General features: G+C 72.0%; 53 protein-coding genes and 1 pseudogene (2 of these 54 only partly in view). 29 read left to right on the top strand and 25 right to left on the bottom strand.

What is annotated here, in order from left to right:
• The 3 genes from FLX08_RS21555 to FLX08_RS21545 form a co-directional block, all read right to left on the bottom strand.
• On the bottom strand, positions 1-479 hold the 5' portion of the coding sequence (locus tag FLX08_RS21555; RefSeq protein ID WP_142620681.1) for a DUF305 domain-containing protein. The gene continues 169 nt to the left of window position 1, outside the view; 479 of the gene's 648 nt are visible here — the first part of the coding sequence; its start codon is at positions 477-479; its stop codon lies beyond the left edge, outside the window.
• A gap of 160 nt (positions 480-639) precedes the next feature.
• On the bottom strand, positions 640-1296 hold the full coding sequence (locus FLX08_RS21550; protein ID WP_142620680.1) for a hypothetical protein: 657 nt from the start codon (positions 1294-1296) through the stop codon (positions 640-642).
• 76 nt (positions 1297-1372) lie between these two features.
• Positions 1373-3076, bottom strand: a complete 1704-nt coding sequence (locus tag FLX08_RS21545) for a M48 family metalloprotease (protein ID WP_142620679.1) — start codon at positions 3074-3076, stop codon at positions 1373-1375.
• A 440-nt stretch (positions 3077-3516) separates the two neighbouring features.
• Between FLX08_RS21545 and FLX08_RS21540 the strand changes: the two genes are divergently transcribed.
• Positions 3517-4311, top strand: coding sequence for an ArsR/SmtB family transcription factor (locus FLX08_RS21540; protein WP_142620678.1), 795 nt, complete (start codon positions 3517-3519; stop codon positions 4309-4311).
• A 60-nt stretch (positions 4312-4371) separates the two neighbouring features.
• On the opposite strand, the gene FLX08_RS21535 is transcribed toward FLX08_RS21540, so the two are convergent.
• The gene (locus FLX08_RS21535) at positions 4372-5661 is read right to left on the bottom strand and encodes an extracellular catalytic domain type 1 short-chain-length polyhydroxyalkanoate depolymerase (RefSeq protein ID WP_142620677.1); all 1290 of its coding nucleotides are present in this window, start codon (positions 5659-5661) and stop codon (positions 4372-4374) included.
• 298 nt (positions 5662-5959) lie between these two features.
• On the opposite strand from FLX08_RS21535, the gene FLX08_RS21530 reads away from it, so the two are divergent.
• A complete protein-coding gene (locus FLX08_RS21530; protein WP_142620676.1) occupies positions 5960-6760 on the top strand; it encodes an IclR family transcriptional regulator domain-containing protein in 801 nt (266 codons plus the stop codon).
• Positions 6761-6771: 11 nt separating this feature from the next.
• Here FLX08_RS21530 and FLX08_RS21525 read toward each other — a convergent pair whose 3' ends face one another.
• The 7 genes from FLX08_RS21525 to FLX08_RS21495 form a co-directional block, all read right to left on the bottom strand.
• On the bottom strand, positions 6772-7599 hold the full coding sequence (locus FLX08_RS21525) for a class I SAM-dependent methyltransferase (RefSeq protein WP_167530511.1): 828 nt from the start codon (positions 7597-7599) through the stop codon (positions 6772-6774).
• A gap of 92 nt (positions 7600-7691) precedes the next feature.
• Positions 7692-8372 (bottom strand): DUF6461 domain-containing protein, encoded by a 681-nt coding sequence (locus tag FLX08_RS21520; protein ID WP_142620674.1) that lies wholly within the window; start codon positions 8370-8372, stop codon positions 7692-7694.
• Between the two features lie 303 nt (positions 8373-8675).
• Complete coding sequence (locus FLX08_RS21515) at positions 8676-9641, bottom strand: quinone oxidoreductase family protein (RefSeq protein WP_142620673.1); 966 nt, start codon at positions 9639-9641, stop codon at positions 8676-8678.
• A 159-nt stretch (positions 9642-9800) separates the two neighbouring features.
• Positions 9801-10160 carry a hypothetical protein gene (locus tag FLX08_RS21510; protein ID WP_142620672.1) on the bottom strand — a complete coding sequence of 120 codons (360 nt, stop codon included), beginning with the start codon at positions 10158-10160 and terminating at the stop codon, positions 9801-9803.
• Positions 10157-11020, bottom strand: a complete 864-nt coding sequence (locus FLX08_RS21505) for a DODA-type extradiol aromatic ring-opening family dioxygenase (protein ID WP_142620671.1) — start codon at positions 11018-11020, stop codon at positions 10157-10159. The genes FLX08_RS21510 and FLX08_RS21505 overlap by 4 nt, the downstream gene beginning before the upstream one ends.
• Before the next feature lie 17 nt (positions 11021-11037).
• Complete coding sequence (locus tag FLX08_RS21500) at positions 11038-11874, bottom strand: citryl-CoA lyase (protein WP_142620670.1); 837 nt, start codon at positions 11872-11874, stop codon at positions 11038-11040.
• A complete protein-coding gene (locus FLX08_RS21495; RefSeq protein WP_142620669.1) occupies positions 11867-13048 on the bottom strand; it encodes a CaiB/BaiF CoA transferase family protein in 1182 nt (393 codons plus the stop codon). The genes FLX08_RS21500 and FLX08_RS21495 overlap by 8 nt, the downstream gene beginning before the upstream one ends.
• 252 nt (positions 13049-13300) lie before the next feature.
• Between FLX08_RS21495 and FLX08_RS21490 the strand changes: the two genes are divergently transcribed.
• Entirely contained in the window at positions 13301-14749 is a 1449-nt protein-coding gene (locus FLX08_RS21490; RefSeq protein ID WP_142620668.1) for an amidohydrolase family protein, read from the top strand.
• A 260-nt stretch (positions 14750-15009) separates the two neighbouring features.
• Positions 15010-15648, top strand: coding sequence for a hypothetical protein (locus FLX08_RS21485; protein ID WP_142620667.1), 639 nt, complete (start codon positions 15010-15012; stop codon positions 15646-15648).
• Between the two features lie 51 nt (positions 15649-15699).
• On the opposite strand, the gene FLX08_RS21480 is transcribed toward FLX08_RS21485, so the two are convergent.
• Positions 15700-16203, bottom strand: coding sequence for a MarR family winged helix-turn-helix transcriptional regulator (locus FLX08_RS21480; RefSeq protein WP_142620666.1), 504 nt, complete (start codon positions 16201-16203; stop codon positions 15700-15702).
• Positions 16204-16329: 126 nt separating this feature from the next.
• The gene (locus FLX08_RS21475; RefSeq protein WP_142620665.1) at positions 16330-16737 is read right to left on the bottom strand and encodes a four-helix bundle copper-binding protein; all 408 of its coding nucleotides are present in this window, start codon (positions 16735-16737) and stop codon (positions 16330-16332) included.
• Positions 16738-16973: 236 nt separating this feature from the next.
• Here FLX08_RS21475 and FLX08_RS21470 point away from each other — a divergent pair, with 236 nt between their 5' ends.
• Positions 16974-17153 (top strand): DUF4236 domain-containing protein, encoded by a 180-nt coding sequence (locus FLX08_RS21470; RefSeq protein WP_142620664.1) that lies wholly within the window; start codon positions 16974-16976, stop codon positions 17151-17153.
• Here FLX08_RS21470 and FLX08_RS21465 read toward each other — a convergent pair.
• Both FLX08_RS21465 and FLX08_RS21460 read right to left on the bottom strand, forming a co-directional pair.
• On the bottom strand, positions 17150-17410 hold the full coding sequence (locus FLX08_RS21465) for a hypothetical protein (protein WP_142620663.1): 261 nt from the start codon (positions 17408-17410) through the stop codon (positions 17150-17152). The two genes, FLX08_RS21470 and FLX08_RS21465, sit on opposite strands and share 4 nt — an antisense overlap.
• Before the next feature lies 1 nt (position 17411).
• Complete coding sequence (locus FLX08_RS21460) at positions 17412-17648, bottom strand: hypervirulence associated TUDOR domain-containing protein (protein ID WP_142620662.1); 237 nt, start codon at positions 17646-17648, stop codon at positions 17412-17414.
• A gap of 175 nt (positions 17649-17823) precedes the next feature.
• Between FLX08_RS21460 and FLX08_RS21455 the strand changes: the two genes are divergently transcribed.
• The 4 genes from FLX08_RS21455 to FLX08_RS21440 all read left to right on the top strand — a co-directional run bounded on the left by FLX08_RS21455 (position 17824) and on the right by FLX08_RS21440 (position 20854).
• Complete coding sequence (locus FLX08_RS21455; RefSeq protein WP_142620661.1) at positions 17824-18048, top strand: type II toxin-antitoxin system HicB family antitoxin; 225 nt, start codon at positions 17824-17826, stop codon at positions 18046-18048.
• Positions 18049-18313: 265 nt separating this feature from the next.
• Complete coding sequence (locus FLX08_RS21450) at positions 18314-18913, top strand: hypothetical protein (RefSeq protein ID WP_142620660.1); 600 nt, start codon at positions 18314-18316, stop codon at positions 18911-18913.
• A 264-nt stretch (positions 18914-19177) separates the two neighbouring features.
• Positions 19178-19843 carry a fasciclin domain-containing protein gene (locus FLX08_RS21445; RefSeq protein ID WP_142620659.1) on the top strand — a complete coding sequence of 222 codons (666 nt, stop codon included), beginning with the start codon at positions 19178-19180 and terminating at the stop codon, positions 19841-19843.
• Positions 19844-20167: 324 nt separating this feature from the next.
• Complete coding sequence (locus FLX08_RS21440) at positions 20168-20854, top strand: hypothetical protein (protein WP_142620658.1); 687 nt, start codon at positions 20168-20170, stop codon at positions 20852-20854.
• A 65-nt stretch (positions 20855-20919) separates the two neighbouring features.
• Here FLX08_RS21440 and FLX08_RS21435 read toward each other — a convergent pair whose 3' ends face one another.
• The gene (locus FLX08_RS21435; RefSeq protein WP_142620657.1) at positions 20920-21120 is read right to left on the bottom strand and encodes a transposase; all 201 of its coding nucleotides are present in this window, start codon (positions 21118-21120) and stop codon (positions 20920-20922) included.
• Positions 21121-21273: 153 nt separating this feature from the next.
• Here FLX08_RS21435 and FLX08_RS21430 point away from each other — a divergent pair, with 153 nt between their 5' ends.
• The 8 genes from FLX08_RS21430 to FLX08_RS21395 all read left to right on the top strand — a co-directional run bounded on the left by FLX08_RS21430 (position 21274) and on the right by FLX08_RS21395 (position 30925).
• Positions 21274-23472, top strand: a complete 2199-nt coding sequence (locus FLX08_RS21430) for an amylo-alpha-1,6-glucosidase (protein ID WP_142620656.1) — start codon at positions 21274-21276, stop codon at positions 23470-23472.
• A 7-nt stretch (positions 23473-23479) separates the two neighbouring features.
• Positions 23480-23923, top strand: coding sequence for a DUF6157 family protein (locus FLX08_RS21425; protein ID WP_142620655.1), 444 nt, complete (start codon positions 23480-23482; stop codon positions 23921-23923).
• Between the two features lie 209 nt (positions 23924-24132).
• The gene (locus FLX08_RS21420; protein WP_142620654.1) at positions 24133-24801 is read left to right on the top strand and encodes a dienelactone hydrolase family protein; all 669 of its coding nucleotides are present in this window, start codon (positions 24133-24135) and stop codon (positions 24799-24801) included.
• 24 nt (positions 24802-24825) lie between these two features.
• Entirely contained in the window at positions 24826-25803 is a 978-nt protein-coding gene (locus FLX08_RS21415) for an aldo/keto reductase (RefSeq protein WP_142620653.1), read from the top strand.
• 206 nt (positions 25804-26009) lie between these two features.
• On the top strand, positions 26010-26789 hold the full coding sequence (locus tag FLX08_RS21410; RefSeq protein ID WP_142620652.1) for a carotenoid biosynthesis protein: 780 nt from the start codon (positions 26010-26012) through the stop codon (positions 26787-26789).
• A complete protein-coding gene (locus FLX08_RS21405) occupies positions 26777-28309 on the top strand; it encodes a phytoene desaturase family protein (protein WP_167530510.1) in 1533 nt (510 codons plus the stop codon). Before FLX08_RS21410 ends, FLX08_RS21405 begins: the two co-directional genes overlap by 13 nt.
• 117 nt (positions 28310-28426) lie before the next feature.
• Positions 28427-29059 (top strand): NYN domain-containing protein, encoded by a 633-nt coding sequence (locus tag FLX08_RS21400; protein ID WP_142620651.1) that lies wholly within the window; start codon positions 28427-28429, stop codon positions 29057-29059.
• Positions 29060-29596: 537 nt separating this feature from the next.
• On the top strand, positions 29597-30925 hold the full coding sequence (locus FLX08_RS21395) for a glycosyltransferase family 2 protein (protein WP_142620650.1): 1329 nt from the start codon (positions 29597-29599) through the stop codon (positions 30923-30925).
• On the opposite strand, the gene FLX08_RS21390 is transcribed toward FLX08_RS21395, so the two are convergent.
• Complete coding sequence (locus tag FLX08_RS21390; RefSeq protein ID WP_244312793.1) at positions 30876-31490, bottom strand: glycerol-3-phosphate acyltransferase; 615 nt, start codon at positions 31488-31490, stop codon at positions 30876-30878. The genes FLX08_RS21395 and FLX08_RS21390 overlap by 50 nt on opposite strands.
• Positions 31491-31533: 43 nt before the next feature.
• Between FLX08_RS21390 and FLX08_RS21385 the strand changes: the two genes are divergently transcribed.
• Positions 31534-32259, top strand: coding sequence for a spheroidene monooxygenase (locus tag FLX08_RS21385; protein WP_208761571.1), 726 nt, complete (start codon positions 31534-31536; stop codon positions 32257-32259).
• Between the two features lie 59 nt (positions 32260-32318).
• Here the strand turns inward: FLX08_RS21385 and plsX are convergent, their stop codons facing one another.
• Genes plsX through FLX08_RS21370 form a run of 3 tightly spaced genes read right to left on the bottom strand, consistent with a single transcriptional unit; the run spans position 32319 to position 35876 of the window.
• Positions 32319-33392 carry a phosphate acyltransferase PlsX gene (gene plsX, locus FLX08_RS21380; RefSeq protein ID WP_244312792.1) on the bottom strand — a complete coding sequence of 358 codons (1074 nt, stop codon included), beginning with the start codon at positions 33390-33392 and terminating at the stop codon, positions 32319-32321.
• 1 nt (position 33393) lies between these two features.
• Positions 33394-34323: a phytoene/squalene synthase family protein gene (locus FLX08_RS21375; protein ID WP_142620649.1), complete on the bottom strand. Its 930-nt coding sequence runs from the start codon at positions 34321-34323 to the stop codon at positions 33394-33396.
• Positions 34320-35876 (bottom strand): phytoene desaturase family protein, encoded by a 1557-nt coding sequence (locus FLX08_RS21370; protein ID WP_142620648.1) that lies wholly within the window; start codon positions 35874-35876, stop codon positions 34320-34322. The genes FLX08_RS21375 and FLX08_RS21370 overlap by 4 nt, the downstream gene beginning before the upstream one ends.
• A 208-nt stretch (positions 35877-36084) precedes the next feature.
• Here FLX08_RS21370 and FLX08_RS21365 point away from each other — a divergent pair, with 208 nt between their 5' ends.
• The 3 genes from FLX08_RS21365 (at position 36085) to FLX08_RS21355 (ending at position 38388) form a co-directional block, all read left to right on the top strand.
• Positions 36085-37224 carry a MerR family transcriptional regulator gene (locus tag FLX08_RS21365; protein WP_244312791.1) on the top strand — a complete coding sequence of 380 codons (1140 nt, stop codon included), beginning with the start codon at positions 36085-36087 and terminating at the stop codon, positions 37222-37224.
• A gap of 111 nt (positions 37225-37335) precedes the next feature.
• The gene (locus FLX08_RS21360; protein WP_142620647.1) at positions 37336-37857 is read left to right on the top strand and encodes an RNA polymerase sigma factor; all 522 of its coding nucleotides are present in this window, start codon (positions 37336-37338) and stop codon (positions 37855-37857) included.
• 51 nt (positions 37858-37908) lie between these two features.
• Complete coding sequence (locus FLX08_RS21355; RefSeq protein ID WP_208761570.1) at positions 37909-38388, top strand: TspO/MBR family protein; 480 nt, start codon at positions 37909-37911, stop codon at positions 38386-38388.
• 189 nt (positions 38389-38577) lie between these two features.
• On the opposite strand, the gene FLX08_RS21345 is transcribed toward FLX08_RS21355, so the two are convergent.
• The gene (locus FLX08_RS21345) at positions 38578-39084 is read right to left on the bottom strand and encodes a MarR family winged helix-turn-helix transcriptional regulator (protein ID WP_142620646.1); all 507 of its coding nucleotides are present in this window, start codon (positions 39082-39084) and stop codon (positions 38578-38580) included.
• Between the two features lie 87 nt (positions 39085-39171).
• Between FLX08_RS21345 and FLX08_RS21340 the strand changes: the two genes are divergently transcribed.
• Both FLX08_RS21340 and thrS read left to right on the top strand, forming a co-directional pair.
• Positions 39172-41472 (top strand): phosphoketolase family protein, encoded by a 2301-nt coding sequence (locus FLX08_RS21340; RefSeq protein ID WP_142620645.1) that lies wholly within the window; start codon positions 39172-39174, stop codon positions 41470-41472.
• Between the two features lie 207 nt (positions 41473-41679).
• Positions 41680-43656 carry a threonine--tRNA ligase gene (thrS, locus tag FLX08_RS21335; protein WP_142620644.1) on the top strand — a complete coding sequence of 659 codons (1977 nt, stop codon included), beginning with the start codon at positions 41680-41682 and terminating at the stop codon, positions 43654-43656.
• A 148-nt stretch (positions 43657-43804) separates the two neighbouring features.
• Here the strand turns inward: thrS and FLX08_RS21330 are convergent, their stop codons facing one another.
• Complete coding sequence (locus FLX08_RS21330; RefSeq protein WP_142620643.1) at positions 43805-44341, bottom strand: Asp23/Gls24 family envelope stress response protein; 537 nt, start codon at positions 44339-44341, stop codon at positions 43805-43807.
• A 295-nt stretch (positions 44342-44636) separates the two neighbouring features.
• Between FLX08_RS21330 and FLX08_RS21325 the strand changes: the two genes are divergently transcribed.
• Positions 44637-45188 carry an HIT family protein gene (locus tag FLX08_RS21325; RefSeq protein ID WP_208761569.1) on the top strand — a complete coding sequence of 184 codons (552 nt, stop codon included), beginning with the start codon at positions 44637-44639 and terminating at the stop codon, positions 45186-45188.
• Between the two features lie 134 nt (positions 45189-45322).
• Here the strand turns inward: FLX08_RS21325 and FLX08_RS21320 are convergent, their stop codons facing one another.
• Positions 45323-47524, bottom strand: coding sequence for a hypothetical protein (locus FLX08_RS21320; protein ID WP_142620642.1), 2202 nt, complete (start codon positions 47522-47524; stop codon positions 45323-45325).
• A 245-nt stretch (positions 47525-47769) separates the two neighbouring features.
• Here FLX08_RS21320 and FLX08_RS21310 point away from each other — a divergent pair.
• Positions 47770-48267 (top strand): annotated as a pseudogene (locus FLX08_RS21310) (RNA-guided endonuclease InsQ/TnpB family protein); the annotation flags it as partial.
• A 130-nt stretch (positions 48268-48397) separates the two neighbouring features.
• On the opposite strand, the gene FLX08_RS21305 reads toward FLX08_RS21310, so the two are convergent.
• Complete coding sequence (locus FLX08_RS21305; protein WP_142620641.1) at positions 48398-50014, bottom strand: glycoside hydrolase family 10-like protein; 1617 nt, start codon at positions 50012-50014, stop codon at positions 48398-48400.
• A 234-nt stretch (positions 50015-50248) separates the two neighbouring features.
• Positions 50249-52378, bottom strand: coding sequence for an elongation factor G-like protein EF-G2 (locus tag FLX08_RS21300; protein ID WP_142620640.1), 2130 nt, complete (start codon positions 52376-52378; stop codon positions 50249-50251).
• Between the two features lie 265 nt (positions 52379-52643).
• On the opposite strand from FLX08_RS21300, the gene pgsA reads away from it, so the two are divergent.
• The 4 genes in view from pgsA to FLX08_RS21280 are tightly spaced (at most 40 nt apart) and all read left to right on the top strand, a layout consistent with a single transcriptional unit that may run on beyond the window.
• Positions 52644-53249 (top strand): phosphatidylinositol phosphate synthase, encoded by a 606-nt coding sequence (pgsA, locus tag FLX08_RS21295; RefSeq protein ID WP_142620691.1) that lies wholly within the window; start codon positions 52644-52646, stop codon positions 53247-53249.
• Complete coding sequence (locus FLX08_RS21290; protein WP_142620639.1) at positions 53246-54220, top strand: phosphatidylinositol mannoside acyltransferase; 975 nt, start codon at positions 53246-53248, stop codon at positions 54218-54220. The genes pgsA and FLX08_RS21290 overlap by 4 nt, the downstream gene beginning before the upstream one ends.
• The gene (locus tag FLX08_RS21285) at positions 54217-55350 is read left to right on the top strand and encodes a glycosyltransferase family 4 protein (RefSeq protein ID WP_142620638.1); all 1134 of its coding nucleotides are present in this window, start codon (positions 54217-54219) and stop codon (positions 55348-55350) included. The genes FLX08_RS21290 and FLX08_RS21285 overlap by 4 nt, the downstream gene beginning before the upstream one ends.
• 40 nt (positions 55351-55390) lie before the next feature.
• A protein-coding gene (locus FLX08_RS21280; RefSeq protein WP_142620637.1) for a hypothetical protein crosses the window boundary here: on the top strand, positions 55391-55402 show its beginning. The gene runs 528 nt beyond the window's last position; 12 of the gene's 540 nt are visible here — the first part of the coding sequence; the start codon lies at positions 55391-55393; its stop codon lies beyond the right edge, outside the window.

The raw sequence follows: 55402 nt of genomic DNA, 5'->3' as shown, positions 1-55402 counted from the left end.
GCCCGGTCGAACTCCCGTCCGGACAGCCCTTCGAGACGACGCATGTCCTCGGGGGACATCATCCCGGGCATGGCGTGATGCGCCGGCGCCGGGCTCTCACCGGGCACCTGTTCGCCCCAGGCCGTGAGCCAGCCGCTCATCGTCCGGATCTCGGGTGCCTGTGCGGCCTCGATCCGCCGGGCGAGCCGCGCGACCCGCGCGTCCGCCGCGCGGTCCTCGGCCAGCCTCCCCATCTCCACCGCCTGCCGATGGTGCGGGATCATCATCCGGGCGAACATGACGTCCTGGTCGTTGTGGTCGGCCGTCGGCGTCGGCGTGGGCGTCGGTGTCGGTGTGGGCGTCGGCGTGGGGTCGCCGGGCGCGGTGAGCACGCCGGGTGAAGAAGTCGTCGCGGCCGAGGCGGCGGAGCCGTACGCGCCGACCGCGCCGACCAGCAGATCGGCCGTCAGCAGGGCGACCGGCAGGACACGTCCGTTCATCGGCCAACACCTCCGTACGTCCTGGCGGCTGGTCAAGGACCGTCACAGCCGCCCCGCCTGCGGTTCCGGCGGCGCCGCCACCACCCCGGTGGCCGTCGCCGCCCGGAACCGTGTGTGAAGGTGAACCAGGTCCTCCTGTCGTACCCGTGGAACGTTCCCGTCAGCCGTTGAACGTGATCCGGAACCGGTAGTTGTCGCCGTAGGTCGAGCCGCGGATGGTGAACGCCGCGCTCCCCGAGCTCACCCGGCCCGAGACCGTGGCCCCGGCGTTGACGGCGTAGAGGAAACGAGACGTGCCGAGATCACGGCAGGGGACGATGGTCTTCTCGCCGTAGAAGTGGTTGAACGTGGCCCCCTCGGCGCGGTGGCTGTCGACCAGCTTGCCGGACCAGGAGGTGCCCGATCGGCTGGTCACCCAGTAGCCCAGCAGGAGTTTCGGGTCGCGTACGTTACCGCCGAGATCGCGGGCCGACGCGGTGACGACGTGGGCGGAGCCGAACTGGAAGGACCCGAGGGCTCCGATGTCGCCCACGTAGAACTCCCAGTAGAAGGGGTTGCGCTCGACCCTGCCCGCGGCGGACTTGCGTGGACCGGTGACGAATTTCGCGGCCGCCTTGTATCGGCTGGTTCCGACGAACCGGTGCTCGCCCCAGAGGGGGCCTCCGCAGTAGTCGTAGACGTCGACCACCACGGTGGCGGTGCCACGATAGATCCGCAGGGCGGACTGCGCGCCGGCCGCCGGGCCGGACGGGACCACCGTCCCGAGGGCCGCGGTCACCGAGACCGCCGCCGCTAATCCGAATTTCCGTGTCTTCATGAGAAATCCCCTCCTTGTCGCACCGTCGGACGACGGTCGCGTTTCAGGTCCGGTGTGCGTTTCCCGATGTCCGGAATCAGCCGGTCGGCGCGCCGCCCAGGAAACTCGTCAGATAGAGCGCCAGCGGAAGTGCGGTGGCCAATACATAAGGGATGAACGGGACATTGCCCTGATCGGTGTGGCGCGTCCGGACAATCCACGGCCAGACGACCAGCAGCACCGCGCTCCCGGAGAGGATGAGCCGGTCGAAGGCGAGCGCCTCGACGATGCTCCGGAACACATGGGCGATCGCGGTGCCGGCGTCCTCACCGGTGAGCATGAACGCTGGGAGGGCGACGGCCGACACCAGCGCGAGCCGGACGACGAGGGTCGCGGGCCACGCCACGGCCAGCCCGGTGAGGCCGTGGAAGCGTCCTTCGGCGGCCTTCCGGCGCAGCCCGATCGGCGGGTGGGTGAGCAAGCCGCTGACACGCCTCATCCGGTCGTGGGGCAGGGCCCGTTCGCGGCCCAGCGCCCGGATGAGCGCGTCGGCGCCACGCTGCCGGACCGCCAGCCGGTCCGCGCTGAGCTCGGCCAGCCACAGCGCCATGACCGGCAGGAGCAGCATCCTCGGCACGACGGTGGCGTGGACGAGAAGCTGCCCGGTCAGCAGGGACGCGGCCGGGCCCCCGAGCGCGGCGTACAGGGCGATCGGCAGCAGCCCGACCAGCACGAAGATCGGGCCCCAGACGCGCACCAGCCAGGCGAAGGGGCTCGCCAGGCCGACGACGTGGTGATCGCGTTGACGGCGGTGGGCGATCTCGTGCAGCAGCACGGCCTCGGCCGCCTCGGGGTCGGCCCGCCACAGGACTGTCAGCGGGAGGAACACGGCGATCCGCGCCTTCGTCCAGCCCGCGGGATAGACGCGCGCCAGCATGCGGGTGCTCTCGCTGAACCTGATCTCGATGGAAGGGTCGTGCCGCCGGACGAACGCGGCGATCTCCTCGATGACCGGGTTGTCGCTGACTCTCAGGTCGTGCCGCCGCTCCACGTGTCGTGCGCGAAGGCCTGGCACGAGCAGGCTCGCCGTTCCCCCGAGCAGGATCAGTACGGGAAACAGGTGGGCGATGCTCGCGACAGCGAGCACGATGCCCGCCGTGCGGGCGGCCCCCAGGGGGCTGTGCGTCATCAGGGACCAATACTCGCCGGCCTGCCGGATCCAGTCGCTGAGCAGCCCGGGTGCTCCGGCCAGAAGGCAGGCGGTCAGGTAGAACCAAAGCCACGGCGGCAGCATCCAGGAGCGCGATCGCCCGCCGGCGGGGCGTTCCGGCAGAGGCAGCGCGGGTGGCGTGGCCAGGAGAGCGGAGAGCAGCGCCTGGATCTCCTCCGGGGTGTTGCCCGGTTCGAAGACCGTCTCCAGGAGCCGGAAGGTCTGTTGCCGGGCTCTCTCGCCGCTGAGGCCGTACGCGATCAGGCGCTCCGTAAGGGTGGCGATCGCCTGGTCCAGCAGGCGCGCCTGGTCGGGGTTCGCCCGGCCGGGCGACGAGGGGCCGGACGACGTGGGGCCGGGCGACGCGGGGCCGCCGGTGGCGATGGTTCGCGCAGGCGAGGCGGTTTCGCCGCCGCGCCTCGCCTGGACGAGGGCATACACGGCGAGCGTGTTCCCGATCATCCCGTCCGCGAGAAACGTGTGCAGGTGATCGGCGACGGCACGCAGTGCGTCGAGAATGACCGGAAGCTCGCCGATTCCCGCGCCGGCCGCGAATCCCCCGGTTTCCCCGCCGTCTCCGGGATCGAACAAACGACGGCGGCGTTCCCCTCCTTCGGCATACGCGGAGCCGACCTCCGCGGCGAAATCTATTTCATGAGGTGTCAGACGCTCGGCGAGGCGCCGGGACCATGCTCCGACGACTTCCACGGAACTCCTCCACAGGGACGGTGGGAACCTCACCGTAAAAGGCCACCGTGGTCTCACCAATGACGTGTGCATACACGGTTGGTCACGCCCTGTGTCGATTCAGAGGCGGTGGCGACATTAATGGCAGAGGAGAGTAATGACCGACTAATTCCAATACGCGACTTACATATAGGCCACTCGCCTGATGCCGTATTCACGCCTTTTGTGGTGCATCGCGTTCCCCGTCGCCTGATCATCCGGTGGGGGTGAGCGAGGTTGACATGCAGCCGCACGGCTGCCTATGGTTCATGCAGCCAAAGGGCTGCATGTCCGGGATGGGGAAGATGGACGAAGTGTTCAAGGCGCTGGCCGACGTCAGCCGCCGCAGGTTGCTGGACAGCCTGAACGCCCGCAACGGCCAGACGCTGCGCGAACTGTGCGCGGGGCTGGACATGGCGCGGCAGTCGGTCAGCAAGCACCTGGCGGTGCTGGAGGCGGCGAACCTCGTGACCACGGTGTGGCGTGGCCGGGAGAAGCTGCACTACCTCAACGCCGTGCCCATCAACGCCATCGCGGACCGCTGGATGAGCAGGTTCGACCGCGAGCGGGCCCGTGCTCTTACCGATCTCAAGTACGCATTGGAGCAGGAGCCGATGAGCGACCCCGAGTTCGTCTACACCACCTACATCAAGACCACGCCCGAGCGGTTGTGGCAGGCCCTCACCGACCCCGGCTTCACCCGGCGCTACTGGGGCCTGTCCTTCGACACGGACTGGCGAGCCGGGGCCCCGATGACCTGGCACCAGGGCGGTGTGGCGATCGCCGATCCCGAGCAGGTGGTCGTCGAGTCGGACCCGGGCCGCCGTCTCTCCTACACCTGGCACTCCCTCACGCCCGAGTGGGCCGAGGCGGTCGGCCTGGGAGAGGACGTGCTCGCCAAGCTGAAGACGGAGCGCAGGTCACGGGTGACGTTCGAGATCGAGCAGATGGGGGAGACGGTCAAGCTGACGGTCGTCCACGACGGCTTCGACCCCGGCAGCGCCCTGCGGGAGATGGTCGCCGGGGGCTGGCCCCAGGTGCTGTCGGCCCTCAAGACCCTGCTGGAGACGGGCGAGCCCCTCCCGGCCGTGAGCGCGTGACGCGTGGGCCGCGCCCCGGGCCCCGGCCTATCGGGGAGCGGGGCCCGGGGCGCGGCAGGTTCAGCACTGGCCGTCGGCGAGAACCCAGTAGTCCGGGCCGGTCTGGCGCAGCGCGTGCGTGATGAAGGTGTTCCACAGGCCCATCGGGTCGTTCGACCCCTTGGCATAGGTGTAGCCGCCGGACTGGTACGCCCGCCCGGCGGTGGTGTGGGCGTAGTTGCCGGCCCGCACGCACGCGCCCGGCGGCGTGGCACTCGACGAGCTGCTCGGCGAAGGGCTCGGCGAAGGGCTCGGCGAAGGACTGGGCGTGACGCTGGGGGACGGGCTGGGCGAGGCGCTCGGTGAGGGGCTGGGCTGCGCGCCGCCGTCGAGGCCGAAGAAACGGGCGTCGTGGTAGGCCGAGCAGATCGTGTCGGGAAAGTACGCCGCGGTGGCCCCGCACTGGTCGGCGGCGCCGCCCGGGTCGACCGGCAGGCCGTGGCCCATGCCGCTGATCTCGTAGAGGCGCACGTCGTCGTCGCCGTACACCTTGAGGGTCGTGCCGCCGGTGAGCGACCGGGTGGCGGTGGGAGTCTGGGAGACGCCCCGCACGTTCGTCCACTGGTCGCGCAACTGGGCGCCGTTGGCGGGGACGACCGTGTAGTCGGACTGGCCCTGCCAGACGGCCACCCGCGGGTAGGGCCCGGAGTAGCCGGAGTAGGCGTTCCGCACCAGGTCGCCCCACTGCTGCGGAGTCCTGTTCGTCGGGCCGTACTGGCAGCCGGACGCCTCGGTCAGGCTGCTCGCGCAGCGGTAGGCCAGGCCGGCCCCGACCGATCCGGCGGCGAAGACGTCCGGGTACGTCGCCAGCATGACGGCGGACATCGCCCCGCCGGCGGACAGCCCGGACACGTAGACCCGCGCGGGGTCGGTCCCGTAGGTCGCGACCGCGTACGCCACCATGGCGCGGATGGACGCGGCCTCGCCCTGCCCCCTCGTGGTGTCACCGGTCTGGAACCAGTTGAAGCAGCTCGACGAGTTGTTGGCGCTTGAGGTCTGCGGCAGCACCAGGGCGAAGCCCCACTGGTCGGCGTACTTGCGCCACCCGGAATTGGCGAAGTAGCCGCTCGCGTTCTGCGTGCAGCCGTGCAGCAGCACCACGAGCGGCCGGCCCGCGGGCAGGTTGTCGGGGCGGTAGGCGTACATCGCCAGGTTGCCGGGGTTGGATCCGAAGGAGCCGACCTGCGTCAGCGAGGCGGCCCGCGCGGGCGGGGTGATCAGGGCCGTGCCGAGCAGGCCGGCGAGGACGAGCAGGAGGGTCGTGAGGGCGAGGGCCGCGCGCGGCGGCCGTACGGGGAAGGACGTGACCATGGGGGCTCCTCGGATGACCTGGCGCACCGATCCTTTCCGCGCACGGTAGGTCGGCGGTCGTCCTCCCGACATGGCGGCCGGACACACTTCTCACGGTCCTGTCATGGCGTTGTTAGCACTCCGACCGAGCGGACACAGGTCCGCGTGGCGGTCATGCCAGGGCATGTCGTCCGCCGACCGGCCTGTCACGGCGATGTGACGCTGCTCATCTCAGGCCACGCAGAGCGCCGACAGGCGGACAGCCAGCCGCGGGCAGGGTCTAAGGTTGACTCGGCGAGTTCGAGCGGAAGAGGCGTTCATGGCACGAGGCGACACCGGACCTGACTTCATCGAGGCGCTCGCGCGCGGCCTCGATGTCATCAGGGCGTTCCAGCCGGGGCGTCCGGTGATGTCCCTGACCGAGGTGGCGGCGGCGACCGGCCTGGCCCGCCCCACCGCGCGACGCATCCTGCTCACGCTGCAGGAGCTGGGGTACGCCCGCTCGGCGCAGGGCGGCTTCGCGCTGACCCCGCGGGTGCTCGAACTCGGCGTCTCCTACGTCCGCTCCATGGGCCTGTGGGAGGTGGCCCGGCCACACCTGGAACGGCTCGTCGCCCAGACGAACGAGTCGTCGTCGATCGCCCAGCTCGACGGGTCCGACATTGTGTACGTCGCCCGCGTGGCCGTGCCGAAGATCGTCGCGCTCTCGGTGCAGATCGGGACGCGGTTCCCCGCGATGCAGACGTCCCTGGGCAAGGTGCTGCTGGCCGCGCTGCCGCCGGACGAGCTGGAGCGGGTGCTGGCGGAGCCGAGCCGGTCGGGCATCGAGCCGCGCTGGCGGCCCGGCCCGCAGGAGCGCGACGCCCTGCTGCGCGAGGTGCGGGCGAAGGGCTGGGCGCTGACCGACGAGCAGCTCGCGCTCGGGATCCGCTCGGTGGCCGCGCCGCTGCGCGACGGCTCCGGCAACGTCATCGCCGCCGTGAACGTGAACAGCCACGCCGCCGAGACCTCGCTGGAGAAGCTGACCGAGGAGCACCTGCCGCTGCTGCTGAAGACCGCGGGCGCGATCAGTGCTGACTGGGCCCTCTACGAGTCCGTCCCCCAGGTCACCGCCTCCTAGGTACCCGCAGTTCACGGCATGGCTGCCGCTTCGCGGCGGCCCGCCCGCCCGGGCTTGCGGGCGTAGACGTATATGACCGGCAGATCGAAGGCGTCGGGCTCGTTCAGCAGCTCGGAGACCCGAGCATGGTAACGCGCCTCGAAGGCGGCCGTTTCCTCCGGGGAGAGCGACGCGACTTCCGAGTAGTTCGGGCTCACCACATGGCCCCGCCACAGGTCCGCCGCGTTCCTGGGCGGGAGCGCGATCACATCCGGCACGGCCCGTTCGTAGACCAAGCCGGCCTCGGCCACCGCCGTGCGGCTGCTGTCCTCCGTGCCCACCTCGGCCATCGGATCGATGAGGGCGAGGCCGAAGTCCCTGGCGCATTCGCGGAACACGCGCGCCGCGCGGGGGAAGCCGGCCCGCATCGCGGAGAAGCCGAGCAGCCCGCCCGGCTTCAGCACCCGACGCCAGGCGGCGAACGCCGCCGAGGCCCGCAGATAGAGCAACCCCGCACAGCACAGGACCACGTCGAACGCCTCGTCGTCGAACCCATCGAGAGCGGTGGCGTCCGCCTTCACATAGCTCACGTTGGTCAGGCCGGACGCGGTGAGCAACCGGTCGGCCTCCCGCAGCATCCCGGCCGAGATGTCCACGCCGACCACCTGACCGGAGGGACCGACCGCCCGTGCCGCGGCCAGCGCCGCCAGCCCCGTGCCGGTGGCGGCGTCCAGCACGCGCATCCCGGGCGTGAGGCCCGCGAGTTCCACCAGCCGCTCGGCGTAGCCGGCGTGCCAGCTCAGCTGCCCGTAACCGGCGGCTCGCCCGTCGAAGTACGACTCCGTTCGCCTGTGATCCATAAGCCCATCATGTCCGCCCGGCGAAGGGCACGGCCCTTTCCGTCGCCTACGGCCGTCCTGTCGAGGCCGTAGAGGCATTTCCCCAATGCGCGTCAGGCCAGCTCCGGAAAGGTGCCGTCGGGGCTTTCGTAGTAGCGGGCAATGGAAGCGCGGTGAGGTAGGCCGCCGGGCTGGAGGTGGCGGGGTTCCAGCCGGACGCCGGTACGTCGTTCGGCGAGCGCCAGAGCGCCCTCGATATATGGCGGGAAGGCTTCCGGGTCCGGGTCGAAGTCCCAGAGCATGCCCAGCTCTTCGAGGTCCCGCTTGAGTCGTTCGGGGTCGGTGCTGTCGCTCCAGTGGGCGAACATCGGGTCGAACCGGTCGACGATGCGACCGTCCATGGCGTGGACGAAGTGGGAGTGATGGTTGACGTTGCGCTCCACACTGGCGATCGATGTCCCCTGCGACAGGGCGTGCACCACGTCACGCAAGATCCCGGCGAGGCCGCACTCCACCATGATCGACCCGCCTGGCGCGCGGCCGACTTCTACCGTGCCGAAACCTTCCTGTTCGGGGTTCTCGGCCAGCCCGAGCCGGCGCAGCACCTCTTCGGGCGTGAGTCCGGCGATGAACGTGAAACAGAACGCTGCCGGTGCCCAGCTCCACCACGCGTAATCGTCCGTGCTCGCGCGAGGGTCTCCGGCGACGATCATCGAATCCTCGGTGTGGTGGCCGGTCGTGGCCGAAGCGGTGGGGATCCGATGGCCGCAGTTCTCTTCCGTCTCGTCGTACAAGGCCAGGTGCGTGGGACACGGCCACGTACGGCAGGTGGGACACGTCTGTACGGCATCGAACGTGCAGGCGTCGCAGCCACGGGGCATTCGCTCGCGCATGACATGGCGAGAGCACGGGCGAAACTGGGCGACGGTCCCCAACTGGTGAAGGGCATCGACCCGGGCGACCGCGTGCGCGGCCCTTTCTCCTGACGATTCCGGCACAGGAATCTCCCGATGATCCTGGAAGAGACGAGGATTCCTGATTATCCAGGGCGGGTCCGGCTCGGGTGCCACCTGCGCGTACGGCCTCCGGAGGCATCTCTAGGACGCCGGGGCGGGGATCAGGACGATCCGGCCGGAGGCGGTGCCGCTCGCCTGGCGCTCCCAGGCGGCGCCGGCGTCGTCCAGCGGGATCGTCTCGTAGGCGACGGACAGCCGTCCCAGCGCCGCCTGCTCGGCGACGAAGACGATCGAGGCGGCCCGCTGCTCGGGGGTCAGCTCGTTGTTGGTGTATCCCAGCAGCCGCAGCGACCTGCTGCGCAGCGTGGAGGAGTCGATCGGGCAGGTCTCGTCGGCCGAGGAGCCGAGGTTGACCCACCGGCCGCCCTGACGCAGTGTGCGGGCCGCGGCGGCCGCCGCCGGGCCGAAGAGCGGGTCGAGCACCAGGTCGGCGGGCCCGTCACAGGCCTCGGCGAAGCGCGCTGCCAGCGTGGAGAGGTCGTCGGTGTCGAGCGCCACCACGGCGTCCGCACCCGCCTGCCGGGCGCGTTCGCGAGCGGCGGGGGAGCGGGCCCCGGCGACCACCCTGCGGGCCCCGGCGATGCGCGCGATCCGTACGGCGGCCTGCCCGACGACGCCGCCCGCGCCGAGCACCACCACCTGCTCGCCGGCGGCGAGCTCGCCCCGCCACGTCAGCGCCATGTGCGCGGCGACGGCCGAGAGCCCGAGCGCGGCCACCGCGACCGGATCGGCCTGCGCGGGCAGTTCGACGAGGTCTTTCGCCGGCACCGCCGCGAACTGCGCCATGCTCCCGTCGCCCGGCGCCATGCCTGCCGAGGTCGCGAACCACACCGGCCGCCCGCCGGCGACGCCGGCCCCCTGCACGCCCGGCACGTACGGCGTGCGCGGCCTGCCGAAGTAGGACGTGCCGCTCGCGCACAGCAGGTCGAGGGGCGTGACCGGCGCGGCGCCGACCTCGACCAGGGTCTCGCCGGGCCCGGTGGCGGGCACGGGCAGGTCGGCCACCACCGGCGGCCTGCCGGGTTCCACGATCTGTGCCGCCCGCATGTTCCACCTCTCCCCTCGGATCCCCTCGAATCCCCTCGAATCCTTCGAATCCCCTCGAACAACACGGCATGTGGTCATCGGCGAGAGCCGCCGGGCGCGCACCGCACGGCGTGCCCGGCGTCCCGCCGCCCGGCCCGCCTCGGCGGCGGGCAGGTCCGATCAGGTCGCGATGTCGGGGTACGGCAACGTCATGTGGGCCAGCCGCCGGGCGTACTCGGTCTGGAAGCCCAGCGGCTCGTGGTCGCGCTCGAACATCGCGATGAACAGTGTGAGCGTGAGGAACGGGTGCGCGCCCAGCTCGAACAGCTTCGGGTAGTCGTGCGCGGCCAGGGCCTCGCGCTCGGCGTCCTCGAAGCGCAGCCAGGTCGACGCCTCCCCGCCGTGGCAGTTCAGCAGCCGGTTGGCGTGCTCGGCCTCCCACCACTCCACGGTGCCCCGGGGGTCCTCGCGGTAGCGCTCGACCAGTTCCGGATCGCGGTCAACAGTGAACAGGAACTTGTTCAGCAGATACTTGCTCACGCCACGCCTCCGTTGGGGTACCAGGTGAAGTAGGCCTCCATCGTGTGGAACAAGTCGTAGGTGTCGGCGTAGTCGGCCTTGGCGCCCTCACCGGCCACGCCCATCATCAGCATGAAGTCCATGAAGCCGTGGGTGGCGTTGCCGGGCAGGTGGAGGCTGTCGAGCGTGACCTCCGACAGGCAGCCCTCGATGTCGCCCGAGGAGATCCACTCGACCGCCCTGCGGTCGAACTCGGGGTCGGGCCCGTGCGGCCCGAACTGGCGCGGCCCGCCGAGCTCCAGCGACAGGTGCCCGGTGCCGATCACCGCGACCCGCTTGTCGGCCGGCCACGACTCCACCAGCTCGCGGATCGTACGGCCGAGCTGCACGAACCGCTTCGGCTGCGGCAGCGGCGGGGCGAAGATGTTGGTGTAGATCGGCACGATCGGCAGGTCGTTCTGCGGCCGCAGCGTGATGATCGGGCACGTGATCGAGTGGTCGATCCGCAGCTCGTTGGAGAAGGCCAGGTCGAAGCCCGCGTCCAGGCCCTCCCGCAGGATGTACGCCGACAGGTCCTCCTGGCCGGTGAAGAACATCCGGGGCAGGCCGAACTCGCGTTCCTCGTTGTACCAGTTGGCGTCGTAGAAGGGCGCCTTGCCGACGAGGAACTGCGGCATGTTGTCGAGCCAGAGCTGGTGGAAGTGGTCGGAGCCGACCATGACCAGGACGTCGGGCCGCGCCTTCGTCAGCGTCTCGCGGAACGCCTCGACCTTGCGCACCCACTCGTCGGCGAACGGCGGGCGGTCCTCGCCGGTGGCCGTGCTGGCGCGGTAGTAGAACGGATGATGGGTGGACGCGATCACCGCGACCAGTTGGGCCATGCGAACCTCCAGTGGCGTCAGGGGGTGTAGGGCTCGGGCTCGACGGACCGGTTGTTGAGGTCCACCGACAGGAAGATCTCGTTCGCCACAGGGCGGCGCAGCTCCTCGGCGAGCTGCCCGATCAGGCCCGCCGTACGGGCGAGCAGGGCGAAGCCGCGCAGCAGTTCGAGCGGCAGGCCGAGGTCGGCGAGCGCCGCGCCGCACACGCCCGCGCCGTTGAGCGGCAGCTTCTTGCCCAGCACCTCGGGATGCACGCGGCCGATCGCGGCGAACAGCGACAGATGCGGCCCGACCAGGTTCTCCTCGGCGGCGATCTCCATCAGCCGGGGCGTGCGGGGGTCGCCCTCCTTGTGCACGTGGTGGCCGAGGCCGGGGACGAACCGCCGTGCCTGCCGCTGGGCCCGCACGGTCTCCAGGGCCAGCGCGTCCCAGCCGGCGTCGTCGGACGGCAGCGGCCCGTCGTGCGCCTCCAGCACGTCGTGCAGGAACCGGCCGCAGTCTTCGGTCACGCCGAGGAAGCGCGACCCGCCGCCGAGCAGCCCGGCCGCGAGCGCGCCCTGGATCGAGTCGGGCGCGGACAGGTACGTCAGCCGGGTGACGATCGCGGTCGGGGTGAACCCGTGGTCGGCCAGCGCGGCGAGCACGGCCTCGAACACGCGGGTCTCGCCCGGCGTGGGGCGCCGCTGGGCGGCGAGCCAGAACGCGAGCTCGCCGAACCCGACCTTGCCCATGACGTCCTCGGCGAGGTCGCAGCCGAGCAGGGTGATCGACCTCAGCGAGGACGCGCCCAAAGCCGTCGGATACTGCGCCGTGGGGTACGACGGCCGCTCGATCGTCTCCGGCCCGTCAGACATCGTCGTCCTCCTCCTGAGTCAGCCATTTACGCAGCTCGTCCCCGTGCTCGTCCAGCTCCGGAGGCGGCAGCCGATAGGAGGCGGGGGTCGCGGAGAACCGGATCGGGTGGCGGGTGGTCGGGACCGCACGGTCGCCCTCGCCCACCTCCACGATCGGGTCGAGCCCGAAGCGCTCGGCCATGGCGAACCCGCCGTCGATGGTGTTGATCGGCCCGCACGGCACCCCGGCCGCCACCAGCAGCTCGAACCACTCCAGGGCGCCGCGCGTGGCGAGCCGTTCGACCAGGATGGGCCGCAGCTCCTCGCGGCGCGCGGTGCGGTCGGCCATGCGCGCGAAGCGCGGGTCGCCGGCGACCTCCGGGATGCCGAGCACCTCGCACAGCTTGCGGAACTGGCCGTCGTTGCCCGCCGCCACGATGAGGTCGTTGTCGGCCGTGGGCAGCGGCTCGTAGGGGAACACGCTCGGGTGGGCGTTGCCCATGCGGTAGGGGACGACGCCCCCGGCGACGTACGCGGAGCTGTGGTTGACCAGGCCGGTCAGCGCCGAGGACAGCAGGTTGACCTCGACGTGCTGGCCCTGCCCGGTCGCGTCGCGGTGGCGCAGGGCGGCGAGGATGCCGATGGCGGCGTGGTTGCCCGCCATGACGTCGAAGACGGAGATCCCCGCGCGGTACGGCGGCCCGCCGGGGTCGCCGGTGAGGCTCATCAGCCCCGACATGGCCTGCACCATGAGGTCGTAGCCGGGCACGTCACGGCCGGCGCCGGAGCCGAACCCGCTGATCGAGGCGTAGACCACGCCGGGGTTGGCCGCGCTGACCGAGCCGTAGTCGAGGCCGTACTTGGCGAGCCCGCCCGGCTTGAAGTTCTCCACCAGCACGTCGGCGCGGCGGGCCAGCTCCCGGGCCACCCTCGCGTCGCCGGAGTCCCGCAGGTCGAGCGCGATCGACCGCTTGCCCCGGTTGACCCCCAGGTAGTACGTCGACACGTCGCCGCGCACCGGCGGCATCCAGGTGCGGGTGTCGTCCCCCTTGGGTCCTTCGACCTTGACGACCTCGGCGCCCATGTCGGCCAGCAGCATCGTGGCGTACGGCCCGGCCAGGACCCGCGAGAAGTCGGCCACCAGCACGCCGGACAGCGGCCCGCCTCCCCGCTCGGGCGCGGTGTCGTCTGTCATCCGGCTCCCCCTTCTTGCTGTCACAGCAGTGTCCGCTCAACGGACATCAGTCCGTGAGGCCGATTCTGGCACAGGCGGTCCGGCCGTCAAATGCGCCACCGGTTCTTCGTCGTGTGACGATGCGGAAACCGATGGTTGACAGCGGGGACGGTGCTCGCGAAAGTAACAGCGGAAGCAGCGCTGACCGTAGAGCGGACAAGTGTTCGTCATCGTTGAGCGCGCTCGGGCCAGTGCAAGGTGAGGAGTTCGACGATGAACGAGCCGACCGATTTCGGACCGGGCCGGCCGGTGCTGCTGCGCGGCGGCACGGTGCTGCCGATGGACGACGCGCACAGCGTGCTGCCCGACACCGACGTCCTCGTCGTCGGCGACCGGATCGCCGAGGTGGGGCCCGGCCTGCCCGCGCCGGACGGCGCCGTGGTCGTCGACGCCACCGGCGGCATCGTCATGCCCGGCATGATCGACACTCACCGGCACATGTGGCAGACGGCCATGCGCGGCTACGGCGCCGACTGGACGCTGACGCAGTATTTCGTCTGGTACTACCTGGAGTACGGCAAGCTCTGGCGGCCCGAGGACGTGCACGCCGGCAACCTGCTGGCCGCGATCGAGGCGATCGACGCCGGCGTCACCACGGTCGTGGACTGGTCGCACGGGCTGCGGACCGTGGACCACGCCGACGCGGCCGTCGACGCGCTGCAGGCGGTGCCCGGCCGGTTCGTGCTCGCCTACGGCAACATCCAGGCCCCGCCGGCCGAGTGGACCGGCGCGCCGGAGTTCCGCGACTTCATCAGCCGCCGCATCACGGGCGACGACATGCTGGGCTTCCAGATCGCCTTCGACGTCACCGGCGACCCCGCCTTCCCCGAGAAGCCGGCCTTCGAGGTGGCCCGCGACCTCGGCGTACCGGTCACGACCCACGCGGGCGTGTGGGGCGCGACCAGCGACGACGGCATCCGCCTCATGTACGAGAACGGCTTCATGACGCCCGAGACGGTCTACGTCCACGCCGCCTCGCTGGCGGCCGACTCCTACCACCGCATCGCCGCCACCGGCGGCTCGATCTCGGTCTCCACGGAAAGCGAGCAGAGCGCGGGCCAGGGCTACCCGCCCACCTGGGCCATCCGCGCCCACGACATCCCGGTCTCGCTCTCGATGGACACCAGCGTCTGGTGGAGCGGCGACCTGTTCTCGGCGATGCGCACCACGCTCGGCGCCGACCGCTCGCGCGAGCACATGGAGGCGCACACCAAGGGCGAGACGGTCACCCACTGCAGCCTGCGCGCCGACCAGGTGGTCGACTGGGCGACCCGCGGCGGCGCCCGCGCCATCGGCCGCGGCGACGACCTCGGCAGCGTCGCGGCAGGCCGGAAGGCGGACATCGTGCTCATCAAGAACGACGCCTCGCCCGTGTCGTTCCCGCTGCTGAACCCGTACGGGCACGTCGCGTTCCAGGCGCAGCGCGGCGACGTGCACACGGTCCTCGTGAACGGCCGCGTGGTGAAGCACGAGCACCGCCTGGTCGGCGTCGACCTCGCCGCGGCGCGGCGCGAGGTGGAGCGGACCGTCGAGTATCTGCGCTCGACGATGGGCGAGGAGGCATGGCAGAAGGGGATGAACCCCGACATCCCCGAGACGAAGATCCTCGACAACCCCTACACGTACACCGACTACCACAGCTCCTCGACCCGCAGCCGCTGAGCTTTCGCCGGGCTTGCGGCGAGCTTTCGCCGAGCTGGATCGTCGAGCACTGCCGGCGCGTCCTGGAGCCGGGTGAGCACTCAGGTCCATGAGCAGGATCGGGCGACTCGTACCGACATCGCAGGTCCGGCGCTTTGTGGGAGATTCATGATTGTTTAGCCGTCTATGTGAAATTCGGTCACGGGTGGGGTTAGGGTGGGCAGCCACCCGCGGAAGCCGTGGAGGTTTCCCCCGAACACGACCGCTGGGAGTTGTCTCACATGCAAGGGCGCGTCCCGTCACAGACGAGCCACGATGACCGGTTCCGGCAGGAGATCCTCTCCAGCCAGGAGGAGCCGCCCCCCAGGACCAAGAACACGAAGCCCGTCGTCATCGCCGCCGTGGCCCTGGTGGCCGTGCTGGCGGCCGGGGGAGCGGGCTTCGCGCTGCGCGGCGGGTTCGGTCCCACGGACCCGCCCGCCGGAGCCGGGGCCGGGCAGTCGGCCCCCGCGCAGGACGCCGGTTCCGCCGCGGACGGCGGACAGGGCGACGAGGGCGGGCAGGACGCGGAGGGCCCGGTGGACCAGGGCGCGGCGGACCAGGGCCCGGCCGACCAGGGTTCGGCGAATGAGGGCGCGGCCGACCAGGGCTCAGGGGATCAGGGGGCAGCCGACCAGGGCGCCGGCGGGGACGGCTCCGGCGGATCGCAGGCGTCCGGTGGAGGCGGCGCGGACACCGCCTCCTCGGGCGGCGGCTCCGCCTCCGGCGGGAAGAGCACGGGCCACGCCGGCACCGGCTCGTCGGGCAAGACGGGCGGCGCCTCGAAGGGCGGCAGCGGTCAGGACCAGGGTGAGGTGCCGTCCGGCGCCGACGGAACCCCCGGGCTCATCCCCGGAGCCTGCGCCGCCTCGGGCTGCTGAACCCCGGATCCCGCGTCCGAGCCGCGGCGTGGAAACCGCGGCAGATGACGGTCAGGCGGACGGGCAGGGCCAGCCGAGCGGGAAGGCGATGCGGGCGGGCGGTTCGCCCGCCGCGTCGTTGAACTCCCGCATGGCGGTGATGAGGGCCTGCCGCCGGGACGGCGTCATCCGCGTGAGGATCGCGGCGATCTCCTCCTTGCGCCGGGCGGTGACCTCCTCCACGATGCGCCGCCCGTTGTCGGTCAGCCGCAGCAGCGTCTCCCGGCGGTTCTGCGGATTCACCTCACGCTTCAGCAGGCCGGCGACGGCGAGGCGGCCTGCCATACGCATGGCCGTCGACGGATTGACGCCCAGCTTGTCCGCCAGCGTCACCAGCTTGGTCTCGCCCTGTCCGACCACCATCAACATGCGGAACTGCGGCAGGGTGACCCGGTCCTCCGCGGCGGCCAGCGACCGCGCCGATATCCCGACGAGCACACGCGAGGCGGTGAGCACGGCGGCGGTGACGGCCTCCAGGTCGTCGCCGATCGGCTCCTCGTCCGCTTCCTTTGCCATAGGAACAGTTTTTACACGGTCTCCGCCGCGGCCATGCCAACGCCCCGGCGACGTACGGCGGGCGAGGCCGCGCCGTGGGAGTCATCCTGGCGAGCCGGCCCCGGGGAGAAGGCGGAGAGCGGGTGCTCAGCCGAGCGCGGCCAGCAACTCGTTGCAGGCCTGGGCGCAGCGACGGCACGCCTCGGCGCACACCCGGCAGTGCTCGTGCATGTGGGCGTGCAGGCCGCACTCGTCGCCGCAACTGCGGCACGCCTGCGCGCATGCCTCAAGCTGGGCGCGCGTCAGGTTCGCGTCGTAGCCCGTGTGCCGCGACAGCACACGGCCCGTGGTGGCGCAGATGTCGGCGCAGTCGAGGTTGGTGCGGATGCAGCGGACGAGCTCGGCCACCGCGTGCTCGCTCAGGCAGGCGTCGGCGCAGGCCGTACAGGTCTGCGCGCAGTCGAAGCAGGCCTCGATGCAGTTGGCGAGCACCTGCCTGTCCACGCCGCCGAGGTCGGCGGGATAGGTCTCCAGCATCACTCCGGCGTGTCCCATCGCACAGCTCCTTCCGCTCTCGGGCAGGCGTCCCCGCGAGGAGGTGGAGACCCGCCGACGAGGTCGGGTCCGTCGCCTCCGGCGCCCGCTCGGCGATCCGATCGCGTTCCTGACGGCCGGACAGCTCGTTGGTGGCCATACCCGGCAGCACGGCCGTAAACGGAGATGATCCGTCGGCCGGTGTGCTGGTCGTCTTCCGGGGTAGTCGCGGGGCACGGCAGATCAAGGAGGAACTCATGGGCTGGAGCTACCGAAAAGCGATCAAGATGGGACCGTTCAGGCTCAACCTCTCGCGCGGCGGCGTCGGGCACAGCTTCGGCGGACGCGCCTTCCGCGTCACGAAGACGGCGGACGGGCGCCGCACCCTCACCGTGAACCTGCCTGGCGGCTTCCACTGGAAGAAGACGCTCAACTAGGGAGTCTCCGGCGCGTGCCGCCCGGCCCCGGCTGCGCGCAGCAGGGCGCGATGTGTCGGAGACGACATTGCGGCGGGAGGACGACCGGCATGGCGGGCGCGACCCCCGGCGCGCGCCCGCGAACCCGGCGTCGCGCCGTCCGGCTTGTCACCGACCGCCTTCGACGGCTCCTCGCGCGGCCATCGCTCCAGTTCGGCCGCGGACATGCCGACCGCCTGGCCGAACTCGGCGGCGGCCCGCTGCCTGCCGGCCGTCACGTCACTCCTTCGGCTGGAGGGCCGACGGTTGGTGCACCGCCGTCCCGCCGCTCTTCTCGCTGCGTACGAGGAACTGCGGGTCCTCGGGCGAGGCGGCCACGGTGCGGCCCGCCTCCTCCGTACGCTCGGTGATCTTCTTCTCGACCTTGCCGGCCGCCTCGCCGCCGTGGCTCTTCCAGGTGACCTCGTCGCCCACCGACGGCTCTTCCTTCTTGCCCTTCTTGTCCTTCTTGCCCATGGGCCCGGCCCTACCCGAGGAAGCCCGCCCTCCTCGCGGTGAGCCCTTGAAGTGCCTCCTTATCAGGCAAAATCGGCACGAAGCGCATAGGTCGCGGAGCCGAAGGGCGGGGAATCTCCGCAGTGTTGCCCGCGCGCCGGGATTACCCCGGCCCGCCGCCGCGCACGGTGGGAGCATGGGACGGACCTTGCGGCTGACCGCGACCGTCACCGCCGGGGACGACGGCCTGTACTGCGCGCGGTGCGTCCAGGTCGAGGTCGCCTGCGAAGGGCACTCGGTCGACGAGGCGCTCGACCGGCTGCGGCAGGCACTGGAGCACTACTTCGAGCGCCGGCCCGTGCCGCACCCGCCCCAGCATCCGCCGATCGTGGTGCCGATCGAGGTCAGGCTCCCCGACTGAGACCGCCGACTGAGACCGCCGGCTGAGACCGCCGGCTGAGACCGCCGGCCAAGCGACGGTGCGCCGGCCAAGCGACGGTGCGCCGGCGAGCCCGTCCGGCCCTCTCGACGGCCGTGCCGAGGCCGCTTGCTGGCCTGATGGGATCTTTACGGGTGAAGCGCCCGATCATCATGCTTGACCCGACATTGGTCGTCGGATGCGTGATCACTCCCCGGTGCGGCGCTTACCGTCGTGCTCGTATCATCCATGACCTCGGGGGAGTCTCATGCCTCTCTGCACAGCCGTACTGGCCGCCGCCCTGCTTTCCGGGCCGGCCGCCGTGCCGCCGGACCCGGCCCCGCCCGGGACGAGGGCAACCACGGACAACACCAACGCCACGCCGCCGTCCACGGACCGGCCGCAATTCGCGACGCTGCCCGCCATGGTGCCGCAGGCCGGGGGATCCCCGTCCACCCTCCCCCAGTCGCCGCCATGGATGACTCCCAGCGGGATGGACGGCGAGCGCGACGACAGCGCCACAACTCCCCGATCGCCGGCCGGGGCCGACGGCACGGCGGCCGAAGGACAGACCACGACGAAGTACGTCCCGGTGATCGATCCCAAGACACGCGACGTCTTCATCCGGCCCGTCGTCGCTTCCGGCTCGAACGGGCAGGCGCCGCAGCCGTTCACCTTCGGCCCGCTGCAGGGCGTCCAGTCGACCAGGATCTATCCGCTGCCGCAGGGGGAGCAGAAGGCGGTACAGCCGAAGACCGTGCAGCCGAAGACCGTGCAGCCGAAGACGGTGCAGCCGAGGACGGTGCAGCCGAAGACGGCGCGCCAGAAGACGGTCACACGGCCCCGCCAGCACCAGCGGCCGCGCTAGTGAGCCAACTCCAGACGGCCTGACGGAAGAGGCCCGTGTGACCGGCCCGTCAGAACGGCCCGCCATACCGGTCCTGAGCCGGTGTGGCGGGCTCTTCCGGTGTCGCCGTCCACAGGGGTCGCCGACGGCGCGGACGGTCGTGCGGGTGGCACGCCGGGCACCGCGTCCGGTCCCCAGGACCGATCGGTGCGCCCGTTCCGTGTCTCATCACGCACCCGACCAACCACCCAGCAACGACCTTTCCACGACTAAGGAAACACGATCATGAATACCCGTCTGCTCGCCCTTGCCGCCCTGACCGCGGCGCTTTCGATGTCCGCGGCGTGCGGCAGCCAGGGCGGCGGCAATCCCGCGGCTCCGGTCGCGGCCAACGAGACCGCAACGGACATGACCAGCGAGACTCCCAGCGCGGAGGCGAGCGAGAGCCCCACCGCGACGGGATCCCCGTCTCCGTCGGTCTCCGGGACGCCCGTCGGCGCGGGCTGCTCCTCGCTGCCGGCCTCGGGCAAGGGCAGCCCCGCCGAGCTCGCCAAGGTGCCGGTCGGCACCGCGATCTCCGACATCCCGATGCTGTCCACCTTGGCGCGCGTGGTGAAGAAGGCCGGCCTGACCGAGACCCTCAACTCCGCCCAGGACATCACGGTGTTCGCGCCGACGAACGACGCCTTCAACAAGATCCCGAAGAACCAGCTCGACCAGCTGATGTCGAACCGCAAGTCGCTCAGGGGGCTGCTGGCCTACCACGTGGTCAAGGGACGTAAGGCGCCGGCGGACATGCACGGCCAGCTCACCACCCTCGAGGGGCGCAAGCTCACCGTCTCGGGGTCCGACTCCACCCTCAAGGTCAACGACGCCACTGTGACCTGTGGAAACATCGCGACGAGCAACGCCACCATTTACGCGGTCGACAAGGTCCTCATGCCGAGGTAACCGGCCGTCGTCTGAAACAGTCTTCACGGGGGTGAGCCGCTCACGGCTCGCCCCCGTTCCGTTTTCGCCGCTTCCTCGCCTCCTCTCGCCTCCTCCCCGTCTCTTGCCGCGCCCGTTTTCGCCGCATGCATTGCCGTACGGGCAATTTTGTCGTGGCGCGGTCATTTCCGTAATGGGCGAAGCAGGGGGTGAGCTGGGGGTCTATGTCCTGAAGCGGCTGATCCTCTTATTTGACCGGACACTGAGCATCGGGTCCGTGATGGACCGGCATCGTGCGCTTACCTTCGTTCTTGTACCGTCCACGAGATTTCGGGGGAAATTCTCATGCCTCTTTGTACTGCCGTACTCGCCGCGGCCCTGCTTTCGGGCCCCGCTCCCGCGGACCCGGCTCCGCTGTCCGCCAAGGAGCCGATGTCGCCCGGCAAGCAGATCGCCGCGATGGCGATGAACCACCCGGAGGAGCCCGACATCGTCGCCTCCAAGAGCCTGGACATCCTGGACAAGGGCGCGAAGGTCGGCCCGTTCTTCCCGGCGGACGACGAGGCCGAGGAGCGGGCGAGCGGACCGGCGGCGAACGGCCAGAGCAGGCAGGCGCCGAGCGACGGCGCGGCCCGCGGCGGGCAGGCCGGCACGCAGCCGGTCGGAAATCCCGGAGGCAGCCCGCTGGCCGGTGCGAACGGCAACCAGGTGACCGGATCGCAGCCGGGCTCCATGTTCACGATGCCCGCCAAGCGGAACAGCGGCCAGGGCTCGCCGCAGGACGTCTTCCTTCACCCCACGTCCAACCAGCCGACATACACCAAGATGTCCGGCAATGACTTCGGGGGTAAGCCGTCCAGCGCGAAGACCGACGACGAGGCCGCCGACGCCTGGGTGCGTGAGATGCCGGGCTGGGGCATGCCGCAGGCCGGCAAGGCGAAGACCGCCGCCAAGGCCAAGCCCAAGGCCCAGGCGCAGCCCAAGGCGGCCGCGGCCGACAGCTTCTGGAACATGCCGGGCTGGGAGGACTGAGCGTCCGCGCCGCGGTGAGGCGACGCGGTGACCAGAGGGAGGGGTGAGCCGGTCCGGCTCACCCCTCATCCTTGTCCACGGGCCCTGGCGGCGTGAGGCAGGTCGACGACCTCCACCAGGTCGGCGAGATCGAGGTGGGCCGCCACCTCCGCGACGGAGGCGCAGTAGCCGATGTGGTAGCCCAGGTGTCGTACGCGCAGCAGGGGGCGGCCCTCGATGACGACCACGTCTACCTCGTGCCCCTCCGAGCTCATCCATCTGTGCATGGCGGAAGGGTAGGAAACGCCAGGTCATGGCCGAGTAAACCCCTTCGGATCACTTGATGCGGATATAAGACCGCATATCAGGCGAAAACTTGCGCAACCTCCGGGTATGAGGGCAACCGTCAGGAACAGGCACCGGGGGCCGGGGTGATCGGCATGACGAGCGGGTGGACGTTCGAGGGACAGCCCAGCGCCATCGGCGGGGGCGCCATGACACTCGTGGCCGGGGGATCGTTCTGCGTGTCGGCCCGCAACGGCGACGTCCTGCCCGGGTCGGCGCACGGCATCTACTACGCGGACACCCGGCTGCTGTCCCACTGGGAACTGCGCGTCGACGACAGCCCGATCGAGGAGCTCCAGGTCCTCACCGGCGAGCCGTACCACGCGACCTTCGTCGGCCGGACGGCGCCGCGGCCTGGGCAGGCGGAGAGCACGCTGCTGACCGTGCGTGACCGGTACGTCGGCGGCGGACTGTCGGAGGACATCACCATCCGCAACATGTCCCACGAGCCGGCCGGCTGCATGGTGACCCTGCACATCGGCTCCGACGTGTGCGACCTGTTCGAGGTGAAGACCCACCGGGTGCACTGGGTGGCCGACGTGACCACCGTGGCGGACGAGCGGTCGCTGCGCATGTTCTCGGGCAGCAAGGCCAGGGGAGTGCGGGTGGTCGCCAAGGCCGGCAGCACGCCCGTGCTGCCGATGATCAATCCGCGCCTGCTCGTCTTCCGTGTGGTGGTGCCGGCGCGCGGCGAGTGGACGGGCTGCCTGCAGGCCAACCCGATCATCGACGCGATCGAGACCGAGCCGTGGTACACCGAGAAGCAGCTGTCGCCCCTGCTGGTCCAGCGAGCCGGGCAGCTCTTCGAGTGGGACAAGCGCCTGCCCAAGGTGACGACGACCAACACCGCGCTGGCGGCAATCCTGCGCCAGTCGCAGAAGGACCTCGGCGCGCTGCGGCTGTTCGATCCCGGGCAACCCGATCAGCCGCCCACCGTCGCCGCCGGGGCGCCCTGGTTCATGACGCTGTTCGGCCGCGACTCGCTGCTCAGCTCGTGGATGGCCCTGCCGCTCGATCCCGAGCTGGCGCACGGCACGCTCGGCCGGCTGGCCGCCCTGCAGGGCACCAAGGTCGACCCGTTGACCGAGGAGGAGCCCGGCAAGATCATGCACGAGCTGCGCTACGGTGCGCGGCAGGACGACACGTCGGCCGCCGGGCACGCCTACTACGGCTCGGTCGACGCCAGCCCGCTGTTCGTCATCCTCCTCGGCGAGCTGCGCCGCTGGGGCCTGCACCGGGCGGCGGTGGAGCGGCTGATCCCGCACGCCGACGCCGCGCTGGAGTGGATCGAACGGTACGGCATGCGCGACGGGTTCCTGTCGTATCGGCGCAAGACCGACCAGGGCCTGCTCAACCAGGGCTGGAAGGACTCCTTCGACGGCATCAACTTCGCCGACGGCACGATCGCCCGGCCGCCCATCGCCCTGGCCGAGGTGCAGGGATACGTCTACGCCGCCTACATCGCCCGCCACTACTTCGCCAAGGAGGCGCGCGACACCGAGACCGAGGAGCTCTACCGGCAACGGGCCGCGGATCTGCGTGCCCGGTTCAACGAACGGTTCTGGCTGCCCGACCGCGGCTACTTCGCCGTCGGGCTCGACCACGAGGGCCGCCCGATCGACGCGCTCGCCTCCAACATGGGCCACTGCATGTGGTCCGGGATCGTCGACCGAGACAAGGCCCCGGCCGTGGCCGAGCACCTGCTGTCGCCCCGGATGTTCTCCGGCTTCGGCATCCGGACCCTCGCCTCCGACATGGGCGCGTACAACCCGATGAGCTATCACAACGGGTCCGTCTGGCCGCACGACAGCGCGCTCGTGGCGTCCGGGCTCATGCGCTACGGGTTCGTGGAGGAGGCCCAGCGCATCGCCACCGGCCTGCTCGACGCCGCCCACGCGTTCGGCGACCGGCTGCCCGAGCTCTTCTGCGGGTTCGACAGGACGGACTTCGACCTGCCGGTGCCCTACCCGACCTCGTGCTCGCCGCAGGCCTGGGCCTCGGCCACACCGATCCAGCTCCTACGGCTCCTGCTCCGCTTCGACCCGTGGGTGCCGAGCCGCAGGGTGTGGATCGCGCCGGTGCTGCCCAAGGGGTTCGGGGAGTTGTGCATCTCCGGATTCCCGATCGCCGGTGCCCGGGTCGACCTGGAGGCCCGGGAGGACAGCGGCGAGGTGCACGTGGACGGGCTGCCCGAAGAGATACGTGTCATCCCGGAGCCGCGCCCGCCCGCGTTCCTCCGCAGGTCTTCCGCCTGCGACCTGAGTGAGGAGAGCCGCCGATCTCCCCGGGCATAGTGGAGTCATGCCCGAGGATCTGAACTACTACTCGACGCTCATCGCGGTCGCCGACGACTGCCCGGTGACCGCCGCGGAGGTGCCACGGGGCCGAGGCGGCAAACCCAGCGTCGCCGTGCTCCAATACGAGCTGATTTCCGGAGCGCCGTACGGCCTGACGCAGGAGGACGTGCTGTTCGAGACCTGGCTGCGCCGCCAGGACCTGCCGGCGGACCTGCCCGCCGAGCGGCGCGCGGAGCTCAGGAAGGAGTTCTTCTCCCGTTCCCAGGCGTGCCTGAGGTCGTCGCCGCTGGCGAAGAGACACGGCTGGGGGCTGCTGTTCGACCGGGACGGACGCATCGCGCTGTGTCCCATGGAGTCGGAGGAATACCGCCGGCTGGTGGACGGCGCGCAGGCCGGGGAGGACGGAGGCGTGCGGGTGCTCAAGGCGCTGCGCTCACGCCGCGCCTGACGCGGCAGGGCTCAGGGCGGTCCGCTCGCGCCGTGCCTGACCCTGGCAGCGCTTGCGGCCTTGCGCTCGTGCCGCTCCTGACGTGTCGTCTCCGGTTTGCCGCGCCCGGCCCGGGGTACGGCCCCCGATTGTCCAGCGCTGTCCTGGTTGTGCGGCGTGATCCTGGTGCGGTGCCGCTGAGCCGGGCACGGCCGAGGGGGGCGGGCGTCATGAGCGATGTGGAACTCAGCGTGCGGATGCCGGTCGGCGATGTCGTGCTCGACGCCGACGTGGCGGTCCCCAGGGATGCCAGGGGAGCGGTGCTGTTCGCCCACGGCAGCGGAAGCGGCCGGCACAGCCCGCGCAACCGCTACGTCGCCAGGGAGTTGCAGCGGGCCGGGCTGGCCACCGTCCTGGCCGACCTGCTCACCGTGGAGGAGGAACGCGTCGACGCGTTGACCGGCCACCTGCGCTTCGACATCGGCCTGCTCGCCGAGCGGGTGGGCGCGCTGGCCGACCGGCTGCCCGAGGACGAGGTCGTCGGCGGTCTGCCCGTCGGCCTGTTCGGCGCGAGCACGGGCGCCGCCGCCGCGCTCGTCGCCGCGGCGACGCGGCCCGGCGTGGTCAAAGCGGTGGTGTCCCGGGGCGGCAGGCCCGACCTCGCGGGGGGCGCGCTCCGCTCGGTGCGTCAGCCGACGCTCCTGATCGTGGGAGAGCGCGACCCCGTCGTCCTCGAACTCAACAAGGAGGCGATGCGGGCGATGACCGCGCCGGTCCGGCTGGAGATCGTGCCGGGCGCCACGCACCTGTTCGAGGAGCCGGGCGCGCTGGAGACGGTCGCGCGGCTCGCCCGCGACTGGTTCCTGCAGCATCTGGCGGGTGGAGCGGCCTCCGCCTGAAGTGCCCCGCTACGATCAGACCCCATGGAACAGCGCGTGTTGGGCAGGACGGGCAGGCAGGTCGGCGTGGTCGGGCTGGGGGCGTGGCAGCTCGGGGCCGACTGGGGCGAGGTGAGCGAGGCCGACGCGTTGGCCACGCTCAACGCCGCGGTCGACGCCGGGACCACCCTCATCGACACGGCCGACGTGTACGGCGACGGCCGCAGCGAGAAGATCATCGGGAAGCTGCTCAAGGAGCGGCCCGGCCTGACCGTGGCCACGAAGATGGGCCGCCGGGTGCAGCAGACGGCCGACGTCTACACGCTGGACAACTTCCGCGCCTGGACCGACCGCTCCCGGGCCAACCTGGGCGTCGACACGCTCGACCTGGTGCAGCTCCACTGCCCGCCGAGCGCCGTCTTCGAGACCGACGAGGTCTTCGACGCGCTCGACACGCTGGTCGCCGAGGGCCGCATCGCCGCGTACGGCGTGAGCGTGGAGACGGTGGGCGAGGCGCTGACCGCGATCGCGCGCCCCGGCGTGGCGACCGTGCAGATCATCCTCAACGCCTTCCGGCTGAAGCCGCTGGACGAGGTCCTGCCCGCCGCGGAGAAGGCCGGAGTCGGCATCATCGCCCGGGTCCCGCTGGCGAGCGGCCTGCTGTCGGGCAAGTACGGCCCGCAGACGGTCTTCGGCGAGGACGACCACCGCAACTTCAACCGTCAGGGCGAGGCGTTCGACGTCGGCGAGACCTTCTCCGGCGTCGAGTACGGCGTGGGCCTCCAGGCGGTCGAGCGGCTGCGCGGTCTCGTGCCTGAAGGGATGACGATGGCGCAGTTCGCGCTGCGCTGGATCATCGACCAGCCCGGGGTCAGCGTCGTGATCCCCGGTGCTCGCAACCCGGGACAGGCCGAGGCCAACGCGGCGGCGGCGCAGTTCCCGCCGCTGCCGGCCGAGACCCACGACGAGGTCCGCCAGGTCTACGACGACCTGATCCGCCCGCAGGTCCACCACCGCTGGTGACGATCCGGCCTAGCCGGGTTCCACCTCGCGCCCGTGTGGGCCGGAGCGCATCCGATCAGGGGGACGCGCTCGAATGACCCTACGTGGAGACGTGGGAGGCCGCAGGGAAAGGCGCGGCGAAGAACGCGGCCGAGGCTGACGGCACGCCACCCGAACGGCGCGAACCGAGGCCGCCCCGGCGGCCGGGACGGGGGACGTCGGGGGAGATGGCGCGTCCTGCCGGTGCGTGGCTGAACGCGGCCGGCGTGGTCGCGCTGGCCGCGATGGTGGCCGCCCAGATCGCCACGGGACTGCGGCCCCAGGACCTGCGCCTCACCACCGCGGTCGTGGTCCTGCTCGCGATGGGCGCACTCGCCTTCGCGGCGGCGGCGTACACCCCGCGCAGGGCGGCGGGCGCGTTCACGGCGGCGGTGGCGGCCGGTTACGCCGCCGAATGGATCGGCACCAGGACGGGCGTGCCCTTCGGCGACTACCGCTACACCGACGCCCTGTGGCCGCGGCCGGGCGGCGTCCCGCTGATCGTCGCCCTCGCCTGGGGTGGCATGGGCCTGGCCGCCCACGCCGTCGCCCGCCGCGTGGCGCCGCGCGGCAGGCTGACGCCGATCCTCGCCGGGGCCCTGGCGCTCACCGCGTGGGACCTGTTCCTCGATCCGCAGATGCTCAGGCTCGGGCTGTGGGTCTGGGCGGAGCCGGGACCCTACCGCGGGGTGCCGCTCACCGACTTCGCCGGCTGGCTGCTGGTCTCCTTCCTGGTCATGGTGCTGCTCGACCGCATCACGGGCCGTTCCGCCGCCGACCGGCCCGTGACCGGCGCCGAGGCGGCGGGGGCGACCGGGCTCGTCGTGCTCTACACGGTCATGGCGCTGATGGAGACCGCCGGCTTCGCCGTGGTCTTCCGGCCGCCCGATCTGTTCGTGGCCGCCGCCGGAGGGCTCGCGATGGGCGCCTTCGCCCTGCTCGCCTGGGGGCGCGCATGGCGGAGGTGATCGTGGCCGGGGGCGGCGTCGGCGGCATGGTGGCCGCCCTGCTGCTCGCGCGGGACGGGCACGACGTGCGGATCTACGAGCGGCTGCCCCGGCTCGGCGGCAAGCTGGCCGAGCACAGGCGCGACGGTTTCACGTTCTCGATCGGCCCCTCGCTCCTCACGCTGCCCGGCCTCTTCCTCGACCTCGGCGTGCCGCTCGACCTGCTCGAACTCGACGAGCTGTGCCGGTATCGCTTCGCGGACGGTTCGACGCTGTCCACGTATCGCGACCCGGAGCGTACGGCGGAGGCGGTGGACCGGCTCGCGCCGGGCGAGGGCCGGGGCTGGCGGGCCTTCCACCGGTGGGCGGAGCGCTGCCTGGACGCCTCCACGCGCACCTTCTTCGCCGGCCCGCTGTCCGGGCCCGTCGTGGAGCCGCCGTTCCGGCCGGCGGGTCAGCGGCTCGGCGAATCGGCGAGCGGGGAGCCGGGCAGACCCCTCCCTCGCCCCCGGCCGGGCGACCTGCTCGCCGTCGCGCCGGGCCGCACCCTGCACGGGCTCGCGTGCCGCTTCTTCCGGGACGCCCGCCTGCGCCAGTACGTCGGCCGCTACGCCACCTACGCCGGGTCGAACCCCTACCGGGCGCCCGCCGCCCTGGGCTGCGTCCCCGCCATCGAGCACGGTGACGGCGGATGGTACGTGCGGGGCGGGCTGCCCCGCCTCGCCGACGCGCTGGCCGCGTCGCTCGACAAGGCAGGTGTCGAGGTCCGGCTGGAGACCGAGATCACGGAGGTCCTCGCCGGCGCGGAGCGGGTCGTCGGCGTCCGTACGGCCCTCGGCGAGGTGGTCAGGGCCGACATCGTGATCGTGAACGCGGACGCGGCCGCCCTGTACGGACGGCTCCTGCCCGACCGCGCCCGGCTGCGCCGCATCGCCCGGCTGGGCCTGTCGTCGTCCGCCTTCCTCATGCTCGCCGCCGTGGAGGGGCGGACCGAGGGCCTGCCGCATCACTCGGTCGTGTTCTCCGCCGACTGTCGGCGCGAGTTCGGCGACATCTTCGAGCGGCGGCGTCCGCCGGAGGACCCCACGGTCTACATCGGCTGCCCGGCGGTGGCCGACGACACCCAGGCTCCCGCCGGCGCGGAGAGCTGGAGCATGCTGGTGAACGTCCCGGCCGGCGACCCCGGGCGCTGGCCGAGGCCGCCGGAGGCGTACGCGGAGCTGGTGCTCGAACGGCTGGCGAGCCGGGGGCACGACCTGTCCGGACGGCTGCGCTTCCTCGACCTGCTGACCCCGGCCGACCTGCGCGACCGATACGGCGCGTGGGGCGGGGCGATCTACGGCGGCGCGTACGGCGGGCCGTTCGCCCCGTTCCGCCGTCCCGGCAACCGGGGGCCACGGCGTGGGCTGTACCTCGTCGGCGGGTCCGTGCATCCGGGAGGGGGGCTGCCCCTGGTGGCCATGGGCGGGCGGATCGTGGCCGCGTTGGTGCGCCGCGACTTCCCCCGTTCCGCCGGGCACCCGGGGAAGGCAAGCCGGTGAAGGAACCGCTTCAGGGCCTGGCGGGCGGGCGGGTCTGCACCTCAATCCGCTCCGCACCCGCACTCCCGTTCGATCAACCTCAGCCATCATGACTTTCCGTGACGATATATTTACGCAATGCTTACCAGCGTCTACATTGACGGGTTCAACCTCTACTACGGTTGCCTGCGCGGAACGCCGTACAAATGGCTGGACCTCGACGCTCTCGCCCGCCGCCTGGTGCGACAGGGCAGCGTCCACCGGATTCGTTATTTCACCGCGATGGTCACAGCGCGGCCGGACGATCCGGGCGCTCACAAGCGCCAAGACACCTACGTGCGCGCCCTGCGGACGATTCCCCACCTGACCGTTCACTTCGGACGGTTCCAGGAGCGGATCACGCGCATGCCACTGGCGTTCCCGACGCCCGGCAGCCCCCGGACCGTCGAGGTCGTCAAGACCGAGGAGAAGGGTTCTGACGTCAATCTGGCGACGCACCTTCTCCTGGATGCCTTCCGGCGCGACTGTGACAGCGCCCTCGTCGTCAGCAACGATGCGGACCTGGCGGAGCCGATCCGGGTGGTCCGTCACGAGCTCGACATCCCGATCGGGGTGGCCAACCCGTACCCCTACGAGAGGCGCGCAGTCGATCTCATCGTCGCGCGCCCCACGTTCCTCAGACAGATCAACCCGAGCATGCTGAAAGCATGTCAGCTGCCCGACCGGCTCCAGGACGCCCACGGAAAGATCAGACGCCCGGACCGATGGTGAAAAAACATAGAGCCCCGTCCAACGAACGGGGCTCCGGGCCACCCATCGAGATGAGTGGTGCAGTCACGAACAGTAAACAGGATCATCTCCGTGCCCGTCAACTCACTCCGCGTAACACGGGCGCTGGAGAGGGTCCTCCGACGTTCTTCACACAGATTCGGCCCAGTGAGCTGCGGGTGTCCCAGTTCCCCGATGTGGTACACGACCACCAGGGAAAGATCACTCGCCCCTTCGACTGGTGAGCCGGCGGAGAAAAAACCAGGGCACCGCCCGATGGACGAGGCCCACGCCCCACCCATCGAGATGAGTGGGGCGACTGAAGCCCGGTAAAGCGGTACCTGAGGGCGCATTCAAATCACCCTGAGCGATAGAGCCGGCCTGACCTTGATGCGAAGCAGCAATGCCGAGGCGAGCGGATGATCAGGGGTCTGCGGCCGGCATGGCGTCGACCTCAGCGACTCCAAAGGTTTGCAGGGCCCGTGATTCGGGAGGAGATAGCCGATGGGCAGGGGGCGGTCAGGACGACCGGGGGGGACCATGAGGGCCGGGTCGGTCGGGTGGGTTGGGCGGCCACGGGCCGGGGCCGCCGCACGGGTGCTCGCCGCGGCCCAGGCCGTCGCGGCCGTCGTGGTGCTGGCGCGGCTCGCCCGCGGTCGCCGGCGCCTCCCCCCGCTCACCGCGCCTGTGCCCGGGAAATCCCTCGGTGACGCGCCCGCGGACGGCATCGCCGGCCGGTCGGGTGGAGCGGGCGACCCGGCCGCGAGGGGCGTTGCGGCCGGGAAAGACGGCCCGGGGGCATGGATCGGCCGGGGCGGACCATCAGGCGGCGGAAACCCGGGGATCTCGGTGGTCATCCCGGCCAGGGACGAGGAGCGGCGGCTCGGTCCCTGCCTGCGGGCGGTGCTGGCCGATCCCGCCGTCACCGAGGTGATCGTGGTGGACGACGAGTCCTCGGACGGCACCGCGCGCCTCGCCGCCGCGTACAGGGCGACGGTGGTGCGCGGACGCCCGCTGCCGGAGGGCTGGGTGGGCAAGCAGTGGGCGCTGCACCAGGGGCTGGAGGAGGCACGCGGCGAGATCGTGATCACCCTGGACGCCGACACCCGGCCCCGGCCCGGCCTGTTCGGCGCGCTCGCCGCCGCACTCGGGGACCACGACCTGGTCAGCGCGGGCCCGCGTTTCGTCTGCGACGGCCTCGCCGAGCAGGCGTTGCACGCGTCGTTTCTCGCCACGCTGGTCTACCGGTTCGGCCCGATCGGGCCGCCGGTCCCGCCGCCGCCCCACCGGGTGGTGGCCAACGGACAGTGCCTGGCCTTCCGGCGGGAGCCGATGCGGCGGGCCGACGGCTTCGCCCGCGTACGCGGCCACATGACCGACGACGTCGCCCTCGCACGGGCCCTGGCCGCCGACGGCTGGAGGGTCGGCTTCCTCGACGCGGGCGGCCTGCTGGAGGTCGACATGCACGAGTCGGCGGCCGAGGTGTGGCGGGAGTGGGGGCGTTCGCTGCCGCTGCGCGACGTCACCCGGCCCGTCTGGCAGGCGGCCGATCTCGCCGTCGTCTGGCTCGCCGCCGCGCTGCCGGCGCTCCGCCTGGCCGCCGGGCGGCCGACCCGGCTCGACCTGGCGCTGCTCGCCGTACGGGTGCTGCTCACCGCGGCGCTGCGGCGCAGCTACGCCCGGCCGGGCGCGGGCGTGCTGCTGTCGTTCCTGCTCGATCCGGCCACCGCCGTACGGCTCACGCAGGCGACGCTGCGGCCGGTCAGGACCTGGCGGAGCCGGGCGTACGGCCTCGGCCGCCAGGGCTTCGCCGATGCCGTCAGGTGCGGCGCGCGGCCAGGGCCGCCTGACCGAACCGCAGCCCGATGAGGCACATCAGCGCGCCGGTCGCGGCGACGTGGCCGATCGGCGCGAACGGCAGTTGCAGCAGCGGGATCGCGAAGACCCCGGCCCTGGCCCCGGCCGCGAACGACCGGGTGAACAGGAACGTCACGCCCAGAACGGCGAGCGCGAGCACGAACGCGGGCGGGCAGATCACCGCGATGCCGCCGGCGAAGGTCAGCACCGACCGCCCGCCGCGAAACCCGGCGAAAACCGGCCAGGCGTGCCCGATCATCGCGGCCCCCACGGCCAGGTACGCCGCCGGGGCGCTCGGACCGGCGACCACTCCCGGCCCGGTCGTGTGCCCGCCCGCCGCCAGCAGCCCGAGCAGCCCGGCGAGCACGCCCTTGGCGATGTCGCCGGCGAAGACCGGGACGGATGCCCGGCGGCCGAGCCGTTCGCGCACGTTCCAGAAGCCGGGGTTGCGGTCGCCCACCTCGCGGGGATCGACGCCCTGCCGCCCCGCGACCAGCACCGCCACCGGAATCGAGCCGAGAAGGTAGCCGCCGATGAGCGCCACCAGCATGGGGACGAGCGGCGGGAGCGTCGTCACGTTTCACCTCCAGAGATACGCCGGCCGGGGGGCGATGCGTCACATGGCCTTCGACCGTCCGGTGCTGCGCCGCACCGGGGGGCTGCTGTTCTGGCGGCTGCTCGGCACGGGCCGGGGGCCGTCGACGACCCTCGGCGCCGACCTGCGCCGCTGGGCGCTGCTCGCCGTCTGGCGGGACGAGCGGGCGGCCGAGGAGTTCCTGGCCCGCTCGCCGATCCCCGGCAGGTGGCGGCGCGAGGCGATCGAGACCTGGCACGTACGGCTCGCGCCGATCGCCTCGCGCGGACGCTGGAACGGCGTCGAGCCGTTCCTCCCCGTGACCGGCGGCCCTGGCGATGAGCCGCACCGCGGCCCGGTGGCGGTGCTGACCCGGGCGTCGATCCGGCCGTCGCGGCTGCCGGCGTTCTATCGGTCCACACCCGCCGTCGACCGGTCGCTGCGGGCCCAGGAGGGCTGCCTCGCCTCCGTCGGGCTGGGGGAGTGGCCGGTGGCCAGGCAGGCCACCTTCTCGCTGTGGCGCGACGCCGCCGCCGCACGCGCGTTCGCCTACGCCGGACGGGCGCACCGCGATGTCGTCGAACGGGTCCGCGCCCATGACTGGTATTCGGAAGAGCTGTTCGCCCGGTTCGTTCCCTACGCGAGCGAAGGAACCTGGGACGGCGCCAATCCCCTCGCCAACCCCCTCGCGGGTCCTCCTGCCGGTCCCCCTGGCGGCCCCGTCGCCGATCCCGTCGCCGATCCCGCCGCCGATCCCTTCGCCGATCGCTGAGCGGGCCCGTACGCCGCCGTCAGGACACGCTCGTGAGCCGGGCCCGGCCGCCCATGAGGTCACCGCCCGGGGTGGATGGAGAGCCGGTCGCCGAGACGGGCCACCACCTCGCCCTCGGCCAGGTCGCGCGCCACCACACAGGCCCTGGCGACGGTCGCGGCCCGGGAGGAGCCGTGCGCCACGACGACGGTGCGGGTGAGCCCGAGCAGGGCCGCGCCGCCGTGCGTCTCGGGGGCGTAGCGCCGCGCCACCCGCCCGAGGCCGGCGGTCGCGGCCTCGTCCTGCGCGGCCACGAGGGCGAGCGTGGCGCGCACGGTCCCCTCCACGTTCTTCAGCACGATGTTGCCGGTGAAGCCGTCGGTGACGATCACGTCGACGGCCCCGGTGAGCACGTCGCCGCCCTCGACGGTGCCGCGGAAACGCAGGGGCAGGCCGCGCAGCAGGGTCTCGGCCCGGCGGGTCAGCCGGTTGCCCTTGCCGGGCTCCGCGCCGATCGACAGCAGCCCGACGCGCGGATCGGCCACGCCCAGCACGAGTTGCGCGTACGACGCCCCGAGCAGCGCGAACTGGGCGATCATCTCGGGCGTCGGGTCCACCGTCGCGCCGGCGTCGATCAGCACCGTTGCGCCGCCCGCCGTCGTCGGCAGCGCCACGGCCAGCGCGGGGCGCAGCACGGCGGGCGCGGTGCCCAGCCGGTCGACCGCGCACGCGACCACGGCCCCCGTGGAGCCCGCCGACACGAAGGCGGAGCCCGCTCCCTCCCGGACGAGATCGAAGCCGACGGCCAGGCTGGAGCAGACCATGCGGACCGCGCCCGCGCCCCGCTCGGTCATCGGCACGACGTCGGCGGCGTGCGCGACGTCGATCTCGCCCACCGCCCCGCACCGGGCCAGCTCCGCCTGCACGACCCCGGCCTGGCCGACGAGGACGACCGGCACGCCGTGCTCCCGCCACGCCGCGACCGCGCCCCGCACGATCTCCGCGGGCCCGTGGTCTCCGCCCATGGCGTCCACGACGACCGGCCGCGACGTCGCGTCCGGCTCGCGGGCGGGAATCCTCGGCCCCGGCACCGGACCGGCGCCCTGTGGGGTGTTCGGTGCGGCACCCGGTCCGGCGTCCTGTCCGGGATCCACGTCAGGCCACCTCCACGCGGAGCTCGGCCTGCGCGGCGGCGCGCGCGGCCAGCAGGTGCCTGCCGAAGATCATGAGCCTGCGCCGCCTGGGCACCCGGGCCCGCCTCGCCAGCACGTCGTGCCCGGCCGCCTCGACCTCGTCCAGGATGCCGCCGTACAGCTCGTACGCCGCCCTGATGCACGGCCGCGACGACGGCGCGAGCAGCTCGATCCCCTCACGGGCCCGCCGATAGTGGTCGCGGGCGCGGTCGCACTCGTAGGCCACCAGCTCCCGCACCGCGGGAGTGGCGTACGGCGCGGCCAGGTCGGCCTCGGTCACGCCGAACTTCTCCAGGTCCGACAGCGGCAGGTAGACGCGGCCCCGCGCCAGGTCCTCGCGGACGTCGCGGATGAAGTTCGTGAGCTGGAAGGCCAGCCCGAGCTGGCGGGCGGGCTCGCGGGACCGCGCCTCCTCGCCCGGCAGGGCCTCCAGAACCGGCAGCATCATCGTCCCGATGACCGCGGCCGATCCCTCCATGTAGCCCAGCAGGTCGTCGTAGGTCGCGTACCGGTCCACGGTGAGGTCGGCGCGCATGGACGCGAGGAACGCCCGCACGTCGGCCTGGTCGATCCCGAACGCCCGCACCGTGTGGGTGAACGCCGGGAGCACGGGATCGTGGACGCGGTCGCCGTCCAGTGCGGCGGCGACCCGGGAGGACAGGCGCTCCAGCGCCGCGGCCCGGTCGCCGGTCATCGCGAGCGAGTCGACGATCTCGTCGGCATAGCGGGCGAAGCCGTACAACGCGTGGACGTGCGGCCGTTTCCAGGCGGGCAGCAGGCGGGTGGCCAGGTAGTACGAACGGCCGTAGCGCGCGTGCAGCCTGCGGCACCGCTCGTAGCCGGCCGTCAGCGTCGCGGCAGGCGCCCGGGACGGCGTGCTCAGCGTGCTCATGGGGTGCTCTCCAGGATGCGTTCGGCGGCCAGGCGGCCGGAGATCAGGACGGGGGGCACTCCCACCCCGGGTGCCGTGTACATCCCGGCGAAGTGGAGGCCGGGGACCCGCCGGGCCGCGCCGGACGGGCGGAACCACGCGGTCTGGGTGAATCGGGCGTCGAGCGCGAAGGGCGTGCCGGCCGAGTGGCCGCGCCGCCGCCATTCGGGGGGATCGAACACCAGCCGGGGCGTGCCGGACAGATCGCCATAACCGAGGTCCCCGAGCCGGCTCACCATGCGGTCCACGAGACGGGGGGTGAGGACGGTCCAGCCGGCGCCGCTGCGCGTGTTCGGGGTGGGTTCCAGCACGCTGAGCACGGTGGAGCGACGGTCGTGCGGCCCGGGGATGCCAGGCCCGGGGATGCCAGGCCCGTGGGTGCCAGGTCCGTGGATGCCAGGTTCGTGGGTGCCAGGTCCGTAGTCGTCCGCGCAGGTCACCAGCAGGCTCGGGTCCGGCTGCGGCCTGCCCGCCTCAAGTGCCGCGAACGTCGTCTCCCACTCCCGTCCGAAGTGCAGCGTGTGATGGGCCTGGCCGTCCGGGCGCCGGTCGAGCGCGAAGTGCGCCACCAGGCAGGAGGGGGAGAAACGGGGCCGGCGCAGCCGCCAGTCGGCCGCCTCCTCCGGCAGCAGGCCGTCGCCGCCCTTCCGGCCGTGCGCGCGGACCAGGTCGCAGGCCACCACGGCGTGCCGGGCGGCGAGCCGTTCTCCGGTGTCGAGGCGCACCGCGACGACCCCTGCGCCGTCGGTCTCGATCCGCGTGGCCCGCACGCCGTAGCGGAAGACCGCCCCGGCCTTCTCCGCGGCGGCGGCCATGGCCCGGGGGACGGCGTGCATGCCGCCCTCCCTGGGGAAGTAGACGCCGCCGACCGTGTCCATGTGGGCGATCACCGCGTACACGCCGAGGGCGCGGCGTGGCGGCAGGCCGGCGTACAGCGCCTGGAAGGTGTGCGCCCTGATCAGCCGCTCGTCGGTGAGGTGACGCCGCACGAGCCCGTCGAGCCGGCGGAAGCCGCCGAGCGCCGCCAGCCGCGCCAGCGCGTACGGCCGGGCCAGCGCGCGCAGCCGGGTCATGTCCCGGTCGATGAACGTGCTCCACTCGGCCTCGAACATCTCTCCCAGCAGGTGGCGGAACCGCAGGTAGCGCCGGGCCTCCTCCGGCCCGCACAGCGCCCGCACCTGCTCGGCCATGGCGTCGGCCCCCGCCACCACGTCGAGTCGTGACCCGTCGTGGAAGGTCAGCCGGTAGTACGGGTCGAGCCGCCGCAGCGGCAGCCAGCGCTCCAGATCCTGGCCTGCGGACGCGAAGGTGTCGGCCAGCACCCCCGGCATGGTCAGCACCGAGGGGCCGGTGTCGACGCGGTGCGAGCCCAGGGCCGCAGTGCCGCAGCAGCCGCCCGGCACGTCGGCGGCCTCCACGACCGTCACCTCACGACCCGCCCCGGCCAGGCGCATCGCGGCGGACAGGCCGCCCAGCCCGGCGCCGATCACCACGACCGGCCCGCCCGCGGTCATCGGCCCGCCCCACCGGCATGGGTCAACGTCAGCATGCGCACTGCTCCTCGGATCGTTACGGTGATCGGCGGCGCCGTCAGTAGAGTTTTCGCGCCCGCCCGCTCCGGCGGTTGCATCCGCGCCGGGCACCCGGGCCGAAACAAGGTCAGGGCGGGCACGGGCGCCGCGCGGGGCCGCGGCGACGACCGGACGGACACGGGGTGAGCACGTGACGCGCGAGGGCGGGCCGGGGGCCGGGGAGAACCCGGCCGCCGGGGAGGAGCCGGGCTATGGCATCGGAGCCGTCTCCCGGCGGCTCGGCGTGCCCGCGTCCACGCTGCGCACCTGGAATCTCCGGTATGGCATCGGCCCGAGCAGGCGCAGCCCCGGCGGGCACCGCCGCTACGACGACGCGGACCTGCGCCGCCTGGAGGAGATGAACCGGCTGATCCGGACCGGCATGCCGCCGGCCGACGCCGCCAGACAGGCGCTGCGGCCCGCTTCGGGGGAGCGGCCGTCGTACGCGGCGGGAGAGGGGGCCGCTCCTCCGGCCGGGTCGCCCGGGTGGCCCACGTCGCCCGGGCGGGCGGAGTCCCCCAGGCCGATCGACTCGCCGGGGCCGTCAGACTTCCCGGGGCCGACGCATTCCCCGAGGCCGTCCGAGCTCTCCAGGCCGTCCGGGCTCTCCAGGCCGGCCGGGCTCTCCAGGCCGCCGGAGAGTGCGGCGTCGTTCCCCTCCGCCGTACGGCCGGGCGGGGAGCCGGGATTGCCGTCGCCGGTCATTCTGGCCCGTGCGGCGGCGGCGCTCGACGTCGCGACCGTGAGCGCGGCACTTGACGCGGCGCTGGCCGCGCACGGCGTGGTGTGGACCTGGGAACGGCTCGTGCTGCCGGTGTTCGCCGCCGTCACCCGCAGGCAGCACGACACGGGTGCCGGGATCGACGTCGAGCACCTGTTCTCCGACCGGCTCCAGGCGGCGCTGGCGCGGTTCGCGGCGCGTGCGCCCTCGCCCGTGCATCCCCGCCCTGTCCTGCTGGCCGGTGCGGAGGAGGAGCAGCACGCGCTGCCGATCCACGCGCTGGCCGCCGCGCTCGGCATGCTCGGGGTGGAGACCCGCGTGCTCGGGGCGCGCACGCCGTACCCCGCCCTGGCGGACGCGATGCGCCGCCTCGGTCCCGCGGCGGTGTTCGTGTGGTCCCAGATCCGGGAGACGGGCGATCCGGCCCCGCTGGCCGGTCTGCCGGGGCTGCGCCCCGCCTGCCGCGTCGTGGCCGGCGGTCCCGGATGGTGGGACGGCCTGCCTACGCATGTCGTCCGGGTGAACACGTTTCGTGATGCCATCTCGGCGGTAATGACCACTCTGCGGTGATTCTGCACCTTTAATGCCTTTTTGAACCAACCTTCGGCCCCCATGGTTGTCCACTTCGAATGTGGGCAGCTATGAATAGGTTTTGAAGAGGTTTCGGCCGAAGGGGGCCCGATGGAGGAGACCCTGGAGTTCCGCCTCGCGGCGGGGGACATCGGAGCGCTCGGGGAGTGCTACCGCCTGCATTCCCCGGCCGTGCGCTCCTACCTGCACAGACTCGTGCCGTCCCAGGACGTGGAGGACGTCCTCCAGGTCGTCTTCACCGAGGTGTGGCGCTTCCGGCACCGCTTCGACCCGGCCCGCAGCCTGCCGGCCTGGCTGTTCGGCATCGCCCGCAACCGGGCTGTGGACCACCTGCGGGCGCGTACGCCGGCCACGGTGCCGCTGGAGGCGGTCCCCGACCCGGCGGGGCACGACGGGCGGATGGACGGCGACGAGCTCGCCGACCGCGACCGGATCCGCCGCGCGCTGGCCGCGCTGCCCCAGGTGCAGCGCCAGGCGATCGAGCTGGCCTACTACGGAGACCTGACCCAGCGGGAGATCGCCGAGCACCTGCGCGTCCCGCTCGGCACGGTCAAGGCGCGTACGGCCCGCGGCCTGCACCGCCTGTCCACCCTGCTGCGACCGGCGGCCTGATCACGCTGATCACGCGTCTTGAACGCGGTCGCAGGGGCAGAAGGAAGAGTCATGAGACGCACATCGACGAAGATGCTGCTGGGCACGGCCCTCGCCGTGACCGCCGCCGCCACCGTGGGCGGCCTGTCCACCGACGCCCGCTCCGGCTGGTACGCCCGCCTGCGCAAGCCCTCGTGGCAGCCGCCGCCACAGGCGTTCGGCCTGGTCTGGACGCCGTTGTACGCCTCGATCGCCTACGCCTCCGCCCGGGCGCTGTCGCGGGCGGCCGACGGCTCCCGGCCGGCCCTGCGGCGGGCGCTCGCGGCGAACCTGGCGCTCAACACGGCCTGGTCGCCGCTGTTCTTCAGGGCACGCAAGCCCCGCCTCGCGCTCGCCGAGATCCTCGCGCTCAACGCGTCGAACGCGCTGCTGACCCGCCGCCTCCTGCGCGAGGACCGCACGGCGGGGCTCCTGCTGCTGCCGTACGCCGGGTGGACGGTCTTCGCCACCGCGCTCAACGCCGCCATCGCCCGGCGCAACCCGAAGTCCTGAAACGGGCCGACCGCGCCCCCGCCGTCCGCGCCCCCGCCGTCCGCGCCCCCGCCGACCGCGCCCGGCACCCACCGCGTCTACGGCCATCGGCCGGTGGCTCGGCTCCTGGCCGGCGCCCTTCCCCGATCTCGGCGCCGCCGCCGCGCACCTGGGCGGCGGCCCCGCCAGGGCGGCGTGGACGCCTGACCTCTACTGAGTGGCGACGTCGAGCGCGCGGAGACGCTCGGCCTCCTCGGCCCGCCGGCACTCGAACGCGGACAGGATCGTGTCGAGGATCTCGCCGAACTGCCGCACCTGGCGAGGGGTGAGGGGGTCGAACAGCACCTGCCGGACCTCCTCGACGTGCCCCGGCGCGGCCTCCACGAGTGCGGCGAAGCCCTCGTCGGTGAGCTCGGCGACGGTCGTGCGCCGGTCCTCCGGCCGCTTGAGCCGCCGCACCCAGCCCTTCTCCTCCAGCCGGGAGACGGCGTGCGACAGGCGGCTGACCGAATATTGGAGGATGGCGGACAGCTCCGTCATCGTCATGGTCCGCCCGGGCGACTCCGAGAGGACCACCAGGATCATGTAGTAGGCGTGCGGCATGCCCGAGTCGCGCTGCAACTGCCGTTCGAGAGCCTCCTGCAGGAGCTGGCTCGTCCGCAGGTAGGCACGCCAGGTGCGCTGCTCCTCCTCGTCGAGCCATCGCGTGCCGGACATGCGGCCAAGACTACCGGTCGGCCGGCCCCCTGATTTGCGGGCGAAAGACCCTGGTTCGGCCGCCCCCACTGGGAAAGTGTCAGGGGCATGGACGCATACGGGAACATCGACGCCTACTGGCGGGCCGCGAACTATCTGTCCGTCGGCCAGATCTACCTGATGGACAACCCGCTGCTGACCGAGCCGCTCAGCCCCGAGCACATCAAACCGCGGCTGCTCGGCCACTGGGGGACGACGCCCGGGCTCAACTTCTGCTTCGCCCACCTCAACCGGATCATCCGGGAACGCGGCCAGGACATGATCTACATCGTCGGCCCCGGTCACGGCGGCCCGGCGGCGGTCGCCCACGCGTGGCTCGAAGGCACCTACACCGAGCGCTACCCCCACGTCACCCAGGACGCCGAGGGCATGCGCAGGCTCTTCCGCCAGTTCTCCTTCCCCGGTGGCATCCCCAGCCACGTCGCCCCCGAGACTCCGGGCTCCATCCACGAGGGTGGCGAGCTCGGCTACGCCCTCTCCCACGCGTACGGCGCGGCCTTCGACAACCCCGGCCTGGCGGTGGCCTGCATCGTCGGCGACGGCGAGGCCGAGACCGGCCCGCTCGCCACCGGCTGGCACTCCAACAAGTTCCTCAACCGGGACGTCGATGGGGTGGTCCTGCCGATCCTCCACCTGAACGGCTACAAGATCGCCAACCCCACCGTGCTCGCCAGGATCCCCGAGGACGAGCTGGTCAAGCTCTTCGAGGGGTACGGCTACCGCCCGCACATCGTCTCCGGTCAGGAACCGGCCGAGATGCACGGGCTCATGGCCGCGACCCTCGACACCGTCTTCGACGAGCTGGCCGGCCGCGGCCCGCTGCCGATGATCATCCTGCGTACGCCGAAGGGCTGGACCGGGCCGCGCGAGGTCGACGGACTCCCGATCGAGGGCACCTGGCGGGCCCACCAGGTGCCGCTCACCGGCGTGCGCGACAACCCGGCACACCTGGCGATGCTGGAGGAGTGGATGCGCTCCTACCGGCCGGAAGAGCTGTTCGACGGCGACGGGCGGCCGGTCGAGGCGATCAGGCGGACGGTGCCGGACGGGCCGCTGCGGATGAGCGCCAGCCCGCACGCCAACGGCGGTGAGCTGCTGCGCCCGCTCGCGCTGCCCGACTTCCGCGACTACGCGGTCGAGGTCAAGGCCCCGGCGGCGGCCTTCAGCGAGCCGACCCGCGTCCTCGGGACGTTCCTGCGCGACGTCATCGCGGCCAACCCGGAGAACTTCCGGCTGCTCGGCCCCGACGAGACCGCCTCCAACCGCCTGTCCGCCGTCTACGAGGCGACCGACAAGGAGTGGGAGGCCGCACTGCTGCCGACCGACGAGAACCTCGGCCCGCGCGGCAGGGTCATGGAGGTGCTCAGCGAGCACCAGTGCCAGGGCTGGCTGGAGGGCTACCTGCTGACCGGCCGCCACGGGCTGTTCAACTGCTACGAGGCGTTCATCCACATCGTGGACGCGATGTTCAACCAGCACGCCAAGTGGCTGGAGTCCTCCCGCAGGATCCCCTGGCGCCGGCCGGTCGCCTCGCTCAACTACCTGCTGTCGTCGCACGTCTGGCGCCAGGACCACAACGGCTTCAGCCATCAGGACCCCGGCTTCCTCGACGTCGTCGCCAACAAGAAGGCCGAGGTCGTCCGCGTCTACCTGCCGCCGGACGCCAACACCCTGCTGTCGGTCGCCGACCACTGCCTGCGCTCGCGCGACTACGTGAACGTCGTCGTCGCGGGCAAGCAGCCCGTGCTCGACCTGATGAGCATGGACGAGGCGGTCGTCCACTGCGCCCGGGGGCTGGGCATCCTGCCCTGGGCGTCCACCGACGAGGGCAACGACCCCGACGTCGTGCTCGCCTGCGCCGGCGACGTGCCCACGCTGGAGACCCTGGCCGCCGCCGCGCTGCTCCGCGAGCACCTGCCCGAGCTGCGGATCCGCGTGGTCAACGTCGTCGACCTCATGCGGCTGCAACCGGCCTCCGAGCACCCCCACGGCCTGCGCGACGACGAGTTCGACGCGCTGTTCACCGCGGACAAGCCGATCATCTTCAACTTCCACGGCTACCCGGCGCTGATCCACCGCCTGACCTACCGGCGCACCGGGCACGACAACCTGCACGTGCGCGGCTACAAGGAGGAGGGCACCACGACCACGCCCTTCGACATGGCGATGCTCAACGACATCGACCGCTTCCACCTGGTGATGGACGTGATCGACCGGGTGCCCGGCCTCGGCAGCAGGGCGGCCCACCTGCGTCAGAGCATGACCGACGCCCGCCTGCGCGCCCGCGCCCACACCCGCGAGTTCGGCGAGGACCCCGCCGAGATCCGCGACTGGACCTGGCCCTACTAGATCCTGTTCCAGGAGGGACGACGCCGGCGGCCACCCGTCTCCGGTTCCCGGCCCGGGTGCGAAAGATCGCGTACGCAGGAGGCGGGGGCCGCCGATGCGCGCCATTATTGGGCGGCGTCACCGGTAGCATCGGATGCGACCGGAGCCGCCGCCTCGCGTGCGCGCGGCCACGAGATCCATGCGCCGAACCTGTCCTAAGGAGCCACCGTGTCCGCCGCCCTTGAGATACGCATCACCCTCGCCGGAGCCGAGCGCGTGGTGGCGGCGGGTACGACGGCCGGGGAGGCGCTCGGCGCCGACGGCAGGTCGGTGATCGCCGCCCGGATCAACGGCGAGCTGCGCGACCTGGCCACCGAGGTCGCCGAGGGCGACGTCGTCGAGCCGGTCGCGATCGACAGCCCCGACGGCCGCGCCATCCTGCGCCACTCCACGGCGCACGTCATGGCCCAGGCCGTCCAGGAGATCTTCCCCGAGGCGAAGCTCGGCATCGGCCCGCCGGTCGAGAACGGCTTCTACTACGACTTCGACGTCCGCGAGCCGTTCACCCCCGACGACCTCAAGCGCGTCGAGAAGCGCATGCGCGAGATCGTCAAGCAGGGGCAGACCTTCCGCCGCCGCCCCGTCGGCGACGAGGAGGCCCGCGAGGAGCTCGCCGCCGAGCCGTACAAGCTGGAGCTGATCGGGCTCAAGGGCGGCGCGGCCGAGTCGGCCGAGGGCGCGAGCGTCGAGGTCGGCGGCGGTCAGCTCACTATCTACGACAACCTCGACCCGAAGACGGGCGAGCTGTGCTGGAAGGACCTGTGCCGCGGGCCCCACCTGCCCAGCACCCGGGTCATCCCGGCCTTCAAGCTCATGCGGTCCGGCGGCGCCTACTGGCGGGGCAGCGAGAAGAACCCGCAGCTCCAGCGCATCTACGGAACCGCCTGGGAGTCGCGTGAGAAGCAGGACGAATACCTCCGCTTCCTGGAGGAGGCCGAGAAGCGCGACCACCGCAAGCTGGGCGCCGAGCTCGACCTGTTCTCGTTCCCCGACGAGCTGGGTTCCGGCCTGCCGGTGTTCCACCCCAAGGGCGGCGTGATCCGCCGGGTGATGGAGGACTACTCCCGCCGCCGGCACGAGGAGGCGGGCTACTCCTTCGTCAACACCCCGCACATCACGAAGGACAACCTGTACAAGATCTCCGGCCACCTCGACTGGTACGCCGACGGCATGTTCCCTCCCATGGAGCTGGAGGGCGCGCGCTACTACCTCAAGCCGATGAACTGCCCGATGCACAACCTGATCTTCAGGGCGCGCGGGCGGTCCTACCGCGAGCTGCCGCTGCGGCTGTTCGAGTTCGGCACGGTCTACCGCTACGAGAAGTCGGGCGTCGTGCACGGCCTCACCCGCGTACGCGGCCTGACCCAGGACGACGCGCACATCTACTGCACCCGCGAGCAGATGCGCGACGAGCTCACCTCGCTGCTGCGCTTCGTGCTCGACCTGCTGCGCGACTACGGCCTGGAGGACTTCTACCTGGAGCTGTCCACCAAGGACCCGGAGAAGTTCGTCGGCTCCGACGAGACCTGGGAGGAGGCCACCCAGACTCTGCGGGAGGTGGCCGAGTCCGAGAAGCTGGAGCTGGTCCTCGACCCGGGAGGCGCGGCCTTCTACGGCCCCAAGATCTCGGTGCAGGCCCGGGACGCGATCGGCCGGTCCTGGCAGATGTCGACCATCCAGCTCGACTTCAACCTGCCCGAGCGCTTCGGCCTCGAATACCAGGCCCCCGACGGCACCCGGCAGCGGCCCGTCATGATCCACCGGGCGCTGTTCGGCTCGATCGAGCGCTTCTTCGGTGTGCTGGTCGAGCACTACGCGGGCGCGTTCCCCGCGTGGCTCGCCCCGGTGCAGGTCGTCGGCATCCCGATCGCCGACGCCCACGTGCCCTACCTGCAGGACGTCGCCAAGCGGCTGCGTGAGCACGGCATCCGGGTCGAGGTCGACGAGAGCGACGACCGCATGCAGAAGAAGATCCGCAACGCCCAGAAGGCGAAGGTGCCCTACATGCTCCTCGCGGGCGACGACGACATCGCGGCCGGCGCGGTCTCCTTCCGCTACCGCAGCGGCGAGCAGAAGAACGCCGTGCCGATCGACCAGGCGATCGAGGAGATCGTCGACGCGGTCCGCCGCCGCGTCCAGGTCTGACCGCTCACACGGAGAACGCGGGGGCCCCGCCCGGGGCTCCCGCGTTCGCCTTATCGGCACGGAGCGGCTACAGAGCGGCTACAGAGCGGCTACGAGCGGCACAGGACGCCCGGCTGACCTCCGCGGTGGTCCTCCGGGGCGGGCCGGCTCAGGACGCCGGGGTGGCCTCGGCGGGGGAGTCCTGACCAGGGAGGCGGACGTCGTCGACGGTCACGTTGACCTCGACCACGTGCATGCCGAGCATCCGGCTCACCGAGCGGGCGACGTTGACCTTGACCTCGGTGGCCACGTCCATCACCACGTGGCCGTACACGATGACGATGGTCACGTCGATGGAGACCTGCTGGTCCTGGATCTTGGCCTGGACGCCCTGCGTCGCCCGCTTGGAGCCCACGCCGATGCGGTCGCGTACGGACTCGAAGGCGCGTTCGAGGTCGCCACCCAGGTCGGCGACGCCGGGGATCTCCAGGGCGGCCAGCGCGGCGACCTTCTCCACGACCTCGTCGGCGACCTTGATCCGGCCCTTGAGCACGTTGGCGGTCGGCGCCTCGGGCCTCGGCGTCTGCGCGGGCAGGTCCGGCTCCACCCGTTCGGCCGCCGCGTCCGCCGGGTCGCCGAGACTCTCCTCGGCGTACGCGTCGGTCTGCTCTTCCACTCGCTCCTCGACGGCGGCGGCCTCGCTCATATGACGGCTCCTCGGGGGTCTGGGCGTCCGGCAGGTGCATTCTGCCCCATGATCGAGCAGGTCGTCCGGTGTCCCGCGGATATCGGCGGGCCGCCGGCCGCGGCCCTGGCGCAACCCGGCCGGTGAGAGGAGATCCGCGAGGTCATATGCTGCTGCCGGTGTCGTTTTCCGCGTGGGGCACCTGTCGATCTGTGCCGGTGCACGTGCCGCCGGCGCGAAGGCGGCAGCACCTCGCACAACAGCAGCACCGGGACAACAGGAGCACCGGGACAACGGAGCGGAGGAGATCGCGGACGTGGACTCAGAGCCGATCGAGCAGGCGGGCGCCGGGGTTCCCGACAGCTTCCAGCGCCTGTGGACCCCGCACCGGATGGCCTACATCAAGGGCGAGAACAAGCCCAGCGGCTCCGGCGCCGATGACGGCTGCCCGTTCTGCGAGATTCCCAAGCTCTCCGACGAGGACGGGCTGATCGTGGCCCGGGGATCGGCCGTGTTCGCCGTGCTCAACCTCTATCCGTACAACTCGGGGCACCTGATGGTCTGCCCCTACCGGCACGTGTCCGACTACGCCGACCTCGACGGGCCCGAGACGGCGGAGCTGGCCGAGTTCACCAAGCGCGCGACGCAGGCGCTGCGCAAGGCGAGCGGGGCGCAGGGCTTCAACGTCGGCATGAACCTGGGCGGCGTGGCGGGCGCGGGCATCGCCGCCCACCTCCACCAGCACGTCGTGCCCCGGTGGGGCGGCGACACCAACTTCATGCCGGTGGTCGGACGCACCAAGGTGCTGCCGCAGCTGCTGCGCGACACGCGCGACCTGCTCGCCGACGCCTGGCCCGCCGCCTCCTGACCACCCTCGGGGACCACTCTCCGGCACCGCTCATCGGCACCGCTCATCGGCCCGACTTCTCGGCCCCACTTGTCGGCCCTACTTGTCGGCCCGACTTGTCGGCACTGTTCCCCGGGCGCGAGCCGATGCCCGCGTCAGGCCGTCGCGGGGCTCGGCGGCGTGCCCGGAGATCCGGCGGCGGCCGGGACCGGCTCGGCGTGCTGCAGGGCACGGATGCCGGCGCTGAGCACGAGCGGCACGGCCAGGGCCAGCGCCATGGACAGCACCGCCGCTCCCGAGTCGTTGACGAGCATGCCGACCAGGCCGCTCACGAGCGCGCCGAGCAGGCCCGCCTTGAGCATGGGCGCGCGTTCGAACGCGATCGGCAGGACACCGGCGCTCGCCGCCCCCGGCCGCAGCAGCGCGAAGACGAGGAACGCGAACGCGGCGAGCACCACGGGCATCAGGTTCGGGCTGAGCAGCGTGGAGAGCATCGCGCCGAGCTTGCGGGAGATCACCGGCAGGAACGTGCCGTCGGCCACCTGCCCCACGAAGCGGCCGAGGTGCGTCTGGCTGGCCGGGGGCCGCAGGTAGTCGAGGTAGGCGATCGCCATCACCAGGACGCCGCCTCCGGCGCAGAAGGCGCCCAGCTTGACGATCGACACCCGCTTGCCCGCCACGATCAGCGCGGTGACCGCGATGCCCGGCACGAAGGCGATGACGCCGCCGAAGTCACTGCCGACCCCCGGCCAGCCGTCGAGCAGCATGGCGAACGCCCCGAGCGCGGCGACCAGGGCCACCGCGAGGGTCTTGCGGCCCGCTCGCACCAGCCGGTCGGCGGCGGCCGTGGTGACGAGCAGCACGGCCGTGGCGAGCAGCGCGAAGGGGATGTTCCCCAGGCCGTAGTAGCGGGCCCCGACCACGCCCGTGTAGCCCATCAGGCTGTTGAGCTGCAGGGGAGTGCCGGTCAGCAGGTCGCCGAGCAGCACGGCCGCGGTCGCCGCCGCGATCACGGTCAGCGGCCCGAGCACGCCCCGCCGCCACGGTCCGGCGAGGGCCACCACGGTCAGCGCCGCGGCGATCGCCGCGATCGAGGCGAAGAGCGTGACCGCGGGCTGTGCCATACGGGCCCACGGGGTGAGGTTGACCAGGTAGGTCGAGACGGGGATCGCGGCGAGCGCCACGGCGGCGGCCCGTACGGCGGGCAGCCCGTCGCGGCGGCGCAGCAGCAGGAACGCGGTGACGTAGAAGACCACCTGGAGCACGGCGAGCGTGGTGAAGAAGACGCCGGTCGTGTCACGGATCGTCTGTCCCGCGACGTCGGCGGTGCGCAGGGCCTCGACGCGTTCGTCCAGGGTCCGGCCCGTCGCACGGGTCTCGACCGGCACACCGACGACGACCGGGGGAGCGGCCACCCCGGTCCTGGCCAGGATCGTGGCGGTGAGGTCCGGGACGATGACCATGTCGTCCCGATGGGTGGACCGGGCGCCGAGCGTCCGCGCCGCACCGCTGCCGCTGCTGCCGGGGCCGCGCAGCATGGCGGTCCTGAGGTGGGGGACCGAGCCGTGGTCGGAGAGCCCGGCGACCAGCACCGTCGCCGGCCCGAGCTGCGGCAGGAACGACCCGAGCTTCGCGTCGGCCGCTCGCGCCGCGGCCCGCCGCGAGTCGCCGGACAGGCTCTCGGGCACCTCGCTCAGCCGGTCGCCGGAGACGTAGGGCGCGATGAGGTCGGGGATCTCCACGGCGACCACGTCGCCGCGGGACCACTGCGTGACCTCGGCGGGGGAGGGGGCGTAGAGGTCCACCCGGCCCTCGCGGTCGGCGAGCGCGAGCGCCGCCCCCGGGCCGACGGCCATCGTCGTCCGCCCGGCCGCGTGCAGGGCCTGCCCCAGCGTGCCCGCGGCGTCCTGCTCCCGCACCTCCCACAGCCAGGAGAACTCGGGGACGACCGCCCCCTCGCCGTCGGCCGTGGGAGTGGGGGCCATGCCGCACGCTCCCCCCACCGCCGACCGCACCCCGGCAGACACCGTGAGCCAGGCGTCGTACGGGCAGGTGTCCTTGCGTACGGCCCGCACCGACAGGGACCCGAGGGCGGACTCGCCGGCGAGCCGCCAGAGGTTCGGGGTGTCGGCCGGGGTGACGTCGCTCCACATCAGGCCGGGGATCCCGACGAGCACGACGCGTTCACCGGCCGCCGTCGCCACCCGTTCAGCCGCCCGTTCAGCCGCCCGTTCACCGGCCGCGGTCGCCGCCCCGGACGCGAGCCCGGGGGCCGCGGCCGCGGCGGGAGCGGCGGCCAGGACCGACACGCCGAACACGACGGCGACGACCGCGCGCCTCACCCACGTGCCACTCACCGGCGACCCCCATGTCTTCGTACGCGCAGTCCCCGTACGTGATCTTGAAAAATCTCGCGACCACGCTACCAGGCTCGTCCGCAGTGCTCCGGCCTTCAGGCCGGGGGGTGAAGCGGACCCTCCCGCGTAGCGGGGCAGGGAAAGCCGGATCGCCGCCGGGCGATCCGGCGTCTACCCGGCTCAGACCGGGTGGTTGTGCTGCTCGATGTACTGGCGCAGGACGCTGATCGGAGCGCCGCCCACACTCCCGGCGAAGTAGGAACCCGGCCCGGGTCGCCCGCGCTCATGCTCGGGTGGCTGATGCGCGCCGGGACTTCACGCACAAGCTGTCCACCCGGATCATCCGCGACAACCAAGCGGTGGTCGTGGAGGACCTATGGGTGAAGGGCCTGGCCCGCACCCGCCTGGCCAAGAGTGTGCATGACGCCGGATGGTCGGCGTTGGTGAACATGCTGGAGTACAAGGCCGCCCGGTACGGCCGGACCCCGGTGAAGATCGACCGCTGGTTCCCCAGCTCGAAACTCTGCTCGGCGTGCGGGACGCTCGCCGGGTCCATGCCGCTGCACATCCGGTCGTGGACCTGCCCGTGCGGAGCATCGCACGACCGGGACGTCAACGCCGCGCGCAACATCCTCGCCGCCGGACGGGCGGAGAGGCTAAACGCCTGCGGAGGGACCGTAAGACCCGCCGCCCAGCGGAGGGCAGGACCCGGTGAAACAGGAAGCCACAGAGGTGCCGCATGACGCGGCACGGGCTGAATCCCCGGCCTTCAGGCCGGGGAGCGCGTCAACGGACCCGCTGACGGCCGCAGCAATCCGCGACGACCCCCGTTCCCGCCGGGCCCCACTGGGCCCATATGGGGCCCTGCCGAGGTCAGGCCGCCCGGGTGGCCGGGCTCTCGTTGCCGAGGCGGTCGACGGAGGTGACGTAGTAGGTGCCGGGGGCTCCGGCGGCGTACAACGGGGCCTGGGACGCCGGGACGACGGCCACGAGGTTGCGCGCGTCCGCCGTGGCGCAGGAGGCGTCCTTGCCCGTCACCCGGTAGACCCCGTACGACTGGGCGCCCGGCTGGGCCTGCCACGTCAGCGTCCCGCCGGCCGCCTTGACCCCGCGCGGGGCCGCGGGCGTGGATCCCTGCCTGAGCACCGGCGGCAGCGCCGGGCGGGCGTAGTGGCTCTTCACGATCCGGTCGAGCACGCCCAGCGGGTTCTTCACCAGTTGCGCGGCGCTGAAGTAGACGTCGCCCGCGATCTCGGGATATTTGCGGTTCAGCGTGAGATGGGCGGGCAGCTCGCCCGCCCTGGTCCATGCCGGGGTGTCGGCGGTGCCCACCCGATAGAGGGCCTGCCCGATGTAGAGGTCGACGTCGGTGCCCTTCACCGCGTCGGACCACCACTTGGCGAGCACGGTGTAGTCGGCCGCGGCGAAACCCCGGGGCCAGTAGAGCTGGGGCATCACGTAGTCGACCGAGCCCGCCTTGATCCACGCCCTGGCGTCCGCGTAGATCGAGTCGTAGGCCGACATGCCCTTGGTGGCCGAGCCCGCCGGGTCCTCGGCCTTGTTGCGCCAGATGCCGAACGGGCTGATCCCGAAGACGGCGTAGGGCCTGGCCGCGTGCACCGCCTGCGAGACCTGGGCGACCAGCTGGTTCACGTTGCGCCGCCGCCAGTCGGCCGGTGTCAGGCCCTTGCCGTACTTCTTGTACGCCGCCTGGTCGGCGAACCGCGTGCCCTGGCCGGGGTAGGGGTAGAAGTAGTCGTCGAAGTGGACGCCGTCTACGTCATAGCGCGTGACGACGTCCGTCACGACCTTGGTCACCCAGTCGCGCACCTGAGGCAGGCCGGGGTTGTAGTAGAGCTTGCCCTCGTGCTTGACGGTCCAGTCCGGATGGAGGCGCGCCGGGTGCCCGGCGGGCAGCTTCGAGGAGGCCGAGTCGGCCGCCCGGTAGGGGTTGAACCACGCGTGGAACTGCAGGCCGCGCTTGTGGGCCTCGTCCACCAGGAACGGCAGCGGGTCCCAGCCCGGGTCCCTGCCCGCCGTGCCGGTGAGCCACTGCGACCACGGCTCGAGCGACGAGCGGTAGACCGCGTCCGAGGCGGGCCGCACCTGGAAGAACACCGCGTTCAGTCGCCGCTTGACCGCGTTGTCGAGGATTTTCAGATATTCGGCCTTCTGCCGGTCGGGCGACAGCCCCGGCTTCGACGGCCAGTCGAGATTGTGCACGGTGGCGATCCAGACGCCGCGAAGCTGGCGCTTGGGGTATTTCACGCTGGTCGCGCAGGAGCCCGCCGGTGTGAGCGTCTGCGTCTCGACCTGCTGCCGTGTCGCCTTCGCCGCCGCCGTCTGGCCGGCCTTCGCGGCGCCGGCCTTTTCGGCGCCGACCTTCTCGGCCTGGGCGCCGGGGCCGAACGTGTACGCGGCTCCGACGGCGACGGCGGCGATGACGGTGGTCGCGATCAACGGGCGGACGACCTGTCTCCGCTCGGTCACGTGGCTACCCCTCTGATTTGCCAGTAAGTGAGGCCATAAGTCTTACATCGGCAAAAGAGCGGTTTAGCCAGAAAAACGAAATGAATTTGTGATGCGGAAGTGACGCGGGGCACCTTGTGGGGCTCCCCGTGCCCCGGGCGCGTGAAACCCCGCCCCAGGCGACAGTGTCGCTGAGCTGCGCGGACCCCGGCGGGCGGGAGGCGGGCCGCCGGGGTCCGTGAACCGTTCCGGCCGCTACTCGCTCGCCGCGGCGACCTTGTCGGCCAGGTGGGCGGGCAGCGGCTCGTATCGCAGGAAGGAGCGGCTGAACGTGCCCGTCCCGTGGGACAGCGAGCGGAGGTCGATCGCGTACCGGGTGATCTCCAGTTGCGGCACCTCGGCGCGCACCAGCGTGCGGCCCGTGCCCACCGGCTCGGTGCCGAGCACCCTGCCGCGGCGGGAGGACAGGTCGGACATCACGGCTCCGACGTAATCGTCGGACACGAGCACCGACACCTCGTCCACCGGTTCGAGCAGGTGCGTCGCCACCTTGGACGCGGCCTCCTTGAGCGCGAGCTGCCCGGCGATCTGGAAGGCCATGTCGGAGGAGTCGACCGAGTGGGCCTTGCCGTCGTAGAGCGTCACGCGGACGTCGACCATCGGATAGCCGGCGACGACCCCGCGCTCCATCTGGGCCCGCACGCCCTTCTCCACCGACGGGATGAACTGCCTCGGCACGACGCCGCCCACGATCTTGTCGACGAACTCGAACCCGCCGCCCGACGGCAGCGGCTCGACCTCGATGTGGCAGATCGCGTACTGCCCGTGGCCGCCGGTCTGCTTGACGTTGCGCCCCATGCCCTGCGCCCTGCCGGCGAACGTCTCCCGCAGCGGCACCCGCAGGTCGATCTTCTCGACCTCGACCCCGTGCCGCTTGGCCAGGCGGTCGAGCAGGACGTCGGAGTGCGCCTCGCCCATGCACCACAGCACGAGCTGGCGGGTCTCGGCGTTGTTCTCCAGCCGCAGGGTCGGGTCCTCCGCCACCAGGCGGCCAAGGGCCTGGCTGAGCTTGTCCTCGTCGGCCTTCGACTTCGCCGTGATGGCGACCGGCAGCAGCGGCTCCGGCATGGTCCACGCCTCGACCAGCAGCGGGTCGTCCTTGTCCGAGAGCGTGTCGCCCGTCTCGGTGCGCGACAGCTTGGCGACCGCGCAGATGTCCCCGGCGACGCACTTGCCCACGGTCCGCTGCGTCTTGCCGAGCGGCGACGACAGGGCGCCCACCCGCTCGTCGACGTCGTGGTCCTCGTGCCCCCGTTCGGCCAGGCCGTGGCCCGAGACGTGCACCGTCATGTCCGGCCGCAGCGTGCCAGAGAAGACCCGGACCAGGCTGATCCGCCCGACGTACGGATCGCTCGTGGTCTTCACGACCTCGGCCACGAGCGGGCCGTCCGGGTCGGCGCTGCACTCCCTGCACGGCTTGCCGTCGATCGACGTGATCTTCGGCAGTGGGTGCTCCAGGGGCGAGGGGAAGCCCTGCGTGACGATCTCCAGCAGCTCCAGCATGCCGACGCCGGGCGCCGTGGCGAGGACCGGATAGAAGCCGGCCCGTGCGACCGCCTTCTCCAGGTCGTCGATGAGCACCTTGGTGTCGATCGTCTCGCCGGAGAGGTAACGGTCCATCAGGGACTCGTCCTCGCTCTCCTGGATGATCCCCTCGATGAGGTCGCCGCGATACTGCTCGATGAGCTCGAGCTGGTCGGCGTCGGGCTCCCGCTCGGTCCTGCGCCCGCCGGTGTAGTCGAACAGCCGCTGCGACAGCAGGCCGAGCAGCCCGGTGCCGTTCACCGGCAGGTAGAGCGGCGCCACCCCGTCGCCGAACGCGTCCTGGCAGGTGGCGAGCACCTCGTCGAAGTTGGCGCGCTGATGGTCGATCTTGGTGATGACCACGGCGCGGGGCATCCCCACGAGCGCGCACTCCTCCCAGAGCATGCGGGTGAGCCCGTCCACGCCCTCGGCGGCCGAGACGACGAACAGCGCCGCGTCGGCCGCGCGCAGCCCGGCCCTCAGGTCGCCGACGAAGTCGGCGTACCCGGGGGTGTCCAGGAAGTTGATTTTGATGCCGTTGTGGACGACGGGAGCGACCGACAGGTTGACGGAGCGCTGCTGGCGCACCTCCACCTCGTCGAAGTCGCTGACCGTGGTGCCGTCCTCGACCCGGCCGGGACGCTGGATGGTGCCGGTCTCCGCGAGCAGCGCCTCGACCAGCGTGGTCTTCCCGGCCCCGGAATGGCCGACCAGCACGACATTGCGCACCATGTCCGGCCGATCGGCCGCGGGTGCCCTGCCCGCGGCCCCATGTGTCGCGCCGGTTGATCTTTCGGCCACATCGCCTCCCGAATCTCTGAGCGGTCGGGATGGGCACGTGGCACGCACCCGCGCCGGCCGCTCTGCCGTCGCTGTCCGCGCCCGGGGGCCTCGCCCTCTCAGGACCGTGCGGCGGCCGGCACGGCGGTTCACCTCCGTGACGTCTCCGCGCGGCCCTGCGGGCGCGTGCTCTTCACCCTTTACCCATGTGGCGCATATCACAAGACTTTTCGGCGAATGTGCTTGCGAGGTGCGGCGGCGCTGGATGGCCTACGATCGGACGGCGATGTTGAACATCCTGCGCCCCGCCGTCACCCGAGTCATGACCCCCCTGGGGCGAGCCCTCGCCCGCTGGGGGATCTCGCCCGATGTGATCACCACCATCGGCACGCTCGGAGTGGTGGCCTCCGCTCTCGCCTTCTACCCGCTCGGGCATCTGTTCGCGGGAACCCTCGTCATCACGTTCTTCGTGCTCGCCGACCTCCTGGACGGCGTGCTGGCCCGGATGACGGGCAAGGGGAGCACGTGGGGCGCCTTCCTGGACTCCACGCTCGACCGTCTCGGCGACGCCTCGATCTTCTCGGGGCTGATCCTCTACTTCGTCCTCAAGGACGAGCGGGAGATCGTCCTTGCGATAGTCGCGCTCTTCTGCCTCGTCGCGGGAGCATTGGTCTCGTACGCCAAGGCCAGAGCCGAGGGCCTCGGCATGACCGCGAACGTCGGCATCGCCGAACGGGGGGAGCGTCTCGTGGTCGTGCTCGTGGCGGCCGGGCTGTCCGGCCTCGGCGTGCCGTACGTCCTGGCGGCCGGGCTCTGGCTGCTCGCCGCCGCCAGCGCCGTCACGGTGGTGCAGCGGATGGTGCACGTCTACAGACAGGCGGTGGTCAGATGAAGGGCTCGGACGGCCCATCCCCCGGGCGGTCCGCGCGACCCGGTGCGGTGCCGCTCGCGGACCGGCTGGTCGCGGCGGCGTACTCCGTCGGCTGGGCCGTGGTCCGGCATGTGCCGGAACGGCTGGCCGCGTGGTTCTTCCGGGTCCTCGCCGACTGGCTGTGGCTCAGGCGCGGCAAGTCCGTGCGCCGCCTCGAATCCAACCTGGCCCGCGTCGTCGGCGGCGACGCCGGCGACCGCGCCGTACGCGACCTGAGCCGGGCGGGCATGCGCTCCTACTTCCGCTACTGGATGGAGTCGTTCCGCTTCGCCGCCTACACCCGCGAGCGCATCCTCGACGGCACCCGGGCCACCGGGGGCGAGCACATCTTCGACAACCTCGCCCGGGGCAGGGGAGTGGTGGTCGCGCTGCCCCACATGGGCAACTACGACTTCGCCGGGGCCTGGCTGGTGCACAGGGGCCACCGCTTCACCACGGTCGCCGAACGGCTGAAGCCCGAGTCGCTGTTCGAGCGCTTCATCGACTACCGCGAGCGGCTCGGCATGGAGGTGCTGCCCCTGACCGCCAAGGGCGGCGGCAGCGCGATGGCGTTCGGCACGCTCGCCAAGCGGCTGCGCGAGGGCAAGACGGTCTGCCTGCCCGCCGAGCGCGACCTGACCGCCTCCGGCGTCGAGGTCGACTTCTTCGGCGCGAGGACCCGCATGGCCGCCGGCCCCGCGGCGCTGGCGATCCAGACGGGCGCCGCGCTGCTGCCCGCCGTGCTGTGGTTCGACGGGAACGGCTGGGGCATCCGCATCCAGGAGGAGATCCCGGTCCCGGCCGAGGGGACGCGCGAGGAGAAGGTCGGGGTGATGACCCAGGCCGTGGCGGCGGTGTTCGAGAAGGGCATCGCCGAGCATCCGGAGGACTGGCACATGCTCCAGCGCCTGTGGCTCGACGACCTGGAGCCCCGGGGCGGGGCCCGGTCGTGAAGGTCGGCATCGTCTGCCCGTACACCTGGGAGGTCCCCGGGGGCGTGCAGGCGCACATCAGGGACCTCGCCGAGGCGCTCATCGACGACGGGCACAAGGTGTCGGTCATCGCCCCCGCGGCCGACGACGCCGAACTGCCGGCGTATGTGACCCCGGCGGGCCGCGCCGTTCCCGTCCCCTACAACGGGTCGGTCGCCCGCCTGGCGTTCGGGTTCCTGTCGGCCAACCGGGTGCGCAAGTGGATCAGGGAGGGCGGGTTCGACGTGCTGCACGTGCACGAGCCCGCGGTGCCGTCCCTCGGCGTGCTGGCCTGCTGGGTCGCCCGGGGACCCATCGTGGCGACGTTCCACGCCTCGTACGAGCGGTCGCGGGCCATGTCGGTGGCCGCGCCGATGCTGCAGAGCGCGCTGGAGAAGATCACGGGCAGGATCGCGGTCTCCGAGGCCGCCCGCAAGACGCTGGTGGAGCACCTCGGCGGCGACGCGGTGCTGATCCCCAACGGCGTCACGGTGCGCAGGTACGCCGAGGGCGAGCCGCTGCCGGGCTGGGGGCCCGACGGCGACGTGATCGGCTTCCTCGGGCGGATGGACGAGCCGCGCAAGGGCCTGGCCGTGCTGCTGGAGGCGTTCGCCCTGCTGGCCCCCGAGCGGCCGAAACTGCGCCTGCTGATCGCCGGCCCCGGCGACCCCGACGACGTGCTCGGGCGGGTGCCGCGGCAGTATCGCGACAGGGTCGGGCTGCTCGGCATGGTCAGCGAGGCCGACAAGGTGCGCGCCTACCACTCCGTCGACGTCTTCTGCGCGCCCAACCTGGGCGGGGAGAGCTTCGGCATCGTGCTCACCGAGGCCATGTCGGCCGGGGCGCCGATCCTCGCCAGCGACATCCCCGCCTTCCGCCGCGTGCTGGACGACGGCCAGGCCGGTGCGCTGTTCACGACCGGGGACCCCGCGGCCCTGGCCAGGGAGGCCGCCCGGCTGCTCGACGACCCCGAGCGCCGCGCCAAGCTCTCCGACGAGGCCCGCCAGGCGGTGTGGAAGTACGACTGGTCGACGGTCGCGCGGGAGGTCGTGCGCGTCTACGAGACGGTCACCCACGCCAGCGCGGGCGTGGTGGAGGACGCGCTGCCATGACGATCCGCAGCGGTCAGGCCACCTGCGGGGAGGTGCCGGCGTGACCACGACC

It is taken from the genome of Microbispora hainanensis (assembly GCF_006874475.1).
Taxonomy (GTDB): domain Bacteria; phylum Actinomycetota; class Actinomycetes; order Streptosporangiales; family Streptosporangiaceae; genus Microbispora; species Microbispora hainanensis.
Note: the sequence above shows the minus strand (reverse complement) of the source record. Positions and strands in the feature narration are given on the sequence as shown.

Excerpts from the sequence above, each read along its gene's own strand:
- FLX08_RS21550 (WP_142620680.1), bottom strand. The coding sequence starts at position 1,296 with ATGAAGACACGGAAATTCGGATTAGCGGCGGCGGTCTCGGTGACCGCG.
- FLX08_RS21540 (WP_142620678.1), top strand. The coding sequence starts at position 3,517 with ATGGACGAAGTGTTCAAGGCGCTGGCCGACGTCAGCCGCCGCAGGTTG.
- FLX08_RS21535 (WP_142620677.1), bottom strand. The coding sequence starts at position 5,661 with ATGGTCACGTCCTTCCCCGTACGGCCGCCGCGCGCGGCCCTCGCCCTC.
- FLX08_RS21530 (WP_142620676.1), top strand. The coding sequence starts at position 5,960 with ATGGCACGAGGCGACACCGGACCTGACTTCATCGAGGCGCTCGCGCGC.
- FLX08_RS21525 (WP_167530511.1), bottom strand. The coding sequence starts at position 7,599 with ATGGATCACAGGCGAACGGAGTCGTACTTCGACGGGCGAGCCGCCGGT.
- FLX08_RS21515 (WP_142620673.1), bottom strand. The coding sequence starts at position 9,641 with ATGCGGGCGGCACAGATCGTGGAACCCGGCAGGCCGCCGGTGGTGGCC.
- FLX08_RS21505 (WP_142620671.1), bottom strand. The coding sequence starts at position 11,020 with ATGGCCCAACTGGTCGCGGTGATCGCGTCCACCCATCATCCGTTCTAC.
- FLX08_RS21500 (WP_142620670.1), bottom strand. The coding sequence starts at position 11,874 with ATGTCTGACGGGCCGGAGACGATCGAGCGGCCGTCGTACCCCACGGCG.
- FLX08_RS21495 (WP_142620669.1), bottom strand. The coding sequence starts at position 13,048 with ATGACAGACGACACCGCGCCCGAGCGGGGAGGCGGGCCGCTGTCCGGC.
- FLX08_RS21490 (WP_142620668.1), top strand. The coding sequence starts at position 13,301 with ATGAACGAGCCGACCGATTTCGGACCGGGCCGGCCGGTGCTGCTGCGC.
- FLX08_RS21485 (WP_142620667.1), top strand. The coding sequence starts at position 15,010 with ATGCAAGGGCGCGTCCCGTCACAGACGAGCCACGATGACCGGTTCCGG.
- FLX08_RS21480 (WP_142620666.1), bottom strand. The coding sequence starts at position 16,203 with ATGGCAAAGGAAGCGGACGAGGAGCCGATCGGCGACGACCTGGAGGCC.
- FLX08_RS21475 (WP_142620665.1), bottom strand. The coding sequence starts at position 16,737 with ATGGGACACGCCGGAGTGATGCTGGAGACCTATCCCGCCGACCTCGGC.
- FLX08_RS21470 (WP_142620664.1), top strand. The coding sequence starts at position 16,974 with ATGGGCTGGAGCTACCGAAAAGCGATCAAGATGGGACCGTTCAGGCTC.
- FLX08_RS21460 (WP_142620662.1), bottom strand. The coding sequence starts at position 17,648 with ATGGGCAAGAAGGACAAGAAGGGCAAGAAGGAAGAGCCGTCGGTGGGC.
- FLX08_RS21455 (WP_142620661.1), top strand. The coding sequence starts at position 17,824 with ATGGGACGGACCTTGCGGCTGACCGCGACCGTCACCGCCGGGGACGAC.
- FLX08_RS21450 (WP_142620660.1), top strand. The coding sequence starts at position 18,314 with ATGCCTCTCTGCACAGCCGTACTGGCCGCCGCCCTGCTTTCCGGGCCG.
- FLX08_RS21445 (WP_142620659.1), top strand. The coding sequence starts at position 19,178 with ATGAATACCCGTCTGCTCGCCCTTGCCGCCCTGACCGCGGCGCTTTCG.
- FLX08_RS21440 (WP_142620658.1), top strand. The coding sequence starts at position 20,168 with ATGCCTCTTTGTACTGCCGTACTCGCCGCGGCCCTGCTTTCGGGCCCC.
- FLX08_RS21435 (WP_142620657.1), bottom strand. The coding sequence starts at position 21,120 with ATGCACAGATGGATGAGCTCGGAGGGGCACGAGGTAGACGTGGTCGTC.
- FLX08_RS21430 (WP_142620656.1), top strand. The coding sequence starts at position 21,274 with ATGACGAGCGGGTGGACGTTCGAGGGACAGCCCAGCGCCATCGGCGGG.
- FLX08_RS21425 (WP_142620655.1), top strand. The coding sequence starts at position 23,480 with ATGCCCGAGGATCTGAACTACTACTCGACGCTCATCGCGGTCGCCGAC.
- FLX08_RS21420 (WP_142620654.1), top strand. The coding sequence starts at position 24,133 with ATGAGCGATGTGGAACTCAGCGTGCGGATGCCGGTCGGCGATGTCGTG.
- FLX08_RS21415 (WP_142620653.1), top strand. The coding sequence starts at position 24,826 with ATGGAACAGCGCGTGTTGGGCAGGACGGGCAGGCAGGTCGGCGTGGTC.
- FLX08_RS21410 (WP_142620652.1), top strand. The coding sequence starts at position 26,010 with ATGGCGCGTCCTGCCGGTGCGTGGCTGAACGCGGCCGGCGTGGTCGCG.
- FLX08_RS21405 (WP_167530510.1), top strand. The coding sequence starts at position 26,777 with ATGGCGGAGGTGATCGTGGCCGGGGGCGGCGTCGGCGGCATGGTGGCC.
- FLX08_RS21400 (WP_142620651.1), top strand. The coding sequence starts at position 28,427 with ATGCTTACCAGCGTCTACATTGACGGGTTCAACCTCTACTACGGTTGC.
- FLX08_RS21395 (WP_142620650.1), top strand. The coding sequence starts at position 29,597 with ATGAGGGCCGGGTCGGTCGGGTGGGTTGGGCGGCCACGGGCCGGGGCC.
- FLX08_RS21385 (WP_208761571.1), top strand. The coding sequence starts at position 31,534 with ATGGCCTTCGACCGTCCGGTGCTGCGCCGCACCGGGGGGCTGCTGTTC.
- FLX08_RS21375 (WP_142620649.1), bottom strand. The coding sequence starts at position 34,323 with ATGAGCACGCTGAGCACGCCGTCCCGGGCGCCTGCCGCGACGCTGACG.
- FLX08_RS21370 (WP_142620648.1), bottom strand. The coding sequence starts at position 35,876 with ATGACCGCGGGCGGGCCGGTCGTGGTGATCGGCGCCGGGCTGGGCGGC.
- FLX08_RS21360 (WP_142620647.1), top strand. The coding sequence starts at position 37,336 with ATGGAGGAGACCCTGGAGTTCCGCCTCGCGGCGGGGGACATCGGAGCG.
- FLX08_RS21355 (WP_208761570.1), top strand. The coding sequence starts at position 37,909 with ATGAGACGCACATCGACGAAGATGCTGCTGGGCACGGCCCTCGCCGTG.
- FLX08_RS21345 (WP_142620646.1), bottom strand. The coding sequence starts at position 39,084 with ATGTCCGGCACGCGATGGCTCGACGAGGAGGAGCAGCGCACCTGGCGT.
- FLX08_RS21340 (WP_142620645.1), top strand. The coding sequence starts at position 39,172 with ATGGACGCATACGGGAACATCGACGCCTACTGGCGGGCCGCGAACTAT.
- FLX08_RS21330 (WP_142620643.1), bottom strand. The coding sequence starts at position 44,341 with ATGAGCGAGGCCGCCGCCGTCGAGGAGCGAGTGGAAGAGCAGACCGAC.
- pgsA (WP_142620691.1), top strand. The coding sequence starts at position 52,644 with ATGTTGAACATCCTGCGCCCCGCCGTCACCCGAGTCATGACCCCCCTG.
- FLX08_RS21290 (WP_142620639.1), top strand. The coding sequence starts at position 53,246 with ATGAAGGGCTCGGACGGCCCATCCCCCGGGCGGTCCGCGCGACCCGGT.